Raw genomic sequence first — 55,387 nt, 5'->3', positions numbered from 1 at the left:
AGAAGTACCTGACCCAGCTGGAGACCGACGAGCGGCGCCGCTCCCGGGAGCGGAACACGGCCGAGCGCAAGGCCGCGGTCCTGCACGCCCAGGCGGCGAAGATGCAGGCCGGCGCCAGCACGGCCGTTGCCGCGCGCAACATGGCGCGGCGCGCGGACAAGCTGCTCACCGACCTCGAGCCGGTACGCCGGGCCGCCCGCGTCGCGCGGATCCGGCTGCCCGACCCGGCGCCGTCCGGCCGGACTCCGCTGAGCGCTGTCGGCCTGACCAAGTCGTACGGCGCTCTGGAGGTCCTCAAGGGTGTCGACCTCGCCGTCGACCGGGGGAGTCGCCTCGTCATCCTCGGCCTGAACGGCGCGGGTAAGACGACGCTGCTCCGGATCCTCGCCGGTCGCGAGACGCCGGACAGCGGTGAGGTAGTGCACGGTCACGGGTTGCGCCTGGGGTACTTCGCCCAGGAGCACGACACCCTCGACCTGGCCGGGACGGTCCGCCAGAACCTGGCGGCGGTCGCGCCGCGGCTCACCGACGGCGAGGTCCGCAACGTGCTCGGCTCGTTCCTGTTCAGCGGCGACGACGCGGACAAGCCGGCCCACGTCCTGTCCGGCGGCGAGAAGACCCGGCTGGCGCTGGCCGGCCTCGTCCACTCCGGCGCCAACGTGCTGCTGCTCGACGAGCCCACCAACAACCTCGACCCGGCCTCCCGCGACGAGGTCCTGGGCGCGGTCGGCAGCTACCCGGGTGCCCTCGTCATGGTCACCCACGACGAGGGCGCGATCGAGGCGCTACGCCCCGACCGGGTGCTGCTGCTCCCCGACGCGTCGGAGGACCTGTGGACCGACGAGTACTTGGAGCTGGTGTCGCTGGCGTGAGGGCGAGATCGCTCCGTCTCGGAGGGGCGTGGGCTCGGGCCGCCCCGCCCTATCCTCCCCGCTCGCCGCCCCGCAGGGGCGTCGAGCGGGGTCGAGCGGTCAGAGGCGTTCCGCGAGGTGAACGGTGATCTCGGCCCCGGTGCTCTTGCCGATCGCCTTGCGGACGTCGGCCTTGACCGGGAGTTTGTGGGTGCCGTCGCCGAGGGCCATGAAGGCGCTCTCGAACGGGTGCCCGTCCATCGTGCCGCGGACCTTGACCAGGCCGCGGGTGCCGAAGAACTCGGCCGAGCCCGGCATCACGACGTACGTCCAGCCGCCCTTCGCGTCGCTGGTCAGCAGCTCGGCGGTGAACTCGTGGTCCAGGGTGCTCATGTTTCCTCCTCGGATGGGTGCTTTCCACCCTAGGTAGAAGCCGCCGCGCCGTTTTCGACATCGGGGGCGCGGTGGACGATTCCGTGGGAGTCGGAGCAGTGCAGCTCGGGGGTGTCGCCGGAGGCGTGGTCGACCTGGAGCGTGGAGTGGGTGAGGTGGTGGCGCTCGGCGAGCAGCTTCTCGACCTGCTCGCGGATCAGGTGGCAGTCCAGGCCCTCGCGGACCAGGATGTGTGCGGAGGCGGCCGGCTCGCCGGAGGTGATCTCCCAGACGTGCAGGTCGTGGATCTCGACGACGCCCTCGACACTGCACAGCTCCCGGCCGAGCGCGGCCGGGTCGAGACCGGCCGGGGCTGCCTCGAGGAAGATCCGGCCGGAGGCGCGGACCAGCTCGATCCCGGCCTTCAGCATCAGCGCCGCGACGATCAGCGCGGCGATCGAGTCGGCGCGGGTGAACCCGGTCAGCAGGACGACGAGACCCGCGGCCGCGGTCGCGATGAACGCGAACAGGTCGTTGAGGATGTGCTGGAAGGCGCCCTCGACGTTCAGGCTGGACCGGTTCGCCCTGCTGATCAGCCAGGTCGCGGCGAGGTTGACGAAGATGCCGACCACACCGGTGACCAGGACGAGCACGCCCTCGACCTCCGGCGGGTGGATCATCCGCTGCACCGACTCGTAGACGAAGAACACGGCGAGCAGCAGCAGGGTGATCCCGTTGGCCTGCGCGGACAGGATCTCGACCCGCTTGAACCCGTACGTGAAACCGCCCACCGGCGGGCGCGCGGCGAGCCGGATCGCGAGCAGCGCGAGCGCGATGGCGATCGCGTCGGTGAGCATGTGCGCGGCGTCGGTGATCAGCGCGAGCGAACCGGCGGCGAACCCGACGACCACCTCGGCGGCCATGAACGCGAGGATCAGCGCAAGAGCACCGCTCAGCAGCTTCCGGTCGGCGTCAGCGCTGACGCCGTGCCCGTGACCGTGCCCATGGCCGTGCCCGGCCGCGGCGGCCGGGCGTGCGGCGTCCACCGCTTCCTTTCCCATCAGCCACGCTCCGGGTGAATGGCGTCGGTGTGCTCGGTGTGGGCGACCGCGAGGTCGACGAGCATCCGGACGTGCGCGTCGTCGAGCCGGTAGAAGGCCATCCGGCCGTCCCGCCGTACGGACACCACGCGATGCGCGCGCAGCAGTCGCAGCGCGTGCGAGGTCGCCGATTCGCTCAGGCCGCTGACCGCGGCGAGGTCGCAGACGCACAGCTCGCCGTCGAGCAGGGCGACCAGCAGCTTCAGCCGCCGCGGGTCGCCGAGCAGCCCGAACACGTCGGCGGTGTCGACGACGTCCTGCTCGGACGGCATCCTGGCGTGGACGGCCGCGACCCGCTCGGGGTCGACCAGCTTCACCGCGCAGGCGTCGGCAGCGGACTGCACATCTGCAGAACTCTTCATACGTCACACGGTAGAGCACCGGCGCCGCCGAGGCGAGCAACCGGAGTGTCGAAACCGCTTGCACCGCAACCGCGAAGTTGGCACTGGTATGCCACTGTCACTGCCCGTATCGTGCTCTGAGACCATCGTGACGAGCTGGTTTGTCCTGAGTAAGGACTGTGTGAAGAATCGCTGCTGACGGCTCTGTCGGGGTGGTTCAGCGAACAGCTGACCGTAAGTTCGTAAAGGTGTCGGTCGAGGTCGGGAGTGAACGAAGTGTTACGGGGCAGTCGGGTCGTGCCGTTGGCCGGCCCGCGGGAGATGGTGTCGGCGCGATCGTGACGACGATGAACAAGATTCTGGCGACCGCCGGAGTCGTGCTGCTGCTGGTCGGCCTGGGACTCGGGTTCCGGTCGGTCTCGGTGGGCAGCGTCGACTGCGGATCGGCGTTCTCGCCGGCCGGGGGGATCACCCCGATGGCCTGCGACGGGAAGCTCGACAACTCGGTCACGCTGGTGACCGTCATGCTGGTGGCCGGCGTCCTGGCGCTGGTGCTCGCGCTGGTCCTGAAGAAGGTCCGCGACCGGCGGGTGAACGCCTGACCGCCGCGGCGCCGATCGAGCCGTTCCGGCTCGCGATCCCGCAGCAGCAGCTCGACGACCTCGCGCTGCGGCTCGACCTGACCCGCTGGCCCGACGAACTGCCCGGCGTCGGATGGGCGTACGGCGTACCGCGTGACCATCTGCGCGAGCTCGTCGAGTACTGGCGGCACGAGTACGACTGGCGGGTGGCCGAGGCGCGGCTGAACGAGTGGCCGCAGTTCACCACCACGATCGACGGCACCCGGATCCACTTCGCCTGCGTCGCTTCGCCCGAGCCCAATGCGATTCCGCTGCTGCTGACGCACGGCTGGCCCGGCTCGATCGCGGAGTTCGTCGACGTCGCCGGGCCGCTGACCGATCCGCGGGCGCACGGCGCCGGGGGAGCGCCGGCGTTCGAGCTGGTGATCCCGAGCATCCCGGGCTTCGGCCTGTCCGGGCCGACCAGCGAGCCGGGCTGGGAGGTCAACCGGATCGCGCGCGCGTTCGCGGAGCTGATGGACCGGCTCGGGCATCGGCGGTACGGCGTACAGGGTGGGGACTGGGGTGCGGCGATCTCGCGCGAGCTCGGACGGATCCGGCCGGACCAGGTGATCGGCGTACATCTCAATCTGCTGCCCGGCGGTGCTGCGACAGCCGAGCCGACCGAGCAGGAGCTGGCCGACCTCGAGCCGGCCGAACGCGCGCGCACGATCGCGTCCTGGCAGCGGATGCGCGCGTGGCAGCAGGAGAAGCAGGGGTACGCCGACCTGCAGTCGACCCGGCCGCAGACGCTCGCCTATGCGCTGGTCGACTCACCGGTCGGGCAACTCGCGTGGATCGCCGAGAAGTTCCACGAGTGGGCGGACCCGTCGCAGCCGATCGGCCGCGACCATCTGCTGACCACGGTGATGCTCTACTGGCTGACCGGTACGGCGGGCTCAGCCGGCCGGATCTACTACGAGCGCGCCCACCACGGCCGCCCGACCGAACCGTCCCGGACCCCGACCGCGCTCGCCGACTTCGCGCACGACAACTTCATCCCGCTGCGCGCGATCGCCGACCGCACCGACAACATCGTCCGCTGGACCACCTACCCCGACGGCGGCCACTTCGCCGCCCTCGAACAACCGGCCGCCCTGGTCGCCGACATCCGGGCGTTCTTCAGCTCGCTAGCGCGCTAGCCATCCGGTCGAGGATCTCGCCGAGTTGCTCGGCGCCGGTCCCGAAGTTGAGCCGAACCCGGTCGCGGGCTGCCGGGTCGTAGTCAGAACCGGCGCCCAGGGCAACCTTCGCCTCGCGCAGGAAGAACGCCGCGGGATCCGGCGCCAGGCCGAGCCCCGCACAGTCCAGCCAACCCAGGTACGTCGCCTGCGGCGGCGACCAGCTGATCCCGTCCGGCAGCCGCTCACCGATCAGCGTGCGGTTGCGATCGAGCTGCGCGATCAACGCGTCGAGCCACGCGTCGCCCTCGGCGAACGCGGTCTCCGCGGCGAGCAGCCCGAGCAGCCCGACCTGGTCGGCGGTGAACGGCAACCGGCGGACGACGTCCTGCGCGCGGTCCGAGGCGGTCACCACCAGCGCGCACTTGAGCCCGGCCAGGTTGAACGCCTTCGACGCCGACGTCAACGCGATCCCGTGCCGGCGAGCTGCGTCCGACACCTCCAGCCACGGCACGAACTCGGCGCCGGGGAGGACGAGCGGCGCATGGATCTCGTCCGCGAGCACCCAGGCGTCGTACTCGGCGCACACTTCGGCGATCTGCTCGAGCTCGGCCCGGGGCAGGACCCGCCCGGTCGGGTTGTGCGGGCTGGCCAGGATCAGCACCCGCAGTCCGTCGCGCAGCTCCGCGGTCAACCGGTCGAGGTCGAAGGAGTCGTCCGGGCGCAGCTGAAGGTGCCGGACGGCGAAGCCGGCCGCCGGGAGCTGCAGCAGGAACGGCGGGTACCCGGCCGTCGCGAACCCGACCTTGCCGCCCGGCGCGAGCACCCGGCACAACTCGATCAGGCCGATCAGCACCTCGGGCACGAGCGTCAGCTGATCCGGATCGACCCGCCACCGAAGCCGCCGGTCCGCGAAGCCGGTGAACGCCGCGCGGAGCTGGGGCGAGACGCCGGGGGCGTAGCCGAGGTCGCCGCGGTCGACGGCCTCGTGCAGCACCGCCGCGATCGGAGACGCGAGCTCGAAGTCGAGCTCGGCGACCGTCGCGCCGATCACACCCGGGGCGAGGCCGGACCACTTCTCGCTGCGGCGCTGCCGCAGGACGTCGTACGGGGGAACCGTCAGCATCGGTTCAGGCTACTGACACTAAGGTGAAGGTATGAGCTTCACCGGGTTCCCGGTCGCCGCGCTGGACTTCTACGACGACCTCGAGATGGACAACACCAAGACCTTCTGGGCCGAGCACAAGCACGTGTACGAGGAGTCGGTGCGGGTGCCGATGGCCGCGTTGCTCGCGGAGCTGGAGGCGGAGTTCGGGGTGGCGAAGATCTTCCGGCCGTACCGCGACGTGCGGTTCGCCAAGGACAAGACGCCGTACAAGACGCATCAGGGGGCGTTCCTGCCGACCGGGCCGTCGACCGGGCGGTACGTGCAGGTCTCGGCGCCGGGGGTCCGGGTCGGTGCGGGCTTCTACGAGGCGGCCGCGGACCGGCTCGGCCGGATCCGGACCGCGATCGACGAGGACCGTCGCGGCAAGGAGCTGGAGAAGCTGCTCGACGAGCTGACCGCCGCCGGCTGGGCGATCGACGGCGAGAAGCTGAAGACCACCCCGCGCGGGTATGACGCGAACCACCCGCGGATCGAGCTGCTGCGGCACAAGTCGCTCGCGGTCAACAAGTCGTACGGCTTCGAGCCGGTGATCCACACCGCTGAGCTGGCCGAGCGGATCCGCGACGACTGGCGTGCGGTGACACCGTTGCTCGACTGGCTGGACGCCAACGCGTAGTCAGAAGTCCTTCAGGATCGTCGCGATCCGGTCCCGGGTGCGGCTCGGTGGCGGGGCCGCGACGCAGAGGGCCTCCATCGTGGCCGTGTACTGGTCGAGGTCCTCGAGCTTGTCCAGGTAGAGCGCGCTGGTCAGGTGCTCGATGTAGACGATGTCGGGCAGGTCCTGCTCGGGGAACCGCAGGATGCTGTACGCGCCACCGGTCGCCGCGTGGCCACCGGCCTCGAACGGCATCACCTGCAGCGTCACGTTCGGCATGTGGGTCGCCTCGATCAGGTACTCCAGCTGGTCGCGCATCGCCTTCACCCCGCCGATCGGGCGGCGCAGCGCGGCCTCGTCGACGACGGCCCACAGGCGGACCGGTCCGGCGGCGCGGTTCAGCACTTCCTGCCGGTTGATCCGCAGCGAGACCCGACGGTCGACCTCGTCGGCCGGGATCAGGCCGCGGCCGAGCTGGACCACCGCACGGACGTACTCCTCCGTCTGCAGCAGACCCGGGACGAACTGCAGTTCGTAAGTACGGATCAGCTGCGCCGACGCTTCCAGGCCGAGGTAGGAGTGGAACCAGCTCGGCAGCACGTCGCCGAAGCGGTGCCACCAGCCCGGGTTGTTCGCGTCGCGCGCGAGAGACAGCAGCCGCTCACGCTCTTCGGGGTCGTCCAGTCCGTAGAGACGGAGCAGGTCCGCGACGTCGCGCTCCTTGAAGCCGACCCGGCCGAGCTCCATCCGGCTGACCTTCGACTCCGACGAGCGGATCTCCCACCCCGCGTCGGAGCGGGTGATGCCGGCGGCCTCACGCATCCGGCGCAGGTGCGCGCCCAGAATGATGCGAAGTGCGGTCGGCCCGCTCTGCGCGCCCGACTCCGTCACACTCACCTCCGACGCCCCAGCTGTGCCTCAGTCTGACCCCGAGCCAAATCATCGCACGTCCGGACGCTGATCTGTCGAAGTTCTTACTTATCAGTCGTGGTCGCGTCCGAACAACTACCCAGGGTCATCCCCAGTACCCCTCAGGTCGCGACTGATGACCACTTTGTCCGGACATATTAGCGTCAATCCCCGGGTCCGGGAACGGCGAAATCACGCCTGTCCGCCGCCTGCTGAGCCTGAATCGGGTCTCCGGAAGGTCACAAACGCAAAACGTGCGAATGCACGTGCATCGGGCGCTTGCATTCGCAGCGTGCCGACGCCATGATTGCTTCATGCACAGAAGGTGAGCTGGATCTCGCGCCAAGTGACAACCACCGTCACCGGCGCGAACCAGCAGGCCGGACCTTTGGCCCGTCGGCAGCACGCTGCCGGCATGACTGGTTGGGGTACCCGAGTCGATGAGTGACCACGACGCACAGCCCGTCGAGTACGGGCCCACGAAGACCGGTGAGCGTGCGCCCGACGAGCTCACCGAACGGGAGATCCAGGAACTGGTGGCGCGCTGCCCCGAGCAGCAGCGCTGGGCCTTCGAAGGATGGCTGCGCGGTGTCCGTCAGCTCGACGGCGACCCGATCGTGAGCCTGAGTCCATGAACGCCGATCGAGGAGGACGGAAAATGGTGCGCATCTGGTTGGGCGACCACCTGATCGCCGAGTACGTCGCGGAGCCGGACCGGGCCTCGCGCTACCAGCGGGTGATGACGCCCAAGTTCACCGGTCTGCGCATCACCGTCGACAACGCCGCGGGCCCGGGCAGCGCCTCGGAACTGCCGCGCAGCGAGCAGCTCTGGCCGCTCACGGTCCAGTAGCTCCGCGGGGGCTCTCTAGCGGGCCCCTAGTAGTACAGCACCCTGATCGACCGTCCGCGGGCCAGTGATCGGGTCCGCCGGCGGTGCACCACCGCTCCATGGTTCCCGGAGCGCCTCGATGGAAAGGCCGTCTCTCTCCTCAAGGGACGGCTGGGCAAAAGGCCGTCCTCCTCCTCAAGGGACGGCCTTTTGTCACGCCCGGCCCCGGCCGGGCGCGCGGCCGGCGTACGGCGTACGTCGTACCGGCCGCGCGGGAACCGGCCCCGGACATGAAGAAGCCCCCTCACCGCTCGCCCGGTGAGGGGGCTTCTCGCCTTGGGGGGCCGCTCAGGCGAGGTCGTCGAACTCGCCGTCGTGGACGCCGCCGAGGAACGCCTCGATCTCCGCCTGGGTGAAGACCAGGGCCGGGCCGTCGGTGTGACGCGAGTTGCGCATCGCCACGCCGCCGCCGGGAAGCTTCGCCACCTCAACGCAGTTGCCGTTGGGGCCACTCCGCTGGCTCTTGCGCCAGGTCAGCTCGCTCATCGCGTCGCCGGGCATGCCGTTGTAGACAGCAGTCATCAGCTGCACCTTCCGTACGTCTTTGGCATATGCACGTGCATTTGGGCTTGCATTTGCATCGTACACGTTGGGGGGCCTCGTGTCCGGTCCAATACGGAGCGTGGTCGAAGGCGTGTCGTAGCCCCCGAAGATGTCGCTTTGGGTGAGGAAAATCGGGCCTCCGGGACCGCTTCCGCGCCTGCCGGCCGTCGAGTGATTGATCGGCGCGTGAGGTGGGCAGACTTCCGGCGGGCCTCCGGTCCGGCGTACTCGCGTGCGGGTCCCGGTACACCTCGGGCCCGCGGCCCGGATCCCCTTGCCTAGTTGAGAAATCAGGCTTTTCGGATCGGGGCCGGGGAACTTCCACGGACCGGGTGATCCAGGGTCCGACTGGTATCAAAATGCACTACAGTGACGGCACTGATTCCTCCAACACAAAGGCTGCGTCGATGGCGAACCCCGACGGCCCGGAGTCCACTCCGGCGTTCGACACCTCCACTCCCACCATCGCGCGCGTGTACGACGCGTTGCTGGGGGGCAAGGACAACTTCGCCGCCGACCGTGAGGGCGCGGCGACCTACCTGAAGTTCGTCCCGGACGCCGGTCGGTGCGCGATCGACAACCGCGCCGCGCTGGTCCGGGGCGTGCAGTACCTGGTCCGCGAGGCAGGCATCGACCAGTTCCTCGACATCGGCAGCGGGCTGCCGACCCAGAAGAACACCCACCAGGCGGCGCAGGAGATCAACCCCGACGCCAAGGTCGTGTACGTCGACGTCGACCCGATCGTGCTCGCGCACGGCCGGGCACTGCTGGCCACCAACGACAGCACGATCGTGGTCACCGCCGACCTGCGCGACCCGCAGGGCATCCTCGAGAACGAGGACATCAAGAACCACCTGGACTTCAGCCGCCCGATCGCGCTGATGATCGTCGGCATTCACATGCACTTCCACGACGACGAGAAGCCCGACGAGTGGGTCCGCACGATCATGGACCGGCTGGCCCCCGGCAGCTACCTGTTCATCACCGACTTCGTCGACACCGGCGAGGAGCTGCAGAAGGCGATCGAGCAGGCCGGCCTGGAGAGCCTGGGCAACGGCTGGATCCGGACCCCGGAGCGGATCGAGCAGCACTTCCTCGGGATGCCGCTGGTGCCCCCGGGCCTGGACTTCCTCGAGCGCTGGAACCCGGCCGACCCGGACGGCGACATCCCGGACGTCGACGAGCTGCTGCCGTACCAGAAGATCCTGATGGGCGGGATCGCCAAGAAGGTCTGACCTGTCCGTTCTGTACGTCGAAGGCGCGTGCTCCGAATCGGGGCGCGCGCCTTCGCCGTCCGCCGTGCATGGCATCGCGGCGATCGGGGTACGGGCTGCCCAGGCAACACCTGTGGTCCAGAGATGTGCCACGCCGTGACTCCTGTCGCGAGGTCGTTGAAATGGTCACCACCCTCAGTACCGTTCCGACCCAGTGTTCGACCGCGGCCGATCGCGCCGCGCGCGAGGCCGCCACTCACGAACTCCTGGAAATCCGTGCCGCCAGCAACGACGAGTTCGAGCGCCAGCGGCTGCTCGAACAGGTCGTCGAGCTCAACCTGGAGATGGCCAAGGGCATCGCCCGCCGGTTCCGCGGTCGCGGGGCCGAGGCCGACGACCTGGAACAGGTCGCTTCGCTCGGCCTGCTGAAGGCCGCGCACCACTACCGGCTGGACGCCGACACCCCGTTCATCGGGTTCGCCATCCCGACCATCCGGGGTGAGGTGAAACGTTACTTCCGCGACTGTGCGTGGACAGTCCGGATCCCGCGCCGGCTGCAGGAGCTGCAGGGCAGCATCTCCGGCAAGCTGCCGGAGCTGGAGCAGCGCCTGAACCGCGAACCGACGCCGGCCGAGATCGCCGACCACCTCGACGTCGAGCTGTCCGAGGTCGAACAGGCTCTGGCCGCGCGCGGTTGTTTCAACGTGCTCTCGCTCGACCGCCCGGCCGAGACCGACGCCGACCTGACCCTGGCCGACGTCGTACCGGACGACGAGGACGCGAGCATCGACCAGCTGGAAGCCGTCGACATGCTGCAACCGGTGCTGGAGGATCTCGGGCCGCGCGAACGCCGGATCCTGCAGCTGCGCTTCGTCGAGGGCTGGACCCAGTCCGAGATCGGCGCGGACATCGGGGTCAGCCAGATGCAGGTCTCCCGGGTCCTGCGGCGCATCCTCGACGATCTCCGGGCCAAGCTCGGTCCGCTCCCGGCGGCCGCCTGAGGCGTGTGGTTGGCGTTCACCGCGCCCGCGGACGGGCACAATGGCGGTGAACGCTGGAACGAGCCTGGGAAAACGAGGGCCTTGTACTACCGGTTGATGTGGACGTTGCCCAAGGATGCGATCGCCGTGGTGCGGTGGTATCCGCGGATGGTGGTGGGCTTCGCCGCCGCCCTGGCCGGTACGGCGCTCGTCTTCGACGTGTTCTACCTGGTCGCCAGCCCTGGTCTGGCGCTGGCACTGGTCTACACCGTGCCGGTGCTGGCCGGGCTGGTCGCCGGGTTGGTTGCCGCGGCCGACGATGTCGGTCTGGAACGGCGCGAGCTGGTCTGGACCGTACTGGCGACGGTCGCGCTCGGGCTGACCAACGCCGTCGTGGTCGCGATGCTCGCGGCGATGCGACGCGCGGAGCCGTCGAACTGGGGTGCGGGCTGGCAGGCGGTGCTGTTCGCCGGCTGCAGTGTCTTCTCGGTCGCGTTCACGATCGTTGTCCTGGGCAAGCTCGTCCGGGTGCTCGGGGTGGACGTCGAGACGCGCTGGCCGGTGAAGGCGGTCCCGGTCGCGGTGGCCGCGCCTGCTGTTGCGTCGGTGGAGGAGGAGAAGCCGCGGGCGAGCAAGGAGGCGGCGGCCCGGGCTCCGATGCGTGTTCCGAAGCCCGAGCCGGTGGTCGAGGAGCCTGAGTTCGAGGAGTACGACGAGCCGCTGCCCGAGTACGTCCCGCGGGTGATCGACCTCGACGAGCCGCGGCCGATCGCACCGGTCGGTGAAGGCACCGCCCACGCGGACCGCCGGGCGGTACGTCGCCGTACTCCGCCGAGCGTGCCGCCTGCTCGCCGTACGCCGCGCAGCCGCCGGCGCCCGGAGCGCTAGCAGCCGGTGTCGCCGCGCGAAAGCTTGCCGGTGGCAAGGTAGTCGATCACCTTCCGGTCGTCAGCCAGGCTGCTCAGCAGCAGCGTCGGCACCCAGCCGTCGTCCAGCTGGTACTTGCCGACGATCAGCCCTCGGGTCGCTGCCCGTTGGATCCGGTCGACGTTCGCCAGCACCTGCGCCCGTGAGCGTCCCAGTCCGTACTCCGGTGCTCCCGACGCTATGAGCGCACCGAGCAGCGGGCACTGGGGCTGACACCCGCGCCGAGGTAGTGCCGGCGCGACCTCGCCTAGGCTGGGGGAGGTGAAACCCGTGTGGGACTTGGCGATCGTCGGGGCCGGACCGGCTGGTACGGCGGCCGCGTTGGGTGCGCTTGCGGCTGAGCCTGGGATGTCGGTGCTGCTGCTGGATCGGTCCGAGTTTCCGCGGGACAAGACGTGCGGGGACGGGATCGCGCCGCATGTGCTCGATCTGCTCGCGTCGGTGGGCGTGACCGGGCTTCTTGACGACTGGACGCCGGTCCGCCGGCTCTCGCTGGAGCGGGACGGGCTGGTGGTTGATCGGGAGATGGAGCGGGCGACCTGGGTGGTGCCGCGGGAGGTGTTCGACGCGCGGTTGGTCGAGGCGGCGGTCGCGGCGGGGGCGCAGTTGGTCAGCCACCGGGTGCGGGGGATCGAGGTGCGCGAGGACTGTGTGCTGCTGGACGAGTCGATCGCGGCGAAGGTGGTGGTCGGGGCTGATGGTGCGCAGTCCGTCGTACGACGAGCGCTCGGTCTCGAGCCGGCTCCGGCTGCGCTGGCCCTCCGCGGCTATGCGCCGACGCGGCCGGGACGAGAAGCTCGGCAGGTGATCGTGTACGGGCCGGGGCGGCAGCCGTCGTACGCGTGGTCGTTCGACCGCGGGGACGGGTTGTCGAACGTGGGGTACGGCGAGGCGTTGCATCCGGGGCGGCCGCATCCGACGCGGGCGGATCTGCTGGAGAAGCTGGAACGGTTGCTGCCGGACTCGACGCGGGACGGGGTGTCGTGGAAGGCGCATCACCTGCCGCTGACGACGTGGAGTTGGAGGCCGCCTCGCGGAAGGGTGTTGCTGGCGGGAGACGCGGCGGGGTTGATCAACCCGATGACGGGTGAAGGGATCTACTACGCGGTGGCCACAGGCTTGTACGCCGGCAAGGCCGCTGCGGAGGACCTCCGGAGCCCCGGGCGGGAGGCGGCCGGAGGCGCGGGCGCCGGTACGCGGTATCAGCAGCTCGTGCGTCCGCTGGCGGTGCACTTTCGGCATGCGACGCTCGCGGGCCGGCTGTCGGGGTCGCCTCGGATTCTCGACGCGGGGATTCGGGGCGCCGCGCGGGATCAGCGGGTGTTCGACGACCTGGTCGCTCTCGGGCTGGCGGACGGGCGGATCACCGGGCGGGTGCTGCGGGCGCTGATCGGGCGCTGAGGTCGCGTGCGGGCGGCGCGCTCGACCAGCTGACCGCCGTCTCAGGATGCGGAAGATTTGTCGATCCGGCCACTGGGGATTGAAATCCTTCTACGGTGGCTGGCATGCCGAACGAGACGAAGGTGCGCGAGGAGCAGCGGGGTGGGTGGCTGCGTTCCGGTGAGGAGTGGGCCGCGACCGTGGTCGGGCTCGTGCTGATCGTGCTCGTGCTCGCGGGGGTCGTCCCGGTCAATCTGCTGCCCTGAGCGCCTGGCGCTGGGCCGAGGTGAGACGCCCGGCCGCTGCGGTGACTGTGTACGTGGTCGGCGTCGGACGGGAGAGCGCCAGCGGGTCCGTGTACGGCGCGTAGGTCTCGGCGTCGGCCAGTGCCTCGGTGACGCGAGCAAGGGGCCAGGCCAGGGCTTCGGACAGCGCCACCGCGGTCAGCGGGCGCTGCGCGTGGAGCAGCGCGGCCAGAATCGTGGCGGTGTCCTCGGCGGCCGGTGACGGTGTCGTACCGGACATGTCGGCGCTCAGCTGGGTGAAGAAGCGCGCCATCTCGGCCAGGCGGGCGCCGGCTGGGGTCTCGGGGGTGAACAGCTCGACGCCTTCGCGGGCGGTGTCGGCCCAGCTGGTGTTGGCCTGGGCGCTGGTCTGCCACGCACGCAGCCACACGTCGTCGGCGATCGTGTAGTGGTCGCGGCGAGTCAGCGGGTCCCGGGTGCGCTGAACCATCTGTAGTTCTTCGAGGTAGTTGACGGCCTTGGAGATCGAGGCCGGGCTCACCTGGAGCTGGTGAACGAGGTGGGCCGCGGTCGTGCTCGGCTGGTCGGTTGTGTAGAGGTGGGCGAGCACACGGGACGCCATCCGCGGGACGCCGTTGCTGGTCATCGAGTCGGCCAGGCGTTCGGTGAAGGCAGCGACTGCTCGCGGGTCCAGGCCGTCGGTGCGGCTCTCGCCGAGCGCGGTCGCCGAGCGGTCGGTGGGGCGTTGCCGCCGAGCCCGGTACGCCGTCGCGTGGTGGGCGTGGTCGGGACGGTAGCCGTGCGGGCCGTCGTTGCGGGCGATCTCGCGGGTGACGGTCGAGGTCGGCCGGTTCAGGCGGCGCGCGATCTCGCCGTACCCGAGGCCGTCGGACAGTCCGGCGCCGATCGTACGGCGTTCGTCGTGGGTCAGCCGGTCGCCGGGCATCGCGGGTCTCCTCGGTGCGTTCGTCGGCAGCTCATTGCAACAGGTGGATGCATTCACCGCCAGTGTCATTGCATTGAATCGCCGAATCCTGCGGAAAACAAGGCTTATGAGCAAGCAACATCGTTGTCCAGAGGGCGACTTGCAATCTACGTTCACGGATATGGAAACGATAGCGGTGAGCGACCTGCGGATGCGGTACGGCGCGACCGACGTACTGCACGGGGTCAGCTTCGGCGCGGGAGCCGGTGAGGTGCTCGCGCTGCTCGGGCCGAACGGCGCGGGCAAGACGACCACGATCGAGATCCTCGAAGGTTTCCGGGTCCGCTCCGCGGGCGCGGTGACCGTGCTCGGGGTCGATCCGGCGCGGGGTGACGAGGCTTGGCGGGCCAAGCTCGGCGTTGTCCTGCAGTCGTGGCGCGACCACGGCAAGTGGCGGGTGCGCGAGCTGCTCGCGCACCTCGGTCGGTACTACCCGGACCCGTGGGACGTCGACGAGCTGATCGAGCTGGTCGGGCTCACCGATCGCGCCGGCCACAAGCTCAAGACGCTGTCCGGCGGGCAGCGGCGGCGACTGGATGTTGCCATCGGCATCGTCGGGCGGCCGGAGCTGCTGTTCCTCGACGAGCCGACGACCGGCTTCGACCCGGTGGCGCGGCACAGCTTCCACGAGCTGGTCCGGCGGCTCGCGACCGAGCTCGGGACGACGATCCTGCTCACGACGCACGACCTGGACGAGGCGAGCAAGCTGGCTGATCGCATCCTGATCCTGGCCGGCGGGCGCGTGCTCGCGAGCGGTACCGCGGACGAGTTGACCCGGCAGATCGCCGGGCGGGACGAGGTGCGCTGGCGCGTCGGCGGTACGGCGTACGTGGAACTGACCGGGGAGTCGACGGCGTTCGCCCGCGAGCTGTTCGCGCAGTACGGCGAGGACGTGAGCGACCTGGAAGTGCGGCGGGCGCGGCTCGAGGACGCGTACCTGGAACTGGTGGGCCGATGAACGCGTGGCGGCTGGGCTGGGTGCGCGGCGTGATCGAGCTGCGGCAGTCGTTCACCAACCCGGGGGATCTGGTCAGCCACTTCCTGTGGCCGGTGCTGATGCTGGTCGCGCTGTTCTTCCTGCGGGACCGCGAGTTCGGCGGGACCGGGATCCTGCTCGGGACGCTGGCGCTGCCGAGCATTCTCGGGATGAACGCGGCGATGGGGATGGTGAGCATGAGCCAGCAGCTCACCGTCGACCGCGAGGACGGGACGCTGCTGCGGGCGAAGGCGACGCCGTACGGGATGCGGGCCTACCTGGTCGGAAAGGTGGTGTCGGTGGCCGGTGGGTTGATCGCGGATCTGGTGATCCTCGTGGTGCCGGCGCTGTTCTTCGTGGACGGGCTGGTGTTCGGGGTGGGGTCGGTGCTGAGTTTGTTCGGGGTGCTGGCGCTGGGGCTGGTGGCGACGCTGCCGATCGGAGCGGTCTTGGGGTCGGCGTTTCCGAGTGCGCGGGCGCAGGGCGTGGTGCAGCTGCCGGTGCTGGGGATGATCGCGATCTCGGGGATCTTCTACCCGCTGACCGCGCTGCCGGGGTGGTTGCAGGTCGTCGCGCAGGTGTCGCCGATCTACTGGCTGGGGCTGGGGACCCGGGCGTCATTGTTGCCTGATACAACGGTTGTGGTTGAGGTCGGGGAGTCCTGGCGGCACCTGGAGACGGTGGGAGTGCTCGGGGCGTGGGCCGTGGCCGGGTTGCTGGTGGCGCCGATGCTGCTGCGCCGGATGGCGCGGCGGGAGTCGGGTTCGTCGGTTGCCGTACGCCGTGAGCGGGCGCTGCAGCGGATTGGCTAGGCGATGATGCGGGGCTGCGCCGACGGCCCGGGGGTGAACGCGACCTCGCGCGGCTCCGGCGCATGCCCGGCGGCGCACTGCATCGTCACCGTGACCTCTTCGCCGCAGCCGCGGTGGCGAGCGACCAGCGGCGGGCCGTCGTCGAGCGGGAGGTGCTCGTCACCCCACTGCACCAGCGCGACCATCACCGGGTAGAGATCCAGCCCGGCCTGCGTGAGCCGGTACTCGTACCGCTCGCGCTGGCCGGGCAGCCGGTACGGAACGCGCCGCAGCAGGCCGCGGTCGATCAGGCGGGCGAGGCGGTCGGTCAGCACCTGGCGGGGGATGTCGGTGCGGGTCCGGATGTCCTCGAAGCGGCGGAGCCCGACGAACACCTCGCGCAGGACGTGGAAGGTCCACTTCTCGCCGAGGATCTCCATCGTGCGCGAGATCGTGCAGTTCGCGGTCGACCAGCGCAGCGCCTCGGGCATCGTCTCCGGCTCGCTCATACCACCACGATAAGTCCACTTGACAGACTCAGCCAACTGCGGCGACCCTGAATCTGTGAATCAGACTCAGGTGCTCGGTGGGCGGGTCCCCGTGGGTGGCGCGGTGCAGCTGGACGGGTCGGGGGAGCCCGGTGTGCTGCTCCGCCGGACCGGCGCGGGTGATCACGCGCGGCTGTCCGCGATGCTCGACCGGATGTCCGAGCTCAGCCTGTACTTCCGCTTCCAGACCGCGGTCGGCCATCCACCGCGCTCGGCGGTGGTCGAGCCGATGCTCAGCTCGACCGGCGAGTCCTGGGTTGCCGAGAGCAACGATCGACTGATCGCGCACGCGATGTGGGCCTGGGCGCACGGCGCCACCGGCGTACCGACGGCTGAGCTCGCCGCGATCGTCGACGACCCGTACCAGGGACGCGGCCTCGGCACCCGGCTGCTGAACCTGGTCGGCGCCCGAGCAGGCGCCGCCGGCGCTCGGCAGCTCCTGCTCGTCGTCAGTACGGCGAACGACCGCACGCTGCGGCTGATCCGCCGCCGCTGGCCGCAGGCCCCCGCCGAGCGCGACGGGGGCCTGATCAACTTCACCATCCCGGCGTGATCAGCCGAAACCCACCCGGACGATCACGATCCCCGCGTGATCAGCCGAACATGCCCGGCTCGTACGCGCCGGCCGGCTGCTGGACCATCACGTTGATCCGGTTGTAGGTGTTGATGATCGCGATGATCGAGACCAGCGCCACCAGTTCGTCCTCGCTGTAGTGCTTCGCGGCGTTGGCCCACGCCGCGTCGGACACGCCGCCCGCCGCGTCGGCGATCCGGGTGCCCTCCTCGGCCAGCTCCAGCGCGGCCCGCTCGGGCTCGGTGAACACCGTCGCCTCGCGCCAGGCCGCGACCAGGTTCAGCCGCTGCGCGGTCTCACCGGCGGCGACGGCGTCCTTGAAGTGCATGTCGGTGCAGAAACCGCAGCCGTTGATCTGGCTGGCACGCAGCTTCACCAGCTCCTGCGTCGCCATCGGCAGACCCGACTTGCCGACCGCGTGCCCGGCCGAGTTGATGTACTTCAGGACCTGACCGGCGAGCGGGTTGCTGTGCAGATCGATGCGGGCGTCCATCACGTGTCTCCTCAGAACGTTTCTCCGTTGTCACCCCTTTGACAGACCTCCCCCCGGGGGTTGTGACATCGAGATGGTGTGACCCACGTCTCGCTCGCGGCGCTGAGGTTTGCGCGGTCCGGAGGCGCAGCAGACTCGGGGAAAGCCGCCGTTGGGAGCGCCGATGTCTCTGGACCACCATTTCGTCAGCAGCGTCGAGGTCAGCACGATCCGGTCCCGCTACCCGCGGACGATCGGCCGGAACGCCCGGTTGGGGAGTCACGGGGACGGTCCCGTCGACGACGTCGTGGTCCTGCGGACCGACACCGGGAAGACCGGCTGGGGCCTCCAGGCCGGGCCGGTGCGCGACGTCACCGGGAAGTCCGTCGGGGAGCTGATCGACCCCGCGAGCGGCGTACGGGACGAGTCGTTGCGCGGGCTGGACTTCGCGCTGCACGATCTCGCGGGGCAGATCCTCGATCTGCCGGTGCACGCGCTGCTGGGATCCAGCGGCAGTACGACGGTCGCCTGCTACGACGGCGCGATCTACTTCGCGGATCTCGACGGCCCGGGTGGGGTCGGCGAGGTGCTCGCGCACTGCGCGGCCGACGACGCCGCGGGGTACCGGGCGTTCAAGCTGAAGATCGGGCGCGGGAACCGGTGGATGTCCCGGGCCGAGGGCGACGCGCGGGACATCGAGGTGACGCGGGCCGTGCGGGCGGCGTACCCGGAGCACCGGATTCTGGTCGACGCGAACGACGGGTACGACTGCGACGGCTTCATCGAGTACCTGAAGGCGGTCGCGGACTGCGAGCTGTACTGGGTCGAGGAGCCGTTCCTCGACGACGCGGCCGATCTCGCGCGGCTGAAGAAGCACCTGAACGGGTCGGGGACGCTGATCGCGGAGGGTGAGTCGAACCCCGACCTGGAGCCGCTGCTCGAGATCGCCGGCCGTGGCGACATCGACGTCCTGCTGATGGACGTGGTCAGCTTCGGGCTGACCAGCTGGCGCCAGGTGATGCCCAGGGTCAGCTGCCAGGCGTCGCCGCACGCGTGGGGGCTCCCGCTCAAGACCCTGTACGCCGCACAGCTGGCCGCCGGCCTCGGCAACGTCCCGACGGTCGAGGGCGTGCCCGGCGAGACGGTCGGCCTCGACACCAGCGCCTACGCGTGGGCGGACGGCAACCTCACCGTCTCCGACCGGCCCGGCTTCGGTCTGCCACTGCCCTGACGCGGACGTGCCGCCCGTGCACGGCGGCCTTGCGCGCCCGGTGGCGGCCCGCTTAGGGTGCCAGCGACAACTGAACACGCTGATGATCCGCGGCGGGAGAATCCTGCCGCCGTGCAGGTGCCGTAGGAGCAAATCCTCCCCGGGAATCTCTCAGGCCCCCGTACCGCCGCGGCCAGGCAACTCTGGAAAGCAGCCGGTCGTCCGGCTCACCGACGGTGCAAGCGCAGCTCCCGGCGCGGAAACTCTCAGGTCCGATACAGAGCGGGGAGGAACCCTGATCGCGTGGCGCTAGCCACCCGGATTCTGGAGTTCCTCATGCCCACCAAGTACACCGCGCTGCGCGCCGAGCACGAGCGCCTCGGCGCGAGCTTCACCGACTTCGGCGGCTGGCAGATGCCGCTCAAGTACCGCTCCGAGCTCGCCGAGCACCACGCCGTACGCCGGTCCGCCGGGCTCTTCGACCTGTCCCACATGGGTGAGGTCTGGGTGACCGGCCCGGACGCGGCGGCGTTCCTCGACCACGCGCTGGTCGGCAAGATCTCGGCGATGGCGCAGGGCAAGGCGAAGTACTCGCTGATCTGCGCCGAGGACGGCGGCGTGATCGACGACCTGATCACCTACCGGCGCCCGGACGCGTTCCTGGTCGTCCCGAACGCGGGCAACGCCGAGACCGTGGTCGCCGCGCTCGCCGAGCGGGCGAAGGATTTCGCCGTCACCGTCGACGACGCCTCGGCGCGCACGTCGCTGATCGCCGTCCAGGGCCCGAAGGCCGAGGAGATCCTGCTCCGCCTGATCCCGGCCGACCAGCAGCAGCTGCTCACCGAGCTCAAGTACTACGCCGCCGTCGAGGTGACGCTTGCCGGCCGCAACCTCCTGGTCGCGCGCACCGGCTACACCGGCGAGGACGGTTTCGAGATCTTCGTCGGCAACGACGACGCGGCCGAGGTCTGGCAGGCGATCGAGGCGGTCGCCGAGGACGGCGAGCTGACTCCGTGCGGTCTGGCCGCGCGCGACTCGCTGCGGCTCGAGGCCGGGATGCCGCTGTACGGCAACGAACTGTCCCGCGACGGCGACCCGTACGCCGCCGGGCTCGGCGGGGTCGTTGCGCTCAGCAAGGACTTCGTCGGCCGCGACGCGCTGGCCCAGCGCAAGGAAGCGGGCTCGGCGCGCAAGCTCGTCGGCCTGGCCGGCGCCGGCCGGCGCGCGCCGCGCAGCCACTACCCGGTGCTCAAGGACGGCGTCGTGGTCGGCGAGATCACCTCCGGCCAGCCGAGCCCGACGCTCGGCGTACCGGTCGCTCTGGCCTACGTCGACGTCGAGCACACCGAGCCGGGCACCGCGCTGCACGTCGACCTGCGCGGGACGCCCGAGCCGTTCGAAGTGACCACCCTGCCCTTCTACCAGCGCCAGAAGTGAGGACCGAGATGCCCACAGTCAAGGCCGGCCTGCAGTACTCCGACGAGCACGAGTGGGTGGCCCGCGAGGACGCCGGCGTCGTTGCCGTCGGCATCTCCGCGATCGCCACCGACGCGCTCGGCGACATCGTCTACGTCGAGCTGCCCGAGCCCGGCGCGAGCGTGACCGCGGGGGAGAGCTGCGGCGAGGTGGAGTCCACCAAGTCCGTGTCCGACCTGTACTCGCCGGTGACCGGGGAGATCGTCGAGGTCAACCCCGCGGTCGCCGACGACCCGGCCGCGATCAACGAGGACCCGTACGGCGTCTGGCTGTTCAAGGTGAACGCCACCGCCGACGGCCCGCTGCTGTCGGCCGAGGACTACGCGGCCAAGCACGGCGGTGAGCTGTGAGCGGCTTCCAGCAGGTCGTCGCGCCGAGCCTGAACGCGGACCTGGCCGACCTCGACCCGGAGATCGCGGCGAAGATCGCCGACGAGCTGACCCGGCAGCGCGACGGCCTGGAGATGATCGCCTCGGAGAACCACACCGCGGCCGCGGTCATGCAGGCTCAGGGCTCGGTGCTCACCAACAAGTACGCCGAGGGCTACCCGGGCCGCCGGTACTACGGCGGCTGCGAGCACGTCGACGTGATCGAGCAGCTCGCGATCGACCGGGTCAAGGCGCTGTTCGGGGCGGCGTACGCGAACGTGCAGCCGCACTCCGGTGCGCAGGCCAACGCGTCGGTGATGCACGCGCTGATCCGGCCCGGTGACACGATCATGGGCCTGAACCTGGCCCACGGCGGGCACCTGACGCACGGGATGAAGATCAACTTCTCCGGCCGCCTGTACGACGTGATCCCGTACCAGGTGAACGCCGACGACCACCGGGTCGACATGGCCGAGGTGGAGCGGCTCGCTCACGAGCACCAGCCGAAGCTGATCGTCGCCGGGTGGTCGGCGTACGCCCGGCAGCTCGACTTCGCCGAGTTCCGCCGGATCGCCGACGCGGTCGGGGCCTACCTGATGGTCGACATGGCGCACTTCGCCGGGCTGGTCGCGGCCGGGCTGCACCCGTCGCCGGTGCCGCACGCGCACGCCACGACCTCGACGACGCACAAGACGCTCGCGGGTCCGCGCGGCGGGATCATCCTCACCAACGACGCCGACCTGGCCAAGAAGATCAACTCGGCGGTCTTCCCCGGCCAGCAGGGTGGTCCGCTCGAGCACGTGATCGCGGGCAAGGCGGTCGCGTTCAAGATCGCCGCCTCGGAGGAGTTCCGCGAGCGCCAGGAGCGCGTCCTCGCGGGCGCGCGGATCCTCGCCGAGCGGCTGGTCCAGCCGGACGTCGCCAAGCACGGCATCGCGGTGGTCTCCGGCGGGACCGACGTCCACCTGGTCCTGGTCGACCTGCGCGACTGCGTGCTCGACGGCCAGCAGGCCGAGGACCGGCTGGCCTCGATCGACATCACCGTCAACCGCAACGCCGTCCCGTTCGACCCGCGGCCGCCGATGGTGACCTCCGGCCTGCGGATCGGTACGCCGGCGCTGGCGACCCGCGGCTTCGGCGAACAGGCGTTCGCCGAGGTCGCCGACATCATCGCCGAGGCGCTGACCGCCGACGCGGAGGCCGACCTGTCGGACCTGAGGCGGCGGGTCGGCGTACTGGCTGCTGCCCATCCGCTGTACGCCGGGGAGTAGGCCCGTCTCGTTTCGCCAGGGTCCGCGAGTTGTTGCGGATCGAGCAGGCAGCGGGAGCCGTGCCGGTCGCGCACAGACCGGAGTCGATCCTCACCAACGCCCGACTGGCCCCTGAAGCACTTCGAGCAGCGACGCACGGAAGCTTGAACCTGGTCTCCGGAGCGGTCTGGCCCGGACCCTCCGCGGCGCGAGTTCTGCCAGGTCGCCATCTGTCGGTTCTGATCAGTCGACCTGTTCTCGCCCCCGAACAGTGCTCGAGCGCCTTCGTCTCCGTCGCCTGCGTCTGGAGCGACACTGAACCGCGGGTGCTCGGCGAGGCGGTGCCGGCGGGTGGCATCGGCCGGTGTACTGGTTGCTCGCGGCCGGACGGTCCACCGTGGCGGCAAGCAACATGATCGACGCACAGACCGCCGCCGCGATTGAGTTGGACGGGTGAATCGCCGTGGCCTTCGTCGACCAACGCGGAAGCAGATGATCACTGACTGTTGCCAAATAGCTCGTTGAGAGTATCGTCTTCTGCTCGGTCGATCTTTGGCTTGGGGGAGAACACCGTTGACGAGCGATCCTGCTCAGCAGCCGCGCGGTGCGGGGGAGGGGCTCACCGCCCGGTTGTTGGCAATCATGGTGGCCATAGGTCCACCAGCCGCGGTCAGCGGTTGGCTATGGCCGAAGATCCAGCAAAATATGCTGATCAGCGTCGGAGTACTGCTGGCGTACTGGGTGCTGGTCGTCGCAGGACGTTTCTCGCTGCGCGTCGGAAAGGCTGTCAGCGACCTGTGGGTTCCGCGGCTGGCGATCGGCGTGGACCGACGGATCAGCGCTGTCATCAGCAGACACCGATCGCATTATGTCCGGTTGTTGCTGTCCAACGTCCGTGACGTCGAACTGCTCGGCATGGCAACGCAAGGTGAGTACTCCCTTCCGTTGCGAGATGTCTATGTCGACGTGAGTCTGGCGCCTTCGGCTCTGCAGTCGACCACACGCGAACCCTTCGTAGGCACCGAGCTTCAGGTCGGCGAACGGAAGACCCTCGAATCCTTCCTTCGCGCCGGGAGCCCGCGGGTCTACGCCGTCATCGGAGGGCCAGGGTCAGGGAAGACGACGCTGTTGCGGCGCACGGCGATGGCTCTGGGAGAGGGCCGACGACGTAAGAGGTCTTTACCGCTGGTGCTCTATTTGCGTGATCATGTTCAGGAGATCGTCCAGAATCCGGATGTCACCGTGGCCGAACTGCTGGCAGGCGTGACATGGCTGAAAGGCGTCATCCCGTCCGACTGGTTCGAGCGCAATCTCAGTCGTGGTCGCTGCGTCGTGATGCTGGACGGTCTCGACGAAGTAGCAGCTGAGGAACATCGCCAGCTGACCTCGGCCTGGGTGCGAGATCAGGTCACACGGTATCCAGGCAACAGCTTCGTCCTCACCTCGCGGCCGCACGGCTACAACGCCAATCCACTCACCGGAGCCGACGTCCTGCAAGTTCGGCGTTTCACCAGCGAGCAGATCTTCCGATTCGTGCACAACTGGTACCACGCGATCGAACGCCGCAGCACCGACGAGAACACCGACCGTACGCGCAGGATCGCCAGGGATCACGCAGACGACCTGTTGCTGCGGATGCGTCGCCAGCCGGCCCTCTACGACCTCGCGGCGAACCCCATGTTGCTGACGATGATTGCAAACGTGCACAAGTACCGAGGAGCGCTGCCGGGAAGTCGCGCGGCGTTGTACGACGAGATGTGCGATCTACTCCTGCAACGTCGGCAGCTCGCGAAGAATCTCCCGGTAGGTTCGGGGCTGAAGGCGGAACAACGTGCAAAGGTCGTTCGTGAACTGGCCCTTGCGATGATGACGAAACAGGTGCGCGATGTCACGCTTCCGACTGCGAATGACATCATCGGTCCGACGCTGGCACGGATCCCCCGGAACGTGAGCGCGGATGAGTTCCTGGACGAGTTGACCAAAAGTGGTCTGTTCATCGAACGGGAGCTGGGGATGTACGCCTTCGCGCACCAGACGCTCCAGGAGTACTTAGCCGCGGTGGCGATCCGGGACTTGCCGTCAGCCGACGTGTTGCTGACTCTGGTGGACAACCCGTGGTGGCGCGAAACGATTCTGTTGTGGGCGGCGAACGCAGATGCGTCCGCTGTCGTCGAAGCCTGTCTTGAGTCTGGCTCGGTCGAGTCGCTTGCGCTGGCCTACGATTGCGCGGAGGAGGCACGCGAAGTCGACGCGGATCTGTTGGTACGCCTGGACGCGCTGCTGTACTCCGGGCCGCCGTCCGGCGACCCCTCGGACTGGGACGCACACAGAAAGCTCCTGTCGGCGGTCAGGGCCTCGCGTTCGCTGCGGCACACCGTGCCGCTGGGGAACGGGGCGGTGATCTGCGCGAGTCCTCTGCCGAAGTCTTTGTACCTGCTGTATACCGAATGGGACAGTCAGGTGTCACAAGCCCGTCCCGGGGCCAAAGTGACAGCTCAGAACGTAGAACGAAGAGTCTCCCTGCGAAATGAAGACGGGGAGGCTGTCGGCGTTACAGCAGTAGACGCGGAGAAGTTGCTCATGTGGGTGAACAGCCTGCTGGACGACGGAACGATCTACCGGCTCCCCACTCGTCACGAGCTGGCGGACCCGATGACCGCGGTGGTCGTCGATCTGAACAGGCGCAGCATTTGGTACCAGGACCCGTCTCCGGACTCCGCTCTTGTGCGGTCTGCAGTAAGTGCGGATGAAGAGGATGAGGCGCAGCTCTACACCGGCCCGCGGTTGTATGTCCCAGACGCTGTCCCGCATCCGTACGTGGCGACGGAGGACGTGCATTCACAAACCGTTCGACGTGACCTGCTGACGATTGGACGGGTGCTGCCGTTCGTGCTCAGTTTCTGTTTGGAGCGAAACCCCGAACGGGCTCGAGTTCATGACTACCGGGCAGGACTCAAACGGATCGAGAAGCTGACACTCAGCAAGACTCCCGCCTTGGAAGGCAAGCGTAATCACATCGACCGCGCGCTGGCCCGTAGCCGGAGCGGGGACATGACCCAGGATCGGGAACTGATCCGGCTGACCGATCGGGCAACCGAGCTCGCGGATGCGGTGGCGGAGCTCAACATCTATCCGGACGACCCCGGCCCGGTCCGCGACCTGACGACCATGTTTCGGCGGACGACACATGTGTCCCAGGCCGTCGGCCAGGCGCTCGACATCGTGTTGACACGCGCTTTGCAGTCCGAAGACATTGTGATGCTGGCCCGCGACCTTCAAGATGCCGAGGTTCGGCCCGGCGTCGGGAGTCAGACAAGCGGCCGTTCAGCAGTGCCTCTGCCCGCTGAACACGACAACGCCAGTGCCGACTTCGAGATCGCGGTGACAGCTTTGAGCCTCCTGCTGTCCCTGTGGCAGCCGGGCCGCAACAGGTACAGGCCAGGGCAGGTGCTGGTCGAGTTCTCCGAGTACGTGGTCGATCTCGTTCGAGGTTCGGCGAGAGTAGAGCCGGTTATCCCGGAGGCGGCGAGTTCCGTACTCAGGGACGTCGGCCGGAGGTTGAAGACGGCTCAGTGGGCAGATTCCGCGTTCGAAGGCTCTGACGAGACCAATGATCGTTTCACCTGGCGAGTCCTTGCCCGCCGTATCGTTGCCGTGGTCGAAACGCGGGTGGCGGCTGTCGCCGAACTGCCGCCCTCGGTGCGGATCAGCGGCCCGGCGCTGCGGATCGCCCTGCTGGCGGCCGCCGCAGTCGCAGAACGATTCGCGGAATCCGACATCTCGGCAGAGCTGCGAGGAGTGAGCAGCAGTCTCACCTGCCTGGAAGCTCGGCTTGATGATGCGGCCTCGGCTTCGGAGGTGATCCTGCTGATCCGGACCTAGTCCGCGCGTTGTTCGGAGCCGTAACGAGCACCGGTCCGTGTGCCGGTGATGGGCGGGCACTGCTGATCGGCCGACTGACCGATTGCCCTCCGCGCCTCGGCGTCATCCTCGTGCGGGATGTCGGTCGGGACGGATATCGGGAGTGGGCAGACCGGCTTGCGCCGGACCGGGCCGCCGCCGAGTTTGCGGTGCTTCCACTGCTGCTCGTCGTAGTCGTAGTAGGTGTCGACGCCGCCGACGGTCATCGTCGTGTCCTTCCGGTGCACCCCCCGAGAACCCGCCTGCTGCAAGACGGGCCAGCTGGCCGGTACCCGTGGCCATGCGGAGTATGTCATCGGATGGATGACGAGGCTCTTGTCAGCTTTCCGATGACATGTTAGAACTGTGCTGCGTGTTGACAGACCGGACAACGATCTGTGGAGGTGGGAAACGATGTTGATGCGCACCGACCCGTTCCGCGAGCTCGATCGACTGGCCCAGCAGGTGAGCGGGGCGCCGGGGACGTGGACCCGGCCGAACCCGATGCCGATGGACGCCTACCGTTCCGGCGACGAGTACGTCGTGCTGTTCGACCTGCCCGGCGTCGCGGCGGACGCGATCGACCTCGACGTCGAGCGGAACGTGCTGACCGTACGGGCCGAGCGCCGGCCGGCGGCGGTGGCCGACGGGGTCGAGATGCAGGTGGCGGAGCGGCCGCTCGGGGTGTTCTCGCGGCAGCTGTTCCTCGGGGAAGGGCTGGACACGGACGGGATCGCGGCGGCCTACGACAACGGCGTGCTGACCGTGCGGATCCCGGTGGCGGCCCGGGCGAAGCCGCGGAAGATCCAAATCGATGCCGCAGGCAACGAGCCGCAGGAGCTCGGCACCTGACCAGGTGACCGCTGCGAGGTGGGAGAACCGATGGAGCAGGACGGTACGGCGGCGGCGCTCGCGTTCGTGAACGCGGTGGTCGAGCGCAGAGGCGCCGCCGCCGACCGGGCGGAGCTGCTGGCCGCGCTGGAGCGGATCCGGGCTCTTCGGGAGCAGCTGACGGTGTGGGAGCCCCAGCTGATCGACGCCGCGCGTGCGGCGGGGGTCAGCTGGGCCGACCTCGCCCCCGCCCTCGGAGTGGCGAGTCGGCAGGCCGCGGAGAAGCGGTACCTGCGGCTGAACGCGGATGCCGAGGCCCCGGCGATGACCGGTGAACAGCGGGTGCGGGCGGCGCGTGATCAGCGCGCGGGAGACCGGGCGGTGCTGGCCTGGGCCCGGGACAACGCGGCTGATCTGCGCCGCCTCGCCGGGCAGGTGAGCGCGCTCGACGGCCTGGACCGACCGACGCAGGCGAGCGTGGACCGGGTGCACGACGCGCTCGGTGGCAGCGACTCGGCGGCGTTGCTCGGGCCGCTGGCCGATGCCGGTCCGCGGCTCGCGGGTGAGCACCCGGGCCTGGCCGAGCGGATCTCGGCGGTCGGCGACCGCACCGACGAGGCCCGCGCGGCCGGCGTACGGCGTACGGAACGGTGAAGGGGACGACGATGAAACTGCTGCTCGAGGTGCGACCGGTGGAGCACCTGGAGGCGAGTGTGGAGTACTACCGAGGGCTCGGGCTGGTGGCTGTCGGCTGGCCCGACGACGAGACGGCGTTGCTCGCGGCGCCCGGGAGCGAGGCGACGATCGTGCTCGTCCGGGACCCGGCCGAGGCGGCGCTGGGCGCCGGTGGGGTGTACGACGTGGGCGGTGTCGACGACTTCTACCGCACGCACGAGGAGCTCGACTGGCTGATCGCGCCGGTCAGCACGGCGCTCGGTCGGTACGCCGTGTTCGCCGACCGGACCGGGACGTGCGTGCGGCTGCTCGATCCGGACCCGCACCTGGGTGCCGTGGGCGGGACCGCCTTTCGGTTGTACGCCGCGGCCGGATGAGGTCAGCGGGGCCAGAAGCCGAGGCGGATCCGGGTGTGGTCGAGGGTCTTCGGAAGCGCCGGGCGGGTGAGGGCCTCGCGGGTGGTGGGGTCGACGTCGAGGTTGTGGTGCTGGGCGAGGTGGCAAGTGGCGGCGCTGGTGGTGAGGAGGACGACGTTGCGGCCGGGGCAGACGGCTGGGCCTTCGCTGAAGGGGAGCAGAGGCCAGTCGCCGTCGGCGCGGCCGTCGAGCCAGATCTCGGGAGTGAACTGGTCGGCGTAGTCGATCGCCTGGTCGTCGCGGTGGAAGATCGAGCTGACGATGGCGAACTCGGTGTTCGCGGGGGCGGTGGCGGCGTTCCAGGTCGTTGGCCGGGCGGTCTCGCGAAGAAGGACGAGAGTGGTCGGCCAGAGGCGCAACGACTCCTGTACGGCGGCGCCGGTGTAGGCGAGCAATGGTGAGCGGTCGGGGTGCTCGGCTTCGGCGACGACTGTCGTGAGGAGGTCGGGGCGGGCCGCCAGTACGGCGAGGAGACGCCAGAGGGCGATCCCGGCCGCGTCGAAGGCGAACAGCCAGTGCGGGACCTGGCCGGCCGGGTCGAGTCCGTCGGGCGGGAGAGTCGGGAGCGCCGAGACAAGGCTCCCGGGCGCCGGGTGCTCGACGTACGGCGCGAGCTGCTGGTGGAACTGGTCGCGCCGGCGGGTGTTGCGCGGGCGGAACTCGGCCCAGTTGGCGTCGGCGCGGAGGGCGTCGAGGTGCTGGCTGAGCAGCGTGTCGTCGCGGGCGACCTCGCCGAGGACGATCCGGCGGACGGCGCGGGACCAGATCTCGCGGAAGTCGGTCCAGCCGAGGGTGCCGTGGAGGGTGCTGAACTCCTCGGTGATCGCCGTCAGCATCCTGTCCGCGTGACGGTGGACGGGCTGGTGGGTGTCGAGGGCCTGCTCGTTGAGCTCGCGGCGGGGTGCGCGGAGCGGCGGATCGGTGATCAGTACGCCGTGCGGCTGGAAGTGGGCGAGGGCGCCGGTCTTCTCGGTGGTGGCCGCGGAGAACGGGTCCGGGGTCTCGGCGAGGACGCGGTGCACGTCCGCGGGCGCGAGGACGAGGGCGAGCGAACGGCCGGGGATGCGGAGCAGGATCGGGCCTTCGCCGTACTTGCGCCGCAGGGCACGGGCTCGGCGCAGGGACCGGTCGTCGGCGGCGAAACGGTCGGCGAGCTGGGACCAGAGCGGTCGGCGGACGATCGCGCCCTGGGCTGCGACTGGTAGCAGGATGTCCCGGACGGCTCGCGCGGAGTCCACGACCGAGGCGGTGGGAAGCTGACTCGGCATGCCGCCACTGGTGCCCCCGCCCGGTCGGGACAAACCGCGGCGGACGATTCGGCAGCTCGGCCGGCCCCGGACAGCAGAAAAGCAGGGAGAAGTATCTCCCTGCCGTAATCAGGTTATAGCGCACCTGGGGACTTGCCGCAAGGCCCAGGGGGTGGGGGAAGATCCTGCGAGTTCGCTGGAAAGTGCTCGGGGAAATGGGGATCTGTGACTGACGTTCTCGTGGTGGGTAGTGGGCCGACGGGGTTGATGCTGGCGGCCGAGCTGCGGCTGCACGGCGTGAGTGTGGTGGTGCTGGAGAAGGCGGCCGAGCCGACCAAGGTGGTGCGGTCGCTGGGGATGCATGCGCGGACGATCGAGGTGATGGCGCAGCGGGGGTTGCTGGACAAGCTGCTCGCGGTGGGGACGAAGCACCCGGCGGCGGGGTTCTTCGCGGGGATCTCGAAGCCGCGGGCGGTGCCGCTGGACTCGGCGCACGCGTTCACGCTGGGCATCCCGCAGCCGAAGATCGACGCGATCCTGGCCGAGCACGCGGTCGCGCTCGGGGCGGAGATCCGGTTCGGGCACGAGGTGACCGGGCTGCGGCAGGACGAGCGTGGGGTCGACGTCGAGCTGGCCGACGGGACGGCGCTGCGGGCCCGGTACGTCGTCGGGTGCGACGGCGGGCGCAGTACGGTCCGGAAGCTGCTCGGGATCGGGTTCCCTGGCGAGCCGTCCACGGATGACACGTTGCTCGGGGAGATGGCGGTTGCGGTGCCGCCGGAGACCGTGACCGAGGTGATGACCGAGGTGCGCCGGACGCAGCCGCGGTTCGGGCTGATGCCGCTCGCGGGTGGCACCTACCGGATCGGCGTACCGGCCGCGGACGTGGCCGAGGACCGGTCGCAGCCGCCGTCGTTCGAGGAGTTCCGGCAGCGGCTGATCGTTGTCGCGGGCACCGATTTCGGGGTGCACTCGCCGGTCTGGCTGTCCCGGTTCGGCGACAGCACCCGGCTGGCCGACCGGTACCACGTCGACCGGGTCCTGTTGGCCGGCGACGCGGCGCACGTGCACCCGCCGGTCGGCGGGCAGGGCCTCGGGCTCGGCGTGCAGGACGCGTTCAACCTGGGCTGGAAGCTGGCCGGCGAGCTCAACGGCTGGGCGCCGAACGGGTTGCTGGAGACGTACGAGCAGGAGCGCCGGCCGGTCGCGGCCGACGTACTGGACAACACCCGGGCGCAGAGTCTGCTGATGTCGCTCGAGCCCGGCCCGCAGGCGGTACGCCGGCTGCTGACCGAGCTGGTCGAGTTCGACGAGGTGAACCGGCTGCTGACCGAGAAGATCGTCGCGACCAACATCCGCTACGACTTCGGCGAGAAGGGCCACGAGCTGCTCGGACGCCGGTTGCGGGACGTGGAGCTGAAGGGCGGCCGCCTGTACGACCGGATGTACGCCGGCCGCGGCATCCTGCTCGACCAGACCGGGAGCCTGTCGGTGACCGGCTGGGAGGACCGCGTCGACCACGTGGTCGACGTCAGCGAGGAGCTCGACGCTCCCGCCGTACTGCTGCGCCCGGACGGCCACGTCGCGTGGGTGGGTGAGGACCAGGCGGACCTGGTCGCTCACCTCCCGCGGTGGTTCGGTCAGCGGTCGACGGGCGCGTAGAGCGCGGCCGGCTGCCCGGCGGAGAGGGCCCAGTACTGGTCGCCGTACGACCAGTGCCACCACTCCGTCGGGTAGTTGACGAAGCCCGCCGAGGACATCACGTTCGACAGGACCCGGCGGTAGCGGCGGGCCGGTGCCGGGATGCCGGTCGCCGCCATGAAGCACGCCTCACCAGGAGCCGCGTTGACCTCGGTGCCGAGCGAGATCTCCGCGCCGGCCGGGGAGCACAGTGTCAGGTCGACCGCGGCGCCGCAGACGTGCGGCGGCCGGTGAGCGTCGACGACGAGGAGGTGCAGGCCGCCGGGGAGGAGCCGCTCGGCCTCCACGAGCCGGTCAGCGACGCCCTTCCGGACGTGGTGGTGGGCGCCGTCGGCGAGCCGGAGGTCGCTGTAGTGCGCCAGGTCGACCAGCGGCTCGCCGTTGTCCGCCACCGGGATGCCGGTCACCGCGGGGTCGGCCATCAGTACGACGTCGAGCATGCTGACGCCTCCCTTCCAAACCAGGACGAGCCTGCCAAGCGGTCCTGCAAATCCGCTGCAGGTTCTCTGCAAAGGCCGGTACGGGCCTGCCGTCGCGGCAGGCCCGTACCGGGTGTGGGCTAGGCGAAGATCAAGTTCCCCGTGGAGAACCCGGTCGCGATCACCGCGCTGTTGTCCCAGGGCATCGCCGCGAAGCCGACGCCGTTGTGCCAGGCCTGCACCTCACCGTTCGGGCGGACCGTCGCGATGTCGGACTTCCCGTCGCCGTCGATGTCGGCGAAGAACAGGTTGTCCTTCGAGAACCCGGTGGCGATGATCGCGTCGCCGTTCCAGGGCATGTTGGCGAAGCCGGCGCCGTTGCGCCACGCCTTGACCTCACCGCTCGGCAGGACGGTCATGATGTCGGCCTTGCCGTCGGCGTTCAGGTCAGCCAGGAAGGTGTTGTCCTTCGAGAAACCCGTCGCGATCACCGCGTCGCCGTTCCAGGGCATGTTGGCGAAGCCCGCGCCGTTGCGCCACGCCTTCAGGTCGCCGTTGGCCTGGACCGACAGGATCTCCGCCTTGCCGTCGGCGTTCAGGTCGGCGAAGAACAGGTTGTCCTTGGAGAAGCCGGTCCCGATGATCGCCGCCTGACCCCACGGCATCTCGCTGAAGCCGCGGTCGTTGCGCCAGGCCTTCACCTCGCCGTTCGGCTGCACGGCGATGATCTCCTTGTCGCCGTCCCCGTCGAGATCGGCGAAGAACGTGTTGTCGTTGGTGAAACCGGTCCCGACGATGGTGTCGCCGTTCCACGGCATGTTCGCGAACCCGGCGCCGTTGCGCCAGGCCTTGACCCGGCCGTCGTCGAGCACGGTGGCGAGGTCAGCCTTGGCGTCGCCCGAGAGCGAGGCCCCGGCGCTCTGGCCGCAGTTGTCGCTGGTCTCGTAGTTCTGGTGGTAGGCGAACTTCACCGGGACCAGGTGTCCACTGAGCACCGACTGCTGGACGGCGCCGCCGAGCTTCTGCTCGTAGTGCAGGTGGGCGCCGGTGGTGTTCGAGCCGGTGTTGCCGACGGTCCCGATCTGGACGCCCTGGCCGACCGAGGCGCCGGCGTTGACGGCCCGAGTGGCCAGGTGCAGGTACCGGGTCTGCCAACCATCACCGTGGTCGATGACGATCATGTTGCCGGCGTCGCTGAAGAAGCCCGAGGTGACCACGGTGCCGCCGGCCGAGGCCAGTACCGGCGTACCGGCGGTCGCTCCGCCGGAGCTGACCATGTCGAGCATGTACTGGCTGGCGTGACCGCCGTGGGTGGAGGTGGTCCAGGTCTGGCCGCAGGGCAGCGGCAGCTTGAAGTTGGGCCGGTCGGCGGCGCTGGCCGGCTGGGTGACGAGTCCGACGGTGATCGCGGCGGCTGCGGCCGCGACGGCGAGGAGGCGTTTGAGCGTCTTCATGGTCGTGGCTCCTAGGCGAAGATCAGGTTGGTGGTGGAGAAACCGGTCGCGATGACGGCGCTGTTGTCCCACGGCATCGCCGCGAAGCCCGCGCCGTTGTGCCAGGACTGCACGTCGCCGTTCGGCCGTACGGTCGAGATGTCGGCCTTGCCGTCGCCGTCGAGGTCGCTGAAGAACGTGTTGTCCTTGGAGAAGCCGGTGGCGATGATCGCGTCGCCGTTCCACGGCATCGCCGCGAACCCGGCGCCGTTGCGCCACGCCTTCACCTCGCCGTTGGCCAGGACGGTCATGATGTCGGCCTTGCTGTCCGCGTTCAGGTCGGCGAGGAACAGGTTGTCCTTGCTGAAGCCGGTGGCGATGATCGCGTCGCCGTTCCAGGGCATGTTGGCGAAGCCGGCGCCGTTGCGCCAGGCCTTCACCTCGCCGTTGGCGAGCACGGTCAGGATGTCGGCCTTCCCGTCGGCGTTCAGGTCGGCGAAGAACAGGTTGTCCTTGCTGAAGCCGGTCGCGATCACCGCGGCCTCACCCCACGGCATCTCGCTGAAGCCGCGGTCGTTGCGCCAGGCCTTCACGTCACCGTTCGGCTGGACGGCGATGATCTCCTTGTCGCCGTCCCCGTCGAGGTCGGCGAAGAACGTGTTGTCGTTGGTGAAACCGGTGCCGACGATCGTGTCGCCGTTCCACGGCATGTTCGCGAAGCCCGATCCGTTGCGCCAGGCCTTCACCCGGCCGTCGTCCAGCACCGTCGCGAGATCGGCCTTGCTGTCACCCGACAGCGACGAGCCGGCACCACCGTTGTTGAAGCGGTACAGGTCGTACGACGTCATCAGGTTGACGACCTTGGTGGTGTAGTTCGGGTCGGTCGCGTAGCCGGCCTTGTGGATCTCCTGGACGAACCGGTTCGCGTCGTTGCTGTAGTTGAAGGCGTTGGCGTAGCGGGAGTTGTTGCGCAGGAACGCGCCGTGGTCGCGGAACGAGTCGAGCCGGGAGGCGTACTTGCGGAACGAGGCGTTCACGGTGTGGCAGGTCGGTGTGCACTCGGTGGTGGGCCGGGTGACGCAGCCGATCGCGATCGGGCCGGCGCCGCCGGTGCCGCACTTGATGCCGAAGTAGTTCTGGTCGACCTTCGCGAGATCGCTGTTGCCCCAGCCGCTCTCCAGGATCGCCTGGGCGATCGTGACGGAGGCCGGTACGCCGTACTCGGCGCGGCTGGCCTGGGCGGGTGGGCCGGAGGAGTTGATGAAGTCGGTGTTCGGGTCGGCCAGCGCGGGCGCGGCGGGGACCGCGACGAAGGCGGCGAGAGCGACCAGGGCGGTGGTGAGCAGGCGTCGCATGATCGTGAGCTCCTTGGGGGTTTTCAGGCGAAGACGAGGTTGGTGGTGGTGAAGCCGGTGGCGATGACGGCGCTGTTGTCCCAGGGCATCGCGGCGAAGCCGGCGCCGTTGTGCCAGGCCTGGACGTCGCCGTTGGGGCGAACGGTGGCGATGTCGGACTTGCCGTCGCCGTCGAGGTCGGCGAAGAAGAGGTTGTCCTTGCTGAAGCCGGTGGCGATGATCGCGTCGCCGTTCCAGGGCATGTTGGCGAAGCCGGCGCCGTTGCGCCAGGCCTTCACCTCGCCGTTGGCCAGGACGGTCATGATGTCGGCCTTGCCGTCGGCATTCAGGTCGGCGAGGAAGGTGTTGTCCTTGCTGAAGCCGGTCGCGATCACCGCGGCCTCACCCCACGGCATGTTGGCGAAGCCGCGGTCGTTGCGCCACGCCTTGAGGTCGCCGTTGGCCTGCACGGAGAGGATCTCGGCCTTGCCGTCGGCGTTCAGGTCGGCGAAGAACAGGTTGTCCTTGGCGAAGCCGGTCCCGATGATCGCCGCTTCGCCCCAGGGCATCTCGGCGAAGCCGCGGTCGTTGCGCCAGGCCTTCACCTCACCGTTCGGTTGGACGGCGATGATCTCCTTGTCGCCGTCCCCGTCGAGGTCGGCGAAGAAGGTGTTGTCGTTGGTGAAGCCGGTGCCGACGATCGTGTCGCCGTTCCAGGGCATGTTGGCGAACCCGGCGCCGTTGCGCCAGGCCTTGACCCCGCCGTCGTCGAGCACGGTGGCCAGGTCGGCCTTCGCGTCGCCCGAGAGCGAGGCGCCCGCGCCGCCGCCACCGGCGTACAGGCGGATGGCGCCGTAGTAGTCGCCGCGCGTGGCCGACGAGACGCGGACCAGCGCGCCGGAGTTCGGGGCCTCGACCATGTAACCGCCGCCGAGGTACATCGAGACGTGCTGGATGCCGTTGCCGGAGTTGAAGAACATCAGGTCACCGGGGAGCAGCGGGCCGAGGCCGGCGGCCTTGCCGAAACGGGCGACCGCCCGGGAGGAGTTGTGCTGCATCGCGGCGGTGCCGTTGATGATGTCGGAGCCGGCGGCCAGGTAGTAGGCGTAGCGGACCAGCCCGGAGCAGTCGAAGCCGATCACGTTGCAGTCGTTGGGAGCGCCGTTGGCCGGGTCGCAGATACCGCGGCTCTTACCCGGCGTCGGGCCGTGGCCGCCGCCCCACGAGTACGGGACGCCGATCTGGTTGCAGGCGTGGTTCACGGCGGCGACGGCCTGCGGCCCGGCACCCGGCGCGAGAACACCGCAGGCCGGAGCGGCCGCGGCCTCGGGGGCGTTGCCGGCCAGCATCAGGCCGGAGCCGCTGGCAACGGACAGCAGAAGGAGCATGGCCTTGAGCGGCCGGCCGAGCCGGCTCCGCAGGCTGGTCTTGGACATGGCGGTGATCCGATCTTCCGAGGCGAGAGGCGGCGTTCGCTGCCCTGGGAAGAGAGTGGATCGTCGCCCTGGAAGACCTCTCCAAAGTCACTGCAAGCCGGCTGCAACCTCCGGCGGCCGCGTTTGCAGCGCCGTTTCCAGGTCGGCCCGGGTGAGCGTGACGAACTGGTCGAGGCCCAGCTCGCGCCAGATCGCGAGCGACTGCTCCAGCGGTTCGACGGCGTCCTCGGGGCGGTCCAGCGCGATCCGCAGCTCGCCCTGGGTGCGCAGGATCAGCGCCTGGCCGAAGCGGTCCTGATAGGTGCGGCAGGTGACCAGCGCGTCGTCGAGCTCGTCCGCGACCGCGAGGCCCTCGCCGAGCCGGAGCCGGGCCTTGGCCAGCGCCTGGACGCCGTACGCCGTCATCACCGCGTCGCCGATCTCGCGGAGGATGGCGACGGCTTGTTCGGCGTACCGGGCGGCCTCGGCGTAGTCGCCGAGCGCGCGGTGCGCGAGGCTGATCGAGCGCAAGGTGATCGCCTCACCGCGCCGGCTCGACGTCTTCCGGTACGCCGTCAACGCCTCGTCCAGCAAGGCGAATCCGTCGTCGGTGCGGCTCTCGTCGATCGCCAGCGCACCGCCGCGCCGGGCGCAGAACCCGATGCCTGCGTCCTCGTCCAGCGCGCGGAAGATCGCCAGGGCGCGGTCGAGGTAGTCGCGCGCGGGACCGGTGTCGCCCAGCTCCCGCCGGACGTCGCCGAGCCCGGCGAGCGCGATCGCCGCACCGCGCCGGTCGTCGTTCTTCGTGTACTTCGCGAGCGACTCCGCGAAGTACGCCTCGGCGCCCGCGTAGTCGTCCTCGCTGCTGCGCAACCGGCCGAGACCCGCGAGCAGCATCGCCTCGGCGGACTCGTCACCGGCCTCGCGCGCGGCCTGCAGCGCGATGTCGTGGCTGCTCCACCAGTCGTCGAAGCGGTTCGTCACGACGAACGACGACGAGCACATCGCCGCGACCATCTCGGCCGCGACGTGGTGCAATCCGTTCGCCGCCGCGCGGGCGACGGAGGCCAGCATCGACGGGGTCTCGATGTCGAACCAGACCGCGGGCCTGGCCAGGGCGGGCTCCAGGACGTCGGCCGGTACGACGTTGTCGGCGGGCGCGGGTGGGACGAGGTCGACCTCGCCGGACGGGCCGTTGGCGGAGATGCGACCGATCAGGCTGAGCCAGGCCCGCAGGGCTCTCGTGACGGCGGCGTCGCGGTCCGCTCGCGAGTCCTCCAGGTCGGCGCGTTCGCGGGCGTACACCTGGAGGAGCTCGTGCATGCGGTAGCGGACCTGGCCGAGCTGGTCGACGGTCGCCAGCTCGAGGAGCTGGGCGTCGACGAGCTGCTCGACGACGTCCTCGGCGTCGTCGGTCGGCAGGTCGAGCAGCGGGCCGGCGATCCAGGGCGCGAAGTCGAGCAGGCTGAGCAGCCCGAGGCGGCGGAACGCGAGCTGCGCGGAGGCGTCGAGGCCCTGGTAGCCGACGGCGAGGCTGGCGCGGACCTCGACGTCGCCGGCGGCCAGTTCGTCGAGGCGCTGGCGTTCGTCGGCGAGTCTCGTGGCCAGTCGGGCGAGGGTCCAGTGGCGGCGGCTGGCGAGGCGGGCGCCCGCCGTACGGACGGCGAGGGGGAGACAGCCGCAGAGGTGGACGATGCGCTCGGCCTCCGCGGGCTCCGCCGCGACCCGTTCGCGACCGGCGACGCGGGAGAGCAGGCCGATCGCGTCGGCCTCGCCGAGTACGCCGAGGTCGACGACGTCGGCGCCCGCGAGGCCGCTGAGGCGGCGGCGCGAGGTGATCACGACGGCTGAGCTGCCGGCGCTGGGGAGGAGCGGGCGGACCTGTTGCTCGGAGGCGGCGTCGTCGAGAAGGACTAGGAGGGAGCGGCCTGCGGTGATCGTGCGGTAGAGGTCGATGCGTTCCTCGAGCGAGACCGGGAGGTTCTGGGCGTCGATGCCGAGGGCGCGCAGGAAGCGGGCGACGACGTCGGACGGGCTCGCGGGGAGACCGGTGACGCCGCCGAGGTCGACGTACAGCTGGCCGTCCTTGTAGCCGCCGGAGAGCTGGTGGACCGTCGAGAGAGCGAGGGCGGACTTGCCGACGCCGCCGGGGCCGCTGATCACCTGGATGGCGAGGGCGCCGGGGTCGGTCGGGGCGGCGAAGCGGGCGAGGAGGGTGGCGAGCTCGGTGGTGCGGCCGGTGAAGTCGGCGACGCCGGCGGGGAGCTGGGCCGGGACGGCGTGGGTGCGCTGCTGCTGGGAGACGTCGGCGCTGCGGGGCGGATGGACTTCGACGGACTCGGGGCGAGCCGAGTCGCCCTGCGGGCGGTCGGCGAACAGCGCCGGGTCGTTGCGGAGTACGGCCTCGTAGATGCGGTTGAGGTCCGGGCCCGGGTCGACGCCGAGCTCGTCGGCGAGCAGCCGGCGGCCTTCGGTGTAGACGGTCAGCGCCTCGGACTGGCGGCCCGCGCGGCAGAGCGCGACCATCAGCTGGCCGCGCAGGCGCTCGCGCAACGGATGCTGGGAGAGGGCGGCCGCGATCTCGTCGGCCACAGCGCTGCCGGCTTCGAGCTCGGCGGCGAACTGCTCCTCGATCGTGGCGACCCGCAGGTCGTTCAGCCGGTCGGCCTCGATGCTCAGCGAACCGCCGATCCCACCGAGCGCCGAGCCGTGCCACAGCTCGCTCGCCGCGCGGTAGCTGTTGAGAGCGTCCGCCCGGTCGCCGGCCTGCCGCGCCTGCTGAACCAGCTCCTCGTACGTCGTGAGGTCGACGGTCCCGCCGGTGATTCGGTAGCCCGGAGGCCGCGTCTCGACGAGATCCTGCCCGCCCGCAACCGCAAGCCCGCGACGGATCGCCGCGACGTACGTCTGAATCAGCGCCCGCGCAGTCGGCGGCGGATCGTCCGGCCAGAGCTGATCGATCAGCCGGTCCACGGACACCACCCGCCCGCGCTCCAGCAGCAACGCGGCCAGCAGGGCGCGCGGCTTCGGCCCGCCCACCGCCAGTCGCTCAGCCCCCGCCCAAACCTCGACCGGCCCCAGCAGCCTGAACTCCATCGTTCCCCCTACGTGCGCCCCCGGATGAAATCACAGATCTCACCCACCCCTCCACCCTCTGCAACGATGCACCCCGGAGCTTTCCGTCACAGCGCAACAGCTGGACAAATCACGCCGTGCTGCCGCAGGCCAACTGGTCCTCTCTGTGGGAGCAGAACTGGATCTTCAACGGAGGCCGGTTTGTTTCTAGCGTCGAGACATGACTACTTACGCTGCCTCGCGACCGTCCCTGATGTCCCGTGCGCTGGTGTTGCGGTTCGGGTCGATCCTGGGGTCGGGGATCGGGTTCTACCTGCCGTTGGCGGTGGTGCCGGCGTACGCCGGGTCGGTGGCTTCGGGTGGGCTGGCGACGGGGGTGCTGTTGTTCGCGACGGTGCTGGCCGAGATGGTGACGCCGCGGCTGACCGTTGCCCTGGGCTACCGGTGGACGTTGGCGGTGGGGTTGTTCTTGCTGGGGGCACCGGCTTTCGTGCTGGCGGCGTACGACGGGACTGCGGTGATCCTCGCGGTCAGCGCGGTGCGGGGGATCGGGTTCGCGATCTCGGTGGTTGCCGGGGGCGCCTTGACGGCTGCGTTGATTCCGGCCGAGCGGCGCGGCGAGGGGCTCGCGATGGTGGGGCTGGTGGCGGGGGTTCCGGGGCTGGTGGCGATGCCGTTGGGGGTGCTGGCGGCTGAGCGGTGGGGGTACGCGGCGGTGTTCGTGGCGACCGCGCTGGCGCCGTTGGTCGCGCTGGTGACGATCCCGGGGTTGCCGAAGCGGGAGGCGGAGGGCGCGAAGGATCATGGGCTGGTTGTAGGGCTTCGCAACCCGGCGCTGACCCGGCCTGCCACGTTGTTCGCGCTGTGTGCGACGGCTGCTGGTGTGCTGGTCACCTTCCTCCCGCTGGTGCTGACCGGGCCGCTGACCTGGGTCGTGGCGGTCGCGCTCTTCGTGCAGCCCGCCATGAGCACCGCGGCGCGCTGGTTCGCGGGCCAGTACGGCGACCGCCGGGGACAAGGTGGGCTGCTGGTCCCCGGCGCCGTCCTGTGCGTCGTGGGTGTCGCGGCGCTGGCCGCGGTGCACACCCCCGCCGCGGTGATCGCGGGGGCAGCGGTGTTCGGTGCCGGGTTCGGCGTACTGCAGAACGCGACGCTCGCGCTGATGTACCACCGCGTCCCGGCCGCCGGGTACTCGGCGGTGAGCGCGATCTGGAACGCGGCGTTCGATCTCGGGATGGCGGTCGGCGCGACCCTGACCGGCGTACTGCTCGCCGGGCTCGGGCCGGAGTTGACGATCGCGTGCACCGTCCTGGTCATGCTGCCGGCGCTGCGGCTGGCGTCACGTGATCGCGGGTGAGGCGGCGTCCGGTACGACGAGCGTCGGCGTACCGGTGCCGATCGGGGTGGACCAGATGTCGGTGCCCTTGTCGGGGCGTTGCAGCGTGTAGAGCAGTGTGGTGCTGTCCTTCCAGAGGACCTGGTCGTCGAGGTGGCGGGACTCGGGCGGGTAGCTGACCCGGCGGGTGGTCAGGTCGAGGACGGCGATCCGCCAGGTGCCGTCGGGGTTCTTCTGCTTGAAGGCGACCCGGCGGCCGTCGGGGGACAGGGACGGGCACTCGGCGTTCTCGAGGATCGCGGTACCGCGGTAGGTGCGGTAGTCGGCTTCGATCAGGTAGGTCTTGCCCTTGCTGCCGAGGGTCGCGTAGAAGCGGGAGCCGTCGGCGGCGAAGGTGATGCCCCAGTAGTTGGAGTCGTGGGCGAAGTACCGGCGGCCGTTCACGAAGACCGGGAGCTCCTCGATGCTCTTCACCAGGCGGCCGGTCTCGACCTCGTACAGGCCGCTGCGGGTGGAGAAGCCGGTGGCGGCGTACGAGTCGCCGGTGACGAAGAGGGTCCAGTTGACGAGCTTGCCGTCGGGGGAGACGCGGGCGCGGCTCGGGGTGCCGGGGAGGGTCTGCTTGTGGCGCACCGCGAGATCGGGGCCGAGGACAAGGACTTCGCTGAGTGGAGGCAACGATCCCGGTTTGGAGCGCAGGCAGATTCCGGTGCCGTGGGCGACGGCTATGCGGTCGCAGTGCAGGTCGGCGATCGTGCGGGTCGCGCCGTCCTGCGCGAGCTTGCCGTACGACGGGCCGGCGGCGGTGTTGCGGAACAGCAGTTGGCCGGGTTGGAGGGTGATCGCGCCGTGGGTCACTGGCCGGGCGTCGACCGAGGGGCCGCTGCCGCGGGCGGAGACGACGTACGTGAGACCGCCGCCGATCAGGACCAGGGCGCCGATCAGGCCGAGCAGGAGCTTCTTCATTGCTTCGCCTCCCAGGGTTTGAACGCGGCGGCCGCGAGGGTGACGACCAGCAGCGCGATCGTGGTCGCGATGAGAGCGGGGCGCAGGTCCCAGAGGGTCCAGGCCAGGCCGACGAGGACCGCCGAGACCATGCGGGCGAGGGCTTGGCCGGTTTGCAGCAGGGCGAGGCCGCTGGCTCTCAGGTGCTCGGGGAGCAGGGGACCGGCTGTTGCGGGCAGTACGCCGTCGGTCGCGGCGTAGAACGTGCCGTGCAGGAGCAGAGCGGCGATCGCGAGCCAGGGGCTGGTCGAGGGTCCGCAGAGCATCAGCAGGGCGACGACCAGTGCGGCGTGACCGCCGAGGAAGACCTTCCAGCGCCCGACCCGGTCGGCCAGCCGGCCGAGCGGTACGGCGAGCAGGAGGAACGAGCCGGTCGTCCCCAGCGCGAGGAGCGGGAACCAGGTGCTCTCGATCTCCCAGCGACGTTGCAGCGCGAGGTAGACGAAGGAGTCGGTGATCGTCACCAGCCCGAGCCCGGCCGCCCACAGACAACAGCGCCGGAAGGAGGGGATGGCCAGCAACCCGACCATGGTTCTCAAAGGAACAACATTTGGTTTCGTGGCAGGCGCATGGTCACGAACCAGGAGCACCAGCAGCAGCACCCCGCACCCCGCGATGCAGAAGCTGAAGACGAACACCGCGTCGTACGAACCGAGGCTCGCCCACAGCACGCCGACCGCGACCAGTGGGCCGAGGAACGCGCCGAACGTGTCCAGGGCGCGGTGGACGCCGAAGGAGCGGCCGAGGGTTTCGGGGGAGCTGCTCAGCGAGATCAGTGCGTCGCGCGGTGCCGTGCGGATGCCTTTGCCGGCGCGGTCGATGGCCAGGACCGCGCCGATGGCTGCGACCGACGAGCCTGCAGCCAGTAAGCCCAGTTTGCAGATCGCCGACAGCCCGTAGCCGATCCCGGCGACCGACTTCAGGCGCTGCCAGCGGTCGGCCAGGTGGCCGCCGGCCAGGCGGAGCAGCGCGGTCGAGCCGGCGTACAGGCCGTCGAGCAGGCCGAACTGCAGCGGGTTGAGGCCCAGGCCGAGGACTAGGTAGAGCGGCAGCACGGCGGTCACCATCTCGGCGGAGATGTCGGTGACCAGGCTGACGACGCCGAGGGCCAGGACGTTCGGGGGGACGCGGTGCCACGGGGTACCGCCGACCCGGCTGGAAGCCTGGTCGGCGGCCCGGCTGTTCGCCAGATACATCAGCCGTTCCCGTCAGTGGCAGCTGTAGGTCGGGCTGCTGTCGAGGACCTTGCTGTCCAGCCCGATCAGCTGGCTGGAGAAGGTGCTGTCGGTCATCGAGAGCTTCAGCGCGCCGTACGTCGAGAGGATCTTCGCCGTCGCCGGGTGCGCGGAGTGCACGTCGTACAGCGGCGCGCCGCCCATCCCGCCGATGATCTGGACCGGCCCGTTCGGGTCGACCTGGCCGTTGACGTTCTGCGGCAGGAACCGCTCGTAGTGGTGGTCGTGCCCGTTCAGCACCAGGTCGACCTTCGCGCCGACCAGGGTCTGCCACAGCGCGATGCTGTCCGGGTTGTCGCCGTGGTCGCCGGAGCTGAACCGCGGGTGGTGGTAGTACGCCGCGATGCAGCCCTTGGTGTTGTTCGCCAGGTCCTGCTTGAGCCAGGTCAGCTGGGCCGGTTCGGCCTTGTCCTCACCGGTGACGAAGTCGTTGGAGTCGAGAGCGATGAAGTGCCAGTTGCCCTTGTCCCAGCTGTAGTACTGCTTGCCCTGCGGCGTCGCCAGCGATCCGAAGTACGCCTTGTAGCCGGCGAACGGGGTGTCGTCGTAGGACTCGTGGTTGCCCGGGATCGGCTTGGTGATCGCCTTGAACTTGCCCCAGGTCTTGTCGTAGTAGGCCTTGAAGTCGGACAGGTGGGCGTCGTCGTACTGGTTGTCGCCCATCGTGATCACGTTGGCCGGGTTCATCGCCTGGACCAGCCGCGCGGTCTTCGGGTGCACGCAGTTGGAGTCCGACGCGGTGCAGCGGTCGGCGATGTCACCGGCCGCGGCGAGCACGAACGCGCCGCCACCTCCCGCGCTGGTCTGCACGGTGATCGCCGTGCTCGTCGCCGACTGGTTGCCGGCCAGATCACGCGCCCGTACGGCGTACTGGTACGACGTGCTCGCGGTCAGCCCGGTGTCGTTGTACGTCGTGGCCTCGGTCGACGCGACGACGACGCCGTTGCGCAGCACGTCGTACCCGCTGACGCCGACGTTGTCGGTCGAGGCGGTCCACTTCAGCGCGGCCGAGGTCGCAGTGACCGCGGTGCTCTGCAGACCGGTCGGCACGGTCGGCGCCTGGGTGTCGCCGCTGGAGTCGGCGGTGCCGTAGACCTCGAGCTCCCACAGCGAGTACCCGTACGACGTACCGCGTTGCGTGCCGACCAGGCGGACGTAGCGCCCGCGGGCGTTCAGCCCGGTCAGGTCGTCGGTCGCACCGTTGCCATTGGCAACCTCCTTGACGGTGCTGAAGTCGGTCCCGTTGTCGGAGACCTCGATCCGGTAGGCCTTGGCGTAGGCGGCCTCCCAGTTCAGCTTCACCCGCCGGATCGTGGCCGGCTGGCCGAGGTCGACCCGGATCCACTGCGGGTCGGCGCCCTCCGCGCTGGCCCAGCGGGTGGTCGTACTGCCGTCGACGGCCAGGGTGGCCGGGAACGTGTCGTCTTCGATGCTGGAGGCAAGCACCGGTTGTCGTTGCGAGAGCAACGTGTCGGCCGCGTTGGCCTGCGCGCCGCCGAGGGCGACCAGCAGGGGGAGCGGGAGGAGGACAGCGAGCAGTCTGCGCAGTGTCATCAGAACTCCTGAGGGGGCGATCGGGAGATAACTGTTAGGAAACTTACCTAACAATTAATGCCTGGTCCAGAGGTCGCGGCCCTCTTGACGGACGCCGGGTGCTCGATCAGGCTCGGTGCAACGGTTGGGGTGACCGGGTTTTCGTTGTGGGGCGGGGGAATCGTGGCGCGTGCGGTGGTGAAGCCGGCCGGTCCGGCACCGAAAGCGGTGACCCAGGATCTGAACCGGTTAGGCGCCGCGCTGGACCAGCAACTGCCGGCCAAGGTGCAGGACAACCTGCTGATCGGGACCTGGAACGTGCGCGGCTTCGGCGGGCTGACGCCGAAGTGGCAGTCCGGCCCGAACGACACCCCGAAACGGGACTGGCACGCGCTGGCCTGCATCGCCAAGGTGGTCGAGCGGTTCGACGTCACCGCGATCCAGGAGAGCAAGCGCGACACCACCGCGCTGCTGGCGCTGCTCGAGCAGCTCGGTCCGCGCTACCGGGTGATCGTGTCGGACGCGACCGAGGGGACCGCGGGCAACGCCGAGCGCCTGGCCTACGTCTACGACTCCGACCGGGTGCAGCCGTCCGGGCTGGTCGGTGAGATCGTCCTGCCGCCCGCGGCGGAGGAGGACGCGGCCGGCCGGAAGGTCGAGCAGTTCGCGCGGACGCCGTACGCGGCGGCCTTCGTGCGGGGCGGCACCGACTTCATCCTGACCACCGTGCACGTCCTGTGGGGCAAGGGCCCGAAGGACCGGCTCGGCGAGGTGCAGGCGTTCGCCGACTGGATGCGCAAGTGGGCCGACCGCCCGAAGGACTGGAACCACAACCTGCTGGTGCTCGGCGACTTCAACCTGGACCGGATCGACGACCCGCTGTTCGCGGCGTTCGTCTCGACCGGGCTCTGGCCGCCGCCCGACCTCGGCCTGGTGCCGCGGACGATCTTCGACAACGACAAGGACCACCACTACTACGACCAGATCGCCTGGTTCAACGACCCGACCCGGCCCGACCTGCCGCCGATGCTGAACGGGCTCACCTTCACCAACCGCTGCGGCAGCCTCGACTTCGTCCCGCTGGTGCTGACCGGGCTGACCAAGTCGCAGCTGTCGTTCCGGATCTCCGACCACTACCCGCTCTGGGTGGAGTTCACGATCTGATGGCCGCCGTCTCGATGGTGTTCACCGACATCGAGGGGTCGACCGTGCTGCTGCGCCGGCTCGGGGACAGCTACCTCGAGGCCCTCGAAGGGCACCGGCGGATCCTGCGCCAGGTCTGGCGGGCGTACGGCGGGGTCGAGCAGGGCACCGAGGGCGACAGCTTCTTCGTGGTGTTCCCGTCGGCCGCCGACGCGGTCGCGGCCGCGGTCGACGGGCAGCGCCGGCTCGCCGGTCACGCCTGGCCGGGCGGCGAGCGGCTGCGGGTCCGGATGGGTATCCACACCGGTACGCCGGGCGTGTCCGACGGCGACTACTGGGGGATGGACGTGCACCGCGCGGCCCGCGTCGCGGCCTCGGCCCACGGCGGGCAGGTGATCGTCTCGGCGACGACGGGTGAGCTGGTCCGGCACGCGCTGCCCGACGGCGCCGCGTTGCGCGACCTCGGAACGCATCACCTGAAGGACATTCCCGAGCCCGAGCGGCTGTTCCAGGTCACGGTCATCGGCCTGGACGCGGACTTCCCGCCACCGCGCACGCTCGGTACGGCGACCAGCCTGCCGGTCCCGGCGACCGCGCTGCTCGGGCGGGAGGCCGACCTGGCGCGCCTGGGCGAGCTGATCCGGCAGCCCGACGTACGGCTGGTGAGTCTGGTCGGGCCCGGTGGCGCGGGCAAGACCCGGCTCGGGATCGCGACGGCGGCCGGCGCGGTCAACCAGTTCCCGGGCGGCGCGTACTTCGTGCCGCTGGCCGAGGCGGTGTCGGAGGAGGTGATGTGGTCCTCGATCGCCGAGGGGCTCGACGTCCCGCCGCGGGAGCGGCCGCCGGGGCGGCTGACGGCGTACCTCGCCCAGCGCACCTTGCTGCTCGTCCTCGACAACCTCGAGCAGGTCGACGGCGCCGACCGCGTCGTCGCGCAGATCCTGGACCGGGCGCCGCAGGTCAAGATCGTTGCCACGTCGCGGCGTCCGCTCGGGCTGGTCGCCGAGCGGCAGCATCTGGTGACCCCGCTGGAGACGACGTCGGCGGCGGTCGAGCTGTTCGTGCAGCGGGCGACCGCCGTACAGCCTGGGTTCAGTCCGGACCTCGCGCTGGTCGCGCAGATCTGCGAGCGGCTCGACGGGCTGCCGCTGGCCATCGAGCTGTGCGCACCGCGCGTTCGGCTGCTCAGCCTGGAGGAGTTGCTCGACCGGATCGACCATCCGCTCGACTTCGCCTCGACCAGCAGCGTCACGCCGGACCGCCAGCGGACGCTGCGCGACACGATCGCCTGGTCGTACGACTTGCTCCGGCCCGAGCACCAGCGCGTCTTCCGGCGGCTCGCGGTCTTCTCCGGTGGCGCCGACCTGGCCGCGATCACGGCGATCGCCGCCGACACCCTCGACCCGCTCGACGCCGTCGCCGACCTGCACGACGCGAACCTGATCACGGTCACGCAGGGCACCCCGACGCGGATCGCCATGCTCCAGACCATCGCCCAGTACGCCGGCGAGAAGCTCGCCGAGACCGACGAGCTCGAGCGGCTCCGCGCGGCGCACGCGACGTACTACGCGCAGCTCGGCGACAGTCTGCGGGGCCTGCGCGAGTCCCGGCACGGGACCGCGCTCGACCGGGTCGAGACCGAGCTCGGCAACTTCCGGGCGGCGTTGTCCTGGGCAACGGGTGCGCAGGGTGTCCGGGTCTGCGCCGCGCTGAGCTGGATCTGGGTGCTGACCGGGGACGTCGCGGAAGGGCGTCGACGGCACGAGGAGGCGCTCGCTCGCGCTGGTACGGCGGAGCACTCGGTCGAGCTCGCCGCCTGCCTGCGCGGGCTGGCCAATCTCCTGCTGACGCAGGGAGAACCGCACCGTGCGTTCGCGGAGGCCACGCGAGCGCTCGACCTGTCGAAGTCGCTCGACGACCGGTCCGGCGTCGCCTGGGCGATGAGCCTGGTCGGTACGGCGCAACGCCACCAGGGTGAGCTCGAAGCCGCCCAGCAGACGTTGACCGAGGGGCTCGAGCTGCACCGCGAGCTCGACGACGCCGGGCGGTTGGCGAGGATGCTCGGCAACCTCGCCGGCGTCGAGGAGGAGCTCGGGCACCACGACCGGGCCGAGGCGTTGCTGCGGGAGTCGCTCGCTGTGCTCGACACCGTCGGTGACGAGCACGAGAGCGCCGTCCAGGGGCAGAACCTGGCCTACCTGCTGGCGGTCGCCGGCCGGGTCGAGGAGGCCGACGAGCTGGCTCGTGGGTTGATCCCGTCGGTGCTCTGCCTGGGCAGTCCGCCGCTGACGATGGCGTTCTCGAACACGATGATGAGCATCCTCGCGCGGGAGGGGGACGCGGTCACGTCGGCGCGGCTGTTCGGCGCCGAGGAGGCGATGGGCGAACGCCTCGCGATCCCGAACCCGTACCTGGCCGAGGAACTCGACGAGGCCCTCGCCCTGGTCGCCGGTGTGATGACGGCGGACGACTGGCAGACCCACCGCCGTACCGGCCGGTCCGAACGCGTCGAGGACCTGCTCGCACGTTTAGCGTTCGCGCCCAGGAGGGCATTGGGTTCGCACGACCTGGGTCAGCCAGGTGGCTGATGATCGGAGTGAACCGTCATGCACTGGTACGTCGATGTCCTGAAGAAGTACGTCGTGTTCACCGGCCGGGCCCGCCGCCAGGAGTTCTGGATGTTCACGTTGTTCAACGTGATCGTCTCGATCGTGCTGGCGATCGTGGACCGCGCCATCGGGACCGACACCGCGTCCGGCACCGGTGTGCTGGGCGGGATCTACTCCCTGCTCGTCCTGCTGCCAAGCCTCGGCGTGACGGTCCGGCGGTTGCACGACACCGGCCGCACCGGCTGGTGGATCCTGATCGGCCTGACCGGCATCGGCCTGATCGTGCTGCTCGTGTTCAACATCCTGGAAGGGACCGCCGGCGAGAACAAGTACGGGCCGGACCCGAAGGCAGGGGAGCGGTTCGGCACCGCGGCGGGCAGCGCGGAGCCGGGGTATCCGACGGTCTGACCACGTCGAGCCCTCGCGCGCCGGTGCGGTGCGCGAGGGCTCCTGCGTTGTGGGCCGATGCGTTCAGGCCGGTTGGATGTTCTGGTTCAGGCGGAACACGTTCCCGGGGTCGTACGCCGACTTCACCCGGCCCAGCCGCGCTCCGTCCGCCGGGTCGAAGCGGGTGTCCAGCGCCCGGTGGCTGGGTAGGTCGTGCATCGCGCGGATCCAGCCGACGGCACGGTCGTCGCGGGTTGGTGAGTCCCAGCGAGCCAGCACCCCGAGCATCCACGGCGCCCTGCGGAACGGCCCCGGCCACCGGTCGGCGCCGGCGGTCACCGCTCCACTCCACGGCAGCAGCGGCACCCGGGCGACGGTCCGGTCGGGGACCTGGGCGATCCACTCGGCGTACTCGTCGATGGCCTGGTCCGACAGCGACTCGAGGTAGTTCGGCCGCCAGTGGCTGCGCAGCCCGGGCGGCCCGTTCGGGCTGAGCCGGTTGGCGGCCGACGGCGAGGTCCGCACCTGGGAGGTCGCCGGGCAGAGCTTGCGCAGCGGGTCGATCAGCTCCAGCAGTTCGTCGGTCGTGCCGGTGTGCACCGCCTCGACCTTCGTCACCAGCCGCCCGTGCAGCTGCGCCGGTACGACGGTCCCGGGCGGATCGGTGACCGCGACGACCGCGCCGCTGAGTGCCGGCGGCGGATCGGTCTCGAACACCGAGCGGAACGTCCGCACGACCTCGCCGTACGCCGACCACGGCCACAGCAAGGTGAGGCTTGCCACGGACGGGATCGGGTGCAGCCGGACGGTCACCGCGGTCGCGACACCGAAGTTGCCGCCGCCACCGTGCAGCGCCCAGAACAGGTCGGGGTGCTCGGTCTCGCTGGCGGTCACCTGCCGGCCGTCGGCGGTCACCAGCTCGACCGAGATCAGACTGTCGCAGGTCAGGCCGAGCTGCCGCTCCAGCCAGCCCGAGCCGCCGCTCAGACTGGACGCGGCGACCCCGGACGGGGTGTGCCGGGAGGCGTTCGCGGCCAGGCCGTACTCCTGCGCGGCCCGGCCGAGCTGGGACCAGGTCGCGCCGCCGCCGACGCGGGCGGTCCGGGCGACCGGGTCGACGCTGATCGAGTTCATCCGCCGAAGGTCGATCACCAGGCCGCCCTCGGTGGTGGAGTTGCCCTGCCGGCTGTGCCCGCCGGACCGGACCGCGATCTCCAGGCCGGCGTCGACGCCGTGCCGGATCGCGGCGGCCACGTCGTCGGCCGTCGAGGGCTGGGTGATCAGCTGGGGGAACCGGTCGACCATCCCGTTGAACACGGTCCGGGCGGCGTCGTACTCGGGGTCCCCGGGGCCGAGCACCCGGCCGCTGAACGCGGTGGTCGGCGGTCTCGGCGGGAGGCCGGTGGTACACATCTGGGGGCTCCTTCGGGTACAGGGATCGGCTGCACGGTGGAGCGTGGTCGGCGCTCCGTTTCCCAGTGTCCGCATACTGGATAGACAATTGATGGACGACCGCCGCGTCCCGTCGTACCGGTCAATGGCGCAGAGTCGGCTCCCACTGGCCGGCCAGTGCGGCGGCGTCGGGGTGGTCGAGGTCGCGCAGGATGTCCAGCGCCGACTCGCGGGCGCCGAGCGCGGCCTGGCAGTCGCCGAGCGCCTCCAGCGTGGCCGCGTAGTTGATCAGCGTCCGGGCCTCGTTGAAGTGGTTGCCCAGCTCCCGGAACGACTCGAACGCTTGCCGGTAGCAACCAGCTGCTTCCTCGTAGTGACCGAGGCCGCGGTGCGACGTGCCGAGGGTGTCCCAGCCGTTGGCGAGCGCGTGCTGGTCGTCGGCGCCGTCCCAGAGCGCGACCGCCTGCCGGCTCAGCGGTACGGCGACGGCGTACTCGCCGGTGGTGTTGTACTCGTTGGCCAGGTTGTTCAGCGCGCTGGCCCGTGACCGCACGTCGGCGGACAGCTCGACGGCCCGGCGGAACTGCGCGATCGCCTCGGCCGAGCGGCCCTGGAAGCTGCGCAGGTTGCCGAGGCTGTCGATCGCGTTCGCCTCCTCGGTGGTCCGGCCGACCGAGTGGAAGCCGGCGATCGCCCGGTTCAGGTGCAGGTCGGCGGCTTCGTAGCGGTGCAGCCAGGTCTCGGTCTTCCCGGCGACCATGCTGGCGTTCGCGATCAGGTACTGGTCGTCCAGCCGGGTCGCGGCGGCCAGCGCCTGCTCGTAGACGCCGAGCATCTCGACCCACTGGCCGGAGCGCAGCAGGTAGGTGTTCAGGGTCCAGGCCAGTTGGCCGACGTACTCGTCGAGACCGGCCTCGGCGGCGAGCCGCTGGCAGGTGCCGATCACCGGCGCCGCCGTGGCGAACCACGCCCAGGCGGCCTCGCGGTCCTCGATCGGGCGGACCGTGACGTCGTCGAGCAGCGGGAGCTCCTGGAGCGGGCGGCGGCCCGGGTTCAGCAGGACGGCGGCACCGCGGGCCGTGTGGAGTGTGTGGTTGAGGGCGCGGACCAGCGCGTCGTGGCGCTCCTGCGCGTCCCCCGCGGCGGCCTTCTCCACGCCGTACGCGCGGACCAGGTCGTGGAAGGCGAACTCACCGGGGCGCTCCTCGGTGATCAGGTTGACCCGGCTCAGCTCGGCGATCAGCCGCCGGGTCTCGCTGACCGGCAGCCCGATCAGGCTGGCCGCGCCGGTCAGGTCGTAGCGCGGCCAGGGGGCCGGGCACATCACCCGGAACAGCCGCGCGGCGTCCGCGCTGAGCGCGTGATACGACCAGGAGAACACCGAGCGGACGTCGGGGCCGTCGAGGTCCTCGAAGGCGTCCAGGCCGTCGCCGTGACTGAGCTCGGCGGCGATCGCGGCCAGGCTGAAGCCCGGGTTGACGATCGCGCGGGCGGTGACCAGGGAGATCGCCAGCGGCAGCCGGCCGCAGCGGCGCAGGATCTCGTCGGCCGCCTCCGGCTCGGCGTTCACCCGGCGGGCGCCGAGCTTGCCGACCAGGAAGGTCCGGGCCTCGGCCGGGTCGAGCACGTCGAGCGTGATCAGGTCCGCGTCGTCGGTGACCAGCAGGCTGGTCAGGCGGTCGCGGCTGGTGATCAGGACCAGCGAGGTCGCCTCGCCGGGGAGCAGTGGGCGGACCTGCTCGGCGTTCTTGGCGTTGTCGAGCAGCAGCAGGATCCGGCGGCCGGACAGCAGCGTGCGGAACATCGCGGCCCGGCCGGCCAGGTCCTTCGGGATCGTCTCGGTCGGTACGTCGAGCGCCTCGAGCAGCGAGCGCAGCGCGTCCTCGGGGGCGACCAGCTCGGCGCCGGAGGCGAAACCGCGCAGGTCGAGGTAGAGCTGGCCGTCGGGGTAGCGGCTGGTGAAGCGGTGCGCGAGGTGGACGGCGAAGGTGGTCTTGCCGACGCCGGCCATACCGGTGATCACCGCGACGCTCGCCCGGCCGTCCTCGCGGTCGAGGTTGCGGACGGCGTCGACCAGGTCGGCCTTGCGCCCGCTGAACGCGCGGTGGTCGGCGGGAAGCTGAGCAGGGACTGGTCGTGCGGCTTCCTCGACGGCCGCTGTGCTGGGTTCGACGGGGGTCGGCTGCTGGCCGGGGCCCAGCGGTACTTCGCCTCTGAGGACCTGCTCGTGGAGATCCTGCAGTGCCGGGCCCGGGTCGATCCCCAGTTCGTTCGCGAGCAGCTTCTGGCAGTCCTGGTAAACCGCGAGCGCCTCGGCCTGGCGGCCGGACCGGTAGAGCGCGGTCATGTGCAGCTCGCGGAAGCGTTCGTCGTACGGGTGGTCGGCGGTGATCGTCGCCAGCTCGGCCGCGGCCTCGGTCGCCGCGCCGAGCTCGAGCTGCGCGGTCATCAGCATCTCCAGCGCGGCCAGCCGCAGCTTGCCGAGGTAGACCCGCTGGGTCTCGGCGTACTCACCGGGGATGCCGGCCAGCGCGGTGCCGTGCCACAGGGCGAGCGCCTCGCGCAGCAGCCGCTCGGCGCGGGCTTGGTCGCGGAAGTTCGCCGCGGCCTGGGCGTCGGCGACGTGCTGCCGGAAGACCCCGAGGTCGAGCGTCCCCGGCGTGGCGGTCAGCGCGTACCCGTCACCGATCGACGCGATCACCGACCGGGCGGCCGGCTGCCCGGGATCGAGCACCCGGCGGAGCCGGTGCACGTACGTCCGGACCGTCTGCGCGGCTGAGTCCGGGATGTCACCGCTGCCCCACACGGCGTCGACGAGCTCACCGATGGTGGCCTGCGCGCCCTCCCGGACCAGCAGCGCCGCCAGCACGGCCCGCTGCTGCGGCGAGCCGAGCCGCAGCTCCGTCGACCCGTGCCAGGCGCGTACCGGCCCCAGCACGGTGAACCAGGAAGCGGTCTGGTTCTCCGTCACACCTCACCTGCCCCGAGAGAGAGTGATTCAGCATTCAACGAACATCATCTCACAACTTGTATACACGCCGCATAGACGCCCTGGACACCCGGGTCCCCGGCCGGCGTGGACATCGATTTCAGCTGTTGAGCGTCGGTGAAAGCAGACCTACAAACCCGGCCTCGGCCACGGCGAAGTCATGCTCCTGGTCCAGGACGGGCCGTCGGACGCTTTGGAGAAGGCCGCTGGAGTGGTACGACGCCAAGGACCCGGCGGAGTGGCCCGCCGCCGGGGAGCTGGCCCGGTGGGCCTGGGAGTACGCGGCTTCTGGACGCTGACCGGGACCGGGGCTTCCTGGAGCTTGCGGGAGCGGATCAGCAGGACGGCGGAGCGGGTCAGGACCATGGCCAGGGAGAGGAAGACGAAGGCGTTGGCGTAGACGTCGCCGCCGGGGATCTGGTGCTCGATGCTGAACCGGACCAGGTCCTCGGTGAACCAGTGCTCCGCGCCGTACGCGAAGAGCACGCGGCCGCCGGACAGGACCGCCCAGGCCAGCGCGTAGGCGAGGCCGGCGCGGGTGTGCGCGGTGCCGTCGGTGGCGCGTTCGACCGGGAGGAACGCGGCCACGACCAGGCCGAAGACGATGCCGAGGGCGACCCCGGCGAGCTGGAGCTGGACCGAGTTGCCCGCGGTCGGCAACGAGTGGACGAAGATCACGATGATCACCCCGACGGCCAGCACGGACCGCAGGATGCGCATCCCGGTCACCTTCCGGTAGCCCAGATCGGTGGCCAGGATGACGGTCAGGATCGAGACACTGGCCACGAGGGCGATGGCGAATTGGCTCATACCGGCACGCTACGAGCGGGGGACCGGCCCACGGCACCACCGGCTGACCGACAGTGTGTCCCCCGACCGGGGGACGCCTCACGGCCGCGCGGGCTTTGGTGGACCGCTTCGTTTCGGCCCTCCGGCGCCCGCCCGACCCCGGAGGAATCGCCGGGCGACCCCGGGTCTCACGGTTGTCAACCCCGGGTTATTCGGTCGCCCGGCCACGGTCTATTGCGGCGACACGTCGCGGTAGTTGCCGGAGGCGCGGAGTTGCCGTGGGCCGCGTAGCGTCCGAACCGGACACCGGGAACGGTGAAAGGGGAAGACGGATGGCCAGTGAGTTTCAGCGGCAGAAGATCGCCGGGGTGTTCAACGCGATGGACGCCGACGGCAACGGTTACCTGGAGGAGGCGGACTTCGAGACGCTGACCGCCCGCTGGGTCGGGATCCGGGGCTGGGCGCCGGGCACCGACGACCACGAGCGGATGCGGGCGATCATGATGGGCTGGTGGTCGGCGGTGGCCTCGATGGCCGACGCCGACCGCGACGACCGGGTCTCGCTCGACGAGCTGATGACGGTCGTCGACCAGCTCCCGGCGATCGACGACGCGGTCTACGCGACCGCCGAGGCGATGTTCGACGCGGTCGATGAGAACGGCGACGACCGGATCGCGCTGGCCGAGCACCAGCAGGTCGTCCAGGCCTGGAAGGGCAGCGCCGACGGCGTCGAGGAGGTCTTCGGCAAGCTCGACAGCAACGGCGACGGCCAGCTGTCCCGCGAGGAGTTCCGCGAGCTGTGGGCGGAGTTCTGGATCGGCGACGACCCGAAGTCGCCGTCCCAGTGGGTGTTCGGGCCGTACTGACGGACACTCCCACTGGTTGCCCGCGCCTGGGGCAACCAGTGGGAGTCACCGGCCTGCCCGGTCGCGCATCGGTTTGATCGTGCGCTCCCAGGTTGCCGACGGCCACTCGAGGCCGGGCATCGCCGACTCGCCTTCTTTGCCGGCCCGGTAGACCACAGTGGTGGCCAGGTCGGGGCTGATCCTGACGTACCAGGCAGCCAGCGGCTGCAACCCTTTCTGCGCCTTGCAGCGACACTTCGCGTTCAGCCGGCGCTTCTCGACGCTCAGCCCGTTCACGACCGCCGACCGACCGCTGCCGACGACCCGCCCGGTCAGCTCAGCGACCTCGGGCGCGAGCGCCTGTACGGGCTTCAGCCCGGGATGCTTCGCGGCCGACCACAGCACCTTGCCGCGCGAGTCCCGGACCTCCTTGATCACGTGCACCGGCACCCGTCGCCCACCCGCCACGAACGTGCTGTACGCCGTCGCGAGGTCCACGGGCGCCGCCAACGCATCCGGCCCGAGCCCGGGCGCCGGGCGGTCGGCCGCGGGGATCGGCGGGATCCCCGCGTGCTCCGCCGCGGTGGACACCAGGTGCCCGCGGCGCGAGTCGACGAGGCGGAAGAACGCCTTGTTCAGCGCGGGTTCCGACAAGGGGACCTCGAAGGGCTCGGTGTCCCGGGCGCCCTCGGGGCGTCGTTCGGCCGCGCGGTTGTCCAGCCCCGCCGCGATCGTGAACGGCCGCAACAGCGTCCCCGGCGGCGCCTTCCGCGTCGCCCAGTTCACCTGGCTGCCCAGGAAGTCGTTGCCCCCGACAAGCGCCACCAGCTCGCCCGTGCCCGGCCGGATCGACGCGAGCCCGGTCTTCAGGTCGCCCACTCCCGCAGGCTTCCCCGCCACCGCCTCCGCGACCGCCTTCGCCTGCAGTCCCGCGTCGAAGGTGGTGACGACCCGCAGCCCACCACCGCTGAGCCGGTCGCCCTCGAACCCGTACCGCCCGAGCTCCCGGCGCGCGAGGTCGAGCAGGAAGCCCTTCGGCCCGGCGTACCGGTTGCCCTTGGCCTTCTTCCGCAGCGGCGGGAGCGTCTTGCTGTACTCGTCGTACTGGCTCGCGCTGATCGTGCCCAGCTCGGCCATCCCGCTGAGCACGTACTTGTACCGCCCGAGGATCCGCTTCCCGGCGCCCGGCAGATCCGCGTCGAACCGGGTCGGGTTGTTCAGCACGGTCGCCAGGTACGCCGCCTGCGGCACGGTGAGATCCTTCGGATGGTCGACCCCGAAGTACGCCTGGCCGGCCGCGCGGACGCCGTACGCGCCCTCGCCGAAGTAGATCGTGTTCAGGTAGTTGCCGAGGATCGTCGCCTTGTCCTGGGTGCGGCTGATCTTGGTCGCGATGAACAGCTCGTCGAGCTTGCGGCCCATCGTGCGTTCCTGGGTGAGGTACATGATCTTGACGTACTGCTGGGTGATCGTGGAGCCGCCCTGCAACTGCTTGCCGCGGGCAATCGCGACCGCGGCCCGCGCCATCCCGGGCAGCGAGACGCCGCCGTTGGTCCAGAAGCTGCGGTCCTCGGCCGCGATCACCGCGTCCTGGACGTGCCGCGGGATCTGGGCCAGCGGCAACGACCGCCGGTTCTGCTCGTAGAACGCGCCGATCTCGGTGCGGCCGTCGGCGTACGTGACGATCGTGGTGTTGGCCTCGAACTTGGTGTTCGGGTCCGGGACGGTGGTCCGGGCGTAGCCGGTGAAGAACGCCGCGACGCCGCCGATCAC

52 protein-coding genes and 1 riboswitch (2 of these 53 only partly in view) are annotated in these 55,387 nt (G+C 70.2%); of the genes, 28 read left to right on the top strand and 24 right to left on the bottom strand.

The genetic code is table 11. The features are described 5' to 3' along the window. Positions 1-872 carry the 3' portion of an ABC-F family ATP-binding cassette domain-containing protein gene (locus tag AB0M01_RS23290; protein ID WP_363672757.1) on the top strand. The gene continues 727 nt to the left of window position 1, outside the view, so 872 of the gene's 1,599 nt are visible here — the last part of the coding sequence; its start codon lies off the left edge, out of view; its stop codon occupies positions 870-872. A gap of 99 nt (positions 873-971) precedes the next feature. Here AB0M01_RS23290 and AB0M01_RS23285 read toward each other — a convergent pair whose 3' ends face one another. From AB0M01_RS23285 to AB0M01_RS23275, 3 genes are read right to left on the bottom strand one after another with little or no spacing between them, the layout of a single operon-like run. Then, complete coding sequence (locus AB0M01_RS23285; protein WP_363672755.1) at positions 972-1,244, bottom strand: DUF1905 domain-containing protein; 273 nt, start codon at positions 1,242-1,244, stop codon at positions 972-974. Between the two features lie 29 nt (positions 1,245-1,273). Further along, the gene (locus AB0M01_RS23280; protein WP_363672753.1) at positions 1,274-2,284 is read right to left on the bottom strand and encodes a cation diffusion facilitator family transporter; all 1,011 of its coding nucleotides are present in this window, start codon (positions 2,282-2,284) and stop codon (positions 1,274-1,276) included. Next, positions 2,284-2,685 (bottom strand): metalloregulator ArsR/SmtB family transcription factor, encoded by a 402-nt coding sequence (locus AB0M01_RS23275; RefSeq protein WP_363672751.1) that lies wholly within the window; start codon positions 2,683-2,685, stop codon positions 2,284-2,286. The genes AB0M01_RS23280 and AB0M01_RS23275 overlap by 1 nt, the downstream gene beginning before the upstream one ends. 326 nt (positions 2,686-3,011) lie before the next feature. On the opposite strand from AB0M01_RS23275, the gene AB0M01_RS23270 reads away from it, so the two are divergent. Then, the gene (locus tag AB0M01_RS23270) at positions 3,012-3,266 is read left to right on the top strand and encodes a hypothetical protein (RefSeq protein WP_363672749.1); all 255 of its coding nucleotides are present in this window, start codon (positions 3,012-3,014) and stop codon (positions 3,264-3,266) included. Next, the gene (locus tag AB0M01_RS23265) at positions 3,263-4,426 is read left to right on the top strand and encodes an epoxide hydrolase family protein (RefSeq protein WP_363673480.1); all 1,164 of its coding nucleotides are present in this window, start codon (positions 3,263-3,265) and stop codon (positions 4,424-4,426) included. The genes AB0M01_RS23270 and AB0M01_RS23265 overlap by 4 nt, the downstream gene beginning before the upstream one ends. Here AB0M01_RS23265 and AB0M01_RS23260 read toward each other — a convergent pair. Continuing rightward, a complete protein-coding gene (locus AB0M01_RS23260) occupies positions 4,407-5,531 on the bottom strand; it encodes an aminotransferase class I/II-fold pyridoxal phosphate-dependent enzyme (protein ID WP_363672747.1) in 1,125 nt (374 codons plus the stop codon). The two genes, AB0M01_RS23265 and AB0M01_RS23260, sit on opposite strands and share 20 nt — an antisense overlap. 31 nt (positions 5,532-5,562) lie before the next feature. Here AB0M01_RS23260 and AB0M01_RS23255 point away from each other — a divergent pair, with 31 nt between their 5' ends. Then, positions 5,563-6,189: a DUF2461 domain-containing protein gene (locus AB0M01_RS23255; RefSeq protein ID WP_363672745.1), complete on the top strand. Its 627-nt coding sequence runs from the start codon at positions 5,563-5,565 to the stop codon at positions 6,187-6,189. Here AB0M01_RS23255 and AB0M01_RS23250 read toward each other — a convergent pair whose 3' ends face one another. Then, entirely contained in the window at positions 6,190-7,059 is an 870-nt protein-coding gene (locus AB0M01_RS23250; RefSeq protein ID WP_363673478.1) for a helix-turn-helix transcriptional regulator, read from the bottom strand. A 458-nt stretch (positions 7,060-7,517) separates the two neighbouring features. On the opposite strand from AB0M01_RS23250, the gene AB0M01_RS23245 reads away from it, so the two are divergent. Beyond that, the gene (locus tag AB0M01_RS23245) at positions 7,518-7,712 is read left to right on the top strand and encodes a hypothetical protein (protein ID WP_363672743.1); all 195 of its coding nucleotides are present in this window, start codon (positions 7,518-7,520) and stop codon (positions 7,710-7,712) included. 23 nt (positions 7,713-7,735) lie between these two features. Continuing rightward, positions 7,736-7,927, top strand: coding sequence for a hypothetical protein (locus tag AB0M01_RS23240; protein ID WP_012919557.1), 192 nt, complete (start codon positions 7,736-7,738; stop codon positions 7,925-7,927). A gap of 327 nt (positions 7,928-8,254) precedes the next feature. Here AB0M01_RS23240 and AB0M01_RS23235 read toward each other — a convergent pair whose 3' ends face one another. Further along, the gene (locus tag AB0M01_RS23235) at positions 8,255-8,488 is read right to left on the bottom strand and encodes a DUF397 domain-containing protein (RefSeq protein WP_012919558.1); all 234 of its coding nucleotides are present in this window, start codon (positions 8,486-8,488) and stop codon (positions 8,255-8,257) included. Between the two features lie 428 nt (positions 8,489-8,916). Here AB0M01_RS23235 and AB0M01_RS23230 point away from each other — a divergent pair, with 428 nt between their 5' ends. The 3 genes from AB0M01_RS23230 to AB0M01_RS23220 all read left to right on the top strand — a co-directional run bounded on the left by AB0M01_RS23230 (position 8,917) and on the right by AB0M01_RS23220 (position 11,591). Further along, positions 8,917-9,744 (top strand): SAM-dependent methyltransferase, encoded by an 828-nt coding sequence (locus tag AB0M01_RS23230; protein WP_363672740.1) that lies wholly within the window; start codon positions 8,917-8,919, stop codon positions 9,742-9,744. Positions 9,745-9,905: 161 nt separating this feature from the next. Beyond that, complete coding sequence (locus tag AB0M01_RS23225; protein WP_363672738.1) at positions 9,906-10,724, top strand: SigB/SigF/SigG family RNA polymerase sigma factor; 819 nt, start codon at positions 9,906-9,908, stop codon at positions 10,722-10,724. 96 nt (positions 10,725-10,820) lie between these two features. After that, positions 10,821-11,591 carry a hypothetical protein gene (locus AB0M01_RS23220; RefSeq protein WP_363672736.1) on the top strand — a complete coding sequence of 257 codons (771 nt, stop codon included), beginning with the start codon at positions 10,821-10,823 and terminating at the stop codon, positions 11,589-11,591. On the opposite strand, the gene AB0M01_RS23215 is transcribed toward AB0M01_RS23220, so the two are convergent. Next, positions 11,588-11,764, bottom strand: a complete 177-nt coding sequence (locus AB0M01_RS23215) for a hypothetical protein (RefSeq protein WP_363672734.1) — start codon at positions 11,762-11,764, stop codon at positions 11,588-11,590. The genes AB0M01_RS23220 and AB0M01_RS23215 overlap by 4 nt on opposite strands. A 127-nt stretch (positions 11,765-11,891) precedes the next feature. Between AB0M01_RS23215 and AB0M01_RS23210 the strand changes: the two genes are divergently transcribed. Both AB0M01_RS23210 and AB0M01_RS23205 read left to right on the top strand, forming a co-directional pair. Next, a complete protein-coding gene (locus AB0M01_RS23210) occupies positions 11,892-13,031 on the top strand; it encodes an NAD(P)/FAD-dependent oxidoreductase (RefSeq protein ID WP_363672732.1) in 1,140 nt (379 codons plus the stop codon). Positions 13,032-13,135: 104 nt separating this feature from the next. Next, positions 13,136-13,276, top strand: coding sequence for a hypothetical protein (locus tag AB0M01_RS23205; RefSeq protein WP_363672730.1), 141 nt, complete (start codon positions 13,136-13,138; stop codon positions 13,274-13,276). On the opposite strand, the gene AB0M01_RS23200 is transcribed toward AB0M01_RS23205, so the two are convergent. Continuing rightward, on the bottom strand, positions 13,260-14,201 hold the full coding sequence (locus tag AB0M01_RS23200; protein ID WP_363672728.1) for a MarR family transcriptional regulator: 942 nt from the start codon (positions 14,199-14,201) through the stop codon (positions 13,260-13,262). The genes AB0M01_RS23205 and AB0M01_RS23200 overlap by 17 nt on opposite strands. Positions 14,202-14,361: 160 nt before the next feature. On the opposite strand from AB0M01_RS23200, the gene AB0M01_RS23195 reads away from it, so the two are divergent. Both AB0M01_RS23195 and AB0M01_RS23190 read left to right on the top strand, forming a co-directional pair. Beyond that, positions 14,362-15,198, top strand: coding sequence for an ABC transporter ATP-binding protein (locus AB0M01_RS23195; RefSeq protein ID WP_363672726.1), 837 nt, complete (start codon positions 14,362-14,364; stop codon positions 15,196-15,198). Then, a complete protein-coding gene (locus AB0M01_RS23190) occupies positions 15,195-16,028 on the top strand; it encodes an ABC transporter permease (protein ID WP_363672724.1) in 834 nt (277 codons plus the stop codon). The genes AB0M01_RS23195 and AB0M01_RS23190 overlap by 4 nt, the downstream gene beginning before the upstream one ends. On the opposite strand, the gene AB0M01_RS23185 is transcribed toward AB0M01_RS23190, so the two are convergent. Beyond that, positions 16,025-16,516 (bottom strand): helix-turn-helix domain-containing protein, encoded by a 492-nt coding sequence (locus tag AB0M01_RS23185; RefSeq protein ID WP_363672722.1) that lies wholly within the window; start codon positions 16,514-16,516, stop codon positions 16,025-16,027. The genes AB0M01_RS23190 and AB0M01_RS23185 overlap by 4 nt on opposite strands. Before the next feature lie 55 nt (positions 16,517-16,571). On the opposite strand from AB0M01_RS23185, the gene AB0M01_RS23180 reads away from it, so the two are divergent. Then, positions 16,572-17,108, top strand: coding sequence for a GNAT family N-acetyltransferase (locus AB0M01_RS23180; RefSeq protein ID WP_363672720.1), 537 nt, complete (start codon positions 16,572-16,574; stop codon positions 17,106-17,108). Between the two features lie 40 nt (positions 17,109-17,148). Here AB0M01_RS23180 and AB0M01_RS23175 read toward each other — a convergent pair whose 3' ends face one another. Beyond that, the gene (locus tag AB0M01_RS23175) at positions 17,149-17,622 is read right to left on the bottom strand and encodes a carboxymuconolactone decarboxylase family protein (RefSeq protein WP_363672718.1); all 474 of its coding nucleotides are present in this window, start codon (positions 17,620-17,622) and stop codon (positions 17,149-17,151) included. Positions 17,623-17,785: 163 nt separating this feature from the next. Here AB0M01_RS23175 and AB0M01_RS23170 point away from each other — a divergent pair, with 163 nt between their 5' ends. From AB0M01_RS23170 to AB0M01_RS23150, 5 genes are all read left to right on the top strand, one after another. Further along, positions 17,786-18,832, top strand: a complete 1,047-nt coding sequence (locus tag AB0M01_RS23170; protein WP_363672716.1) for an enolase C-terminal domain-like protein — start codon at positions 17,786-17,788, stop codon at positions 18,830-18,832. 83 nt (positions 18,833-18,915) lie between these two features. Then, positions 18,916-19,008: riboswitch (glycine riboswitch) on the top strand. 139 nt (positions 19,009-19,147) lie between these two features. Further along, positions 19,148-20,248, top strand: coding sequence for a glycine cleavage system aminomethyltransferase GcvT (gene gcvT / locus AB0M01_RS23165; protein WP_363672714.1), 1,101 nt, complete (start codon positions 19,148-19,150; stop codon positions 20,246-20,248). A gap of 8 nt (positions 20,249-20,256) precedes the next feature. Further along, positions 20,257-20,637 carry a glycine cleavage system protein GcvH gene (gene gcvH, locus AB0M01_RS23160; protein ID WP_363672712.1) on the top strand — a complete coding sequence of 127 codons (381 nt, stop codon included), beginning with the start codon at positions 20,257-20,259 and terminating at the stop codon, positions 20,635-20,637. Further along, complete coding sequence (glyA, locus tag AB0M01_RS23155; RefSeq protein WP_363672710.1) at positions 20,634-21,926, top strand: serine hydroxymethyltransferase; 1,293 nt, start codon at positions 20,634-20,636, stop codon at positions 21,924-21,926. The genes gcvH and glyA overlap by 4 nt, the downstream gene beginning before the upstream one ends. 552 nt (positions 21,927-22,478) lie before the next feature. Beyond that, positions 22,479-25,787 (top strand): NACHT domain-containing protein, encoded by a 3,309-nt coding sequence (locus tag AB0M01_RS23150; protein WP_363672708.1) that lies wholly within the window; start codon positions 22,479-22,481, stop codon positions 25,785-25,787. Here the strand turns inward: AB0M01_RS23150 and AB0M01_RS23145 are convergent. Then, positions 25,784-26,032: a hypothetical protein gene (locus AB0M01_RS23145; protein ID WP_363672706.1), complete on the bottom strand. Its 249-nt coding sequence runs from the start codon at positions 26,030-26,032 to the stop codon at positions 25,784-25,786. The genes AB0M01_RS23150 and AB0M01_RS23145 overlap by 4 nt on opposite strands. 187 nt (positions 26,033-26,219) lie before the next feature. Here AB0M01_RS23145 and AB0M01_RS23140 point away from each other — a divergent pair, with 187 nt between their 5' ends. Genes AB0M01_RS23140 through AB0M01_RS23130 form a run of 3 tightly spaced genes read left to right on the top strand, consistent with a single transcriptional unit; the run spans position 26,220 to position 27,688 of the window. Continuing rightward, positions 26,220-26,657, top strand: a complete 438-nt coding sequence (locus AB0M01_RS23140) for an Hsp20/alpha crystallin family protein (protein WP_363672704.1) — start codon at positions 26,220-26,222, stop codon at positions 26,655-26,657. Positions 26,658-26,687: 30 nt separating this feature from the next. Further along, a complete protein-coding gene (locus tag AB0M01_RS23135; RefSeq protein WP_363672702.1) occupies positions 26,688-27,290 on the top strand; it encodes a hypothetical protein in 603 nt (200 codons plus the stop codon). A gap of 11 nt (positions 27,291-27,301) precedes the next feature. After that, positions 27,302-27,688: a hypothetical protein gene (locus tag AB0M01_RS23130; RefSeq protein ID WP_363672700.1), complete on the top strand. Its 387-nt coding sequence runs from the start codon at positions 27,302-27,304 to the stop codon at positions 27,686-27,688. A 2-nt stretch (positions 27,689-27,690) separates the two neighbouring features. Here AB0M01_RS23130 and AB0M01_RS23125 read toward each other — a convergent pair whose 3' ends face one another. Then, positions 27,691-28,995, bottom strand: coding sequence for a cytochrome P450 (locus AB0M01_RS23125; protein ID WP_363672698.1), 1,305 nt, complete (start codon positions 28,993-28,995; stop codon positions 27,691-27,693). Between the two features lie 204 nt (positions 28,996-29,199). Between AB0M01_RS23125 and rox the strand changes: the two genes are divergently transcribed. Next, positions 29,200-30,636 (top strand): rifampin monooxygenase, encoded by a 1,437-nt coding sequence (gene rox, locus AB0M01_RS23120; RefSeq protein WP_363672696.1) that lies wholly within the window; start codon positions 29,200-29,202, stop codon positions 30,634-30,636. Here rox and AB0M01_RS23115 read toward each other — a convergent pair. From AB0M01_RS23115 to AB0M01_RS23095, 5 genes are all read right to left on the bottom strand, one after another. Next, positions 30,615-31,115, bottom strand: coding sequence for a M15 family metallopeptidase (locus tag AB0M01_RS23115; protein ID WP_363672694.1), 501 nt, complete (start codon positions 31,113-31,115; stop codon positions 30,615-30,617). The genes rox and AB0M01_RS23115 overlap by 22 nt on opposite strands. 119 nt (positions 31,116-31,234) lie before the next feature. Beyond that, positions 31,235-32,548, bottom strand: coding sequence for a VCBS repeat domain-containing M23 family metallopeptidase (locus tag AB0M01_RS23110; RefSeq protein WP_363672692.1), 1,314 nt, complete (start codon positions 32,546-32,548; stop codon positions 31,235-31,237). An 11-nt stretch (positions 32,549-32,559) separates the two neighbouring features. Next, complete coding sequence (gene gsmA / locus AB0M01_RS23105; protein ID WP_363672690.1) at positions 32,560-33,882, bottom strand: sporangiospore maturation cell wall hydrolase GsmA; 1,323 nt, start codon at positions 33,880-33,882, stop codon at positions 32,560-32,562. A 23-nt stretch (positions 33,883-33,905) separates the two neighbouring features. Next, on the bottom strand, positions 33,906-35,297 hold the full coding sequence (locus AB0M01_RS23100; RefSeq protein WP_363672688.1) for an FG-GAP-like repeat-containing protein: 1,392 nt from the start codon (positions 35,295-35,297) through the stop codon (positions 33,906-33,908). 87 nt (positions 35,298-35,384) lie between these two features. Continuing rightward, positions 35,385-38,372: a BTAD domain-containing putative transcriptional regulator gene (locus tag AB0M01_RS23095; protein WP_363672686.1), complete on the bottom strand. Its 2,988-nt coding sequence runs from the start codon at positions 38,370-38,372 to the stop codon at positions 35,385-35,387. Between the two features lie 199 nt (positions 38,373-38,571). On the opposite strand from AB0M01_RS23095, the gene AB0M01_RS23090 reads away from it, so the two are divergent. Beyond that, complete coding sequence (locus AB0M01_RS23090) at positions 38,572-39,708, top strand: MFS transporter (RefSeq protein WP_363672684.1); 1,137 nt, start codon at positions 38,572-38,574, stop codon at positions 39,706-39,708. Here the strand turns inward: AB0M01_RS23090 and AB0M01_RS23085 are convergent. The 3 genes from AB0M01_RS23085 to AB0M01_RS23075 are packed head-to-tail and all read right to left on the bottom strand — an operon-like array spanning position 39,691 to position 43,481. Beyond that, positions 39,691-40,653 (bottom strand): hypothetical protein, encoded by a 963-nt coding sequence (locus AB0M01_RS23085; protein ID WP_363672682.1) that lies wholly within the window; start codon positions 40,651-40,653, stop codon positions 39,691-39,693. The genes AB0M01_RS23090 and AB0M01_RS23085 overlap by 18 nt on opposite strands. After that, on the bottom strand, positions 40,650-41,888 hold the full coding sequence (locus AB0M01_RS23080) for an MFS transporter (protein ID WP_363672680.1): 1,239 nt from the start codon (positions 41,886-41,888) through the stop codon (positions 40,650-40,652). The genes AB0M01_RS23085 and AB0M01_RS23080 overlap by 4 nt, the downstream gene beginning before the upstream one ends. 12 nt (positions 41,889-41,900) lie before the next feature. Continuing rightward, a complete protein-coding gene (locus AB0M01_RS23075) occupies positions 41,901-43,481 on the bottom strand; it encodes a discoidin domain-containing protein (protein ID WP_363672678.1) in 1,581 nt (526 codons plus the stop codon). Between the two features lie 162 nt (positions 43,482-43,643). Between AB0M01_RS23075 and AB0M01_RS23070 the strand changes: the two genes are divergently transcribed. From AB0M01_RS23070 to AB0M01_RS23060, 3 genes are read left to right on the top strand one after another with little or no spacing between them, the layout of a single operon-like run. Further along, entirely contained in the window at positions 43,644-44,624 is a 981-nt protein-coding gene (locus AB0M01_RS23070) for an endonuclease/exonuclease/phosphatase family protein (RefSeq protein WP_363672677.1), read from the top strand. After that, complete coding sequence (locus AB0M01_RS23065) at positions 44,624-47,191, top strand: tetratricopeptide repeat protein (protein ID WP_363672675.1); 2,568 nt, start codon at positions 44,624-44,626, stop codon at positions 47,189-47,191. The genes AB0M01_RS23070 and AB0M01_RS23065 overlap by 1 nt, the downstream gene beginning before the upstream one ends. An 18-nt stretch (positions 47,192-47,209) precedes the next feature. After that, positions 47,210-47,620 (top strand): DUF805 domain-containing protein, encoded by a 411-nt coding sequence (locus AB0M01_RS23060; protein ID WP_363672673.1) that lies wholly within the window; start codon positions 47,210-47,212, stop codon positions 47,618-47,620. Positions 47,621-47,683: 63 nt separating this feature from the next. On the opposite strand, the gene AB0M01_RS23055 is transcribed toward AB0M01_RS23060, so the two are convergent. The 3 genes from AB0M01_RS23055 to AB0M01_RS23045 form a co-directional block, all read right to left on the bottom strand. Then, entirely contained in the window at positions 47,684-49,012 is a 1,329-nt protein-coding gene (locus AB0M01_RS23055) for an FAD-binding oxidoreductase (protein ID WP_363672671.1), read from the bottom strand. 121 nt (positions 49,013-49,133) lie between these two features. Next, a complete protein-coding gene (locus tag AB0M01_RS23050) occupies positions 49,134-51,962 on the bottom strand; it encodes a BTAD domain-containing putative transcriptional regulator (protein ID WP_363672669.1) in 2,829 nt (942 codons plus the stop codon). Positions 51,963-52,109: 147 nt separating this feature from the next. Continuing rightward, positions 52,110-52,790, bottom strand: coding sequence for a hypothetical protein (locus AB0M01_RS23045; RefSeq protein WP_363672667.1), 681 nt, complete (start codon positions 52,788-52,790; stop codon positions 52,110-52,112). A gap of 311 nt (positions 52,791-53,101) precedes the next feature. Here AB0M01_RS23045 and AB0M01_RS23040 point away from each other — a divergent pair, with 311 nt between their 5' ends. Next, on the top strand, positions 53,102-53,635 hold the full coding sequence (locus AB0M01_RS23040) for an EF-hand domain-containing protein (RefSeq protein WP_363672665.1): 534 nt from the start codon (positions 53,102-53,104) through the stop codon (positions 53,633-53,635). Between the two features lie 45 nt (positions 53,636-53,680). Here the strand turns inward: AB0M01_RS23040 and AB0M01_RS23035 are convergent, their stop codons facing one another. Beyond that, positions 53,681-55,387 carry the 3' portion of a transglycosylase domain-containing protein gene (locus AB0M01_RS23035; protein WP_363672663.1) on the bottom strand. Its footprint extends 84 nt past the window's final position, so the window shows 1,707 of its 1,791 coding nt (coding positions 85-1,791); its start codon lies off the right edge, out of view — the gene reads right to left on this strand; the stop codon is at positions 53,681-53,683.

Origin of the sequence: Kribbella sp. NPDC051770, assembly GCF_040681455.1 — a bacterium.
Classification (GTDB): Bacteria; Actinomycetota; Actinomycetes; order Propionibacteriales; family Kribbellaceae; genus Kribbella.
Note: the sequence above shows the minus strand (reverse complement) of the source record. Positions and strands in the feature narration are given on the sequence as shown.

Bases quoted from the DNA above. Each gene is read 5' to 3' on its own strand.
- AB0M01_RS23285 (WP_363672755.1), bottom strand. From the start codon at position 1,244: ATGAGCACCCTGGACCACGAGTTCACCGCCGAGCTGCTGACCAGCGAC.
- AB0M01_RS23280 (WP_363672753.1), bottom strand. From the start codon at position 2,284: ATGGGAAAGGAAGCGGTGGACGCCGCACGCCCGGCCGCCGCGGCCGGG.
- AB0M01_RS23275 (WP_363672751.1), bottom strand. From the start codon at position 2,685: ATGAAGAGTTCTGCAGATGTGCAGTCCGCTGCCGACGCCTGCGCGGTG.
- AB0M01_RS23270 (WP_363672749.1), top strand. From the start codon at position 3,012: ATGAACAAGATTCTGGCGACCGCCGGAGTCGTGCTGCTGCTGGTCGGC.
- AB0M01_RS23260 (WP_363672747.1), bottom strand. From the start codon at position 5,531: ATGCTGACGGTTCCCCCGTACGACGTCCTGCGGCAGCGCCGCAGCGAG.
- AB0M01_RS23255 (WP_363672745.1), top strand. From the start codon at position 5,563: ATGAGCTTCACCGGGTTCCCGGTCGCCGCGCTGGACTTCTACGACGAC.
- AB0M01_RS23245 (WP_363672743.1), top strand. From the start codon at position 7,518: ATGAGTGACCACGACGCACAGCCCGTCGAGTACGGGCCCACGAAGACC.
- AB0M01_RS23240 (WP_012919557.1), top strand. From the start codon at position 7,736: ATGGTGCGCATCTGGTTGGGCGACCACCTGATCGCCGAGTACGTCGCG.
- AB0M01_RS23235 (WP_012919558.1), bottom strand. From the start codon at position 8,488: ATGACTGCTGTCTACAACGGCATGCCCGGCGACGCGATGAGCGAGCTG.
- AB0M01_RS23230 (WP_363672740.1), top strand. From the start codon at position 8,917: ATGGCGAACCCCGACGGCCCGGAGTCCACTCCGGCGTTCGACACCTCC.
- AB0M01_RS23225 (WP_363672738.1), top strand. From the start codon at position 9,906: ATGGTCACCACCCTCAGTACCGTTCCGACCCAGTGTTCGACCGCGGCC.
- AB0M01_RS23220 (WP_363672736.1), top strand. From the start codon at position 10,821: ATGTGGACGTTGCCCAAGGATGCGATCGCCGTGGTGCGGTGGTATCCG.
- AB0M01_RS23205 (WP_363672730.1), top strand. From the start codon at position 13,136: ATGCCGAACGAGACGAAGGTGCGCGAGGAGCAGCGGGGTGGGTGGCTG.
- AB0M01_RS23200 (WP_363672728.1), bottom strand. From the start codon at position 14,201: ATGCCCGGCGACCGGCTGACCCACGACGAACGCCGTACGATCGGCGCC.
- AB0M01_RS23195 (WP_363672726.1), top strand. From the start codon at position 14,362: ATGGAAACGATAGCGGTGAGCGACCTGCGGATGCGGTACGGCGCGACC.
- AB0M01_RS23190 (WP_363672724.1), top strand. From the start codon at position 15,195: ATGAACGCGTGGCGGCTGGGCTGGGTGCGCGGCGTGATCGAGCTGCGG.
- AB0M01_RS23185 (WP_363672722.1), bottom strand. From the start codon at position 16,516: ATGAGCGAGCCGGAGACGATGCCCGAGGCGCTGCGCTGGTCGACCGCG.
- AB0M01_RS23175 (WP_363672718.1), bottom strand. From the start codon at position 17,622: ATGGACGCCCGCATCGATCTGCACAGCAACCCGCTCGCCGGTCAGGTC.
- AB0M01_RS23170 (WP_363672716.1), top strand. From the start codon at position 17,786: ATGTCTCTGGACCACCATTTCGTCAGCAGCGTCGAGGTCAGCACGATC.
- gcvT (WP_363672714.1), top strand. From the start codon at position 19,148: ATGCCCACCAAGTACACCGCGCTGCGCGCCGAGCACGAGCGCCTCGGC.
- gcvH (WP_363672712.1), top strand. From the start codon at position 20,257: ATGCCCACAGTCAAGGCCGGCCTGCAGTACTCCGACGAGCACGAGTGG.
- AB0M01_RS23145 (WP_363672706.1), bottom strand. From the start codon at position 26,032: ATGACCGTCGGCGGCGTCGACACCTACTACGACTACGACGAGCAGCAG.
- AB0M01_RS23140 (WP_363672704.1), top strand. From the start codon at position 26,220: ATGTTGATGCGCACCGACCCGTTCCGCGAGCTCGATCGACTGGCCCAG.
- AB0M01_RS23135 (WP_363672702.1), top strand. From the start codon at position 26,688: ATGGAGCAGGACGGTACGGCGGCGGCGCTCGCGTTCGTGAACGCGGTG.
- AB0M01_RS23130 (WP_363672700.1), top strand. From the start codon at position 27,302: ATGAAACTGCTGCTCGAGGTGCGACCGGTGGAGCACCTGGAGGCGAGT.
- AB0M01_RS23125 (WP_363672698.1), bottom strand. From the start codon at position 28,995: ATGCCGAGTCAGCTTCCCACCGCCTCGGTCGTGGACTCCGCGCGAGCC.
- AB0M01_RS23115 (WP_363672694.1), bottom strand. From the start codon at position 31,115: ATGCTCGACGTCGTACTGATGGCCGACCCCGCGGTGACCGGCATCCCG.
- AB0M01_RS23110 (WP_363672692.1), bottom strand. From the start codon at position 32,548: ATGAAGACGCTCAAACGCCTCCTCGCCGTCGCGGCCGCAGCCGCCGCG.
- gsmA (WP_363672690.1), bottom strand. From the start codon at position 33,882: ATGCGACGCCTGCTCACCACCGCCCTGGTCGCTCTCGCCGCCTTCGTC.
- AB0M01_RS23100 (WP_363672688.1), bottom strand. From the start codon at position 35,297: ATGTCCAAGACCAGCCTGCGGAGCCGGCTCGGCCGGCCGCTCAAGGCC.
- AB0M01_RS23095 (WP_363672686.1), bottom strand. From the start codon at position 38,372: ATGGAGTTCAGGCTGCTGGGGCCGGTCGAGGTTTGGGCGGGGGCTGAG.
- AB0M01_RS23090 (WP_363672684.1), top strand. From the start codon at position 38,572: ATGACTACTTACGCTGCCTCGCGACCGTCCCTGATGTCCCGTGCGCTG.
- AB0M01_RS23085 (WP_363672682.1), bottom strand. From the start codon at position 40,653: ATGAAGAAGCTCCTGCTCGGCCTGATCGGCGCCCTGGTCCTGATCGGC.
- AB0M01_RS23080 (WP_363672680.1), bottom strand. From the start codon at position 41,888: ATGTATCTGGCGAACAGCCGGGCCGCCGACCAGGCTTCCAGCCGGGTC.
- AB0M01_RS23075 (WP_363672678.1), bottom strand. From the start codon at position 43,481: ATGACACTGCGCAGACTGCTCGCTGTCCTCCTCCCGCTCCCCCTGCTG.
- AB0M01_RS23065 (WP_363672675.1), top strand. From the start codon at position 44,624: ATGGCCGCCGTCTCGATGGTGTTCACCGACATCGAGGGGTCGACCGTG.
- AB0M01_RS23060 (WP_363672673.1), top strand. From the start codon at position 47,210: ATGCACTGGTACGTCGATGTCCTGAAGAAGTACGTCGTGTTCACCGGC.
- AB0M01_RS23055 (WP_363672671.1), bottom strand. From the start codon at position 49,012: ATGTGTACCACCGGCCTCCCGCCGAGACCGCCGACCACCGCGTTCAGC.
- AB0M01_RS23045 (WP_363672667.1), bottom strand. From the start codon at position 52,790: ATGAGCCAATTCGCCATCGCCCTCGTGGCCAGTGTCTCGATCCTGACC.
- AB0M01_RS23040 (WP_363672665.1), top strand. From the start codon at position 53,102: ATGGCCAGTGAGTTTCAGCGGCAGAAGATCGCCGGGGTGTTCAACGCG.